A 56251-nucleotide genomic window follows, 5' to 3' on the forward strand; every position below is an offset into this window, starting at 1 on the left:
AGATCACACGGAAAGCCTACCGTTAGGGCGGCGGCCGGCGCAGCAGCCGTGGCGCCGCCACGCGCTCCCGTGTGAGCTGCGAGCGGGCGATTGCGGCTGTTTCATGGGAAATGTCGCGAACGTCGTCCCTGTTCTGCCCGGGAGTGTGCCCCGATGTCCACCGCCGAGCCGCCGTCCTCCGCCCCCAATCCGCCCGCCGCGGCCCCGCCGGCGGTGGTGCCGCCCGCCGTCCGGGAGATCGCCGCCGGGTACGCCTTCGCCGGACCGGCCCTCGACCTCGGCGCGGTGCTGCTGGACGGCACCGCCTACCCGGACGCCCAGGTGCGGATCCCGCTCGGCGTGCTCAACCGGCACGGGCTGGTCGCGGGCGCCACCGGCACCGGAAAGACCAAGACCCTCCAGCTGATCGCGGAACAGCTCAGCGAGCAGGGCGTCCCGGTCTTCCTCGCCGACGTCAAGGGCGATGTCTCCGGGGTCGCCGCACCCGGCACGCCGAGCGCGCGCACCGCCGCCCGCGCGGCCGAGGTCGGCCAGAACTGGTCGGCGCGGGGCTGCCCGACGGAGTTCTTCTCGCTCGGCGGCCGGGGCGCGGGCATCCCGATCCGGGCCACCGTCACCAGCTTCGGGCCGCTGCTGCTCGCCAAGGTGCTGGACCTGAACGAGACCCAGGAGTCCTCGCTCGGTCTGGTCTTCCACTACGCCGACCGCGGCGGGCTGGAGCTGGACGACCTCAAGGACCTCACCGCCGTCATCACCTTCCTGACCTCGCCCGAGGGCAAGGAGGAGCTGAAGGGCATCGGCGGCCTCTCGGCGGCGACGGCGGGGGTGATCCTGCGTTCGCTCACCATGCTGGAGAACGAGGGCGCCGGGGCCTTCTTCGGGGAGCCCGAGTTCGACACCGCCGAACTGCTGCGGACCGCGCCGGACGGGCGGGGTGTGGTCTCGGTGCTGGAGCTGCCCGCGGTGCAGGACCGGCCCCGGCTCTTCTCCACCTTCCTGATGTGGCTGCTCGCCGACCTCTACCAGGAACTGCCCGAGGTCGGGGACCTGGACAAGCCCAAACTGGTGTTCTTCTTCGACGAGGCGCACCTGCTCTTCAAGGGCGCGTCCAAGGCCTTCCTGGAGGCGATCACCCAGACCGTGCGGCTGATCCGCTCGAAGGGGGTGGGGATCTTCTTCGTCACCCAGACGCCGAAGGACGTTCCGGCCGATGTGCTCGCCCAGCTGGGCAACCGGGTGCAGCACGCGCTGCGCGCCTTCACACCGGACGACGCCAAGGCGCTCAGGGCGACCGTCTCCACCTTCCCCCGGTCGGCGTACGAGCTGAGCGAGGTGCTGACCTCGCTCGGTACCGGTGAGGCCGTGGTCACCGTGCTCTCCGAGAAGGGCGCGCCGACACCGGTGGCGGCCACCCGGCTGCGGGCGCCGCGGTCGCTGATGGGACCGGTCGAACCGGCCGCGCTGCAGGCGCTGGTGGACCGATCCGAACTGACGGGCCGTTACAAGGACGCGATCGACCGGGAGTCGGCGTACGAGAAGCTGGCCGCCCGGGCGGCCCGGCCGGAACCCGCGCCGGTGCCGGCCCCGGAGCCGGGGGCCGGGCGGACCGGGCGGCCGGCGTCCCGCAAGGGGGCGGAGCCGGAGGGCGGCGGGCTGCTCGGCTCGCTGCTGAGCAGCCCGGCGCTCAAGTCCTTTGCCCGCACGGCCGGGACGCAGCTCGGGCGGGAGATCTCGCGGAGCCTGTTCGGGACGTCCAAACGCCGGCGGTGACCGGCCGTCCGGCACGGGTGCGCGGCGGCTTCGACCCGGCCGGGGCGTGGGTGGCCGTGCGGGTCAGCCCAGGTAGACGCGGGCCGCCGAGATCGGTCGGTCGGCGATCCTGCGGGGCGTCGACGAGTTGACGCTCCAGCGGTAGCCGGCGAACAGCTTGGTGGCGGCGTCCGCGTAGAAGATCATGTGGCCGTAGCCGGCGCCGTTGTGCTCCGTCCAGACCGGCTGGCCGCTCGGGTCGGCGCTCTCCTCGATCCGGGTGTCCGGGAAGGCGCGGTAGAGCTCCGTGGCGCCGCTCGGCTTCGGGTTGCCGTGCGGGTCGCTGGTGCAGTCGATGATCTCGAAGATGTACGGGACCACGCCGGCGCCCACCTGTGCGTCCACCAGGTCGGGCCAGGTGCCCCTGCGTTCCCGGATCATGACGATGTGTCCGGTGTACGGGGTGGTGGTCGAGGCCGGGTCGTAGTCGAGGGCGACCAGGTCGCCCGGGCGCAGGTTGACCGGCTTGGTGACGGCGGTGAAGTGCGGGATGTCGGCCGCGTTCGCGAAGCCCTGCTGGAACAGCTCGGCGGTCGGGAAGGGCCGGTCCGTCCGGAAGTAGCGCTGGAAGTACTCCCGGGTCGCCCAGCCGTAGTTGGCGGCCGGCCAGGGGAGCGGGCGGTCGGGGGAGTCGACCGGTACGGTGCCGCCGTAGGCGCGCTGGAGCACCAGGGTGAGGAAGGACGAGCACTGGGAGAGGTTGGAGAACTCCTCCGGATGGCCGGCCGTGCCCCAGGTCACGCTGGTGTGGACGTCGTCGAACTCGCCCGCGGTCTTGTACTGGTTGGCGTTGTGGCTCCAGGGGCGCAGCCGCAGGTGGTCGATCAGCGTCTCGGCCTCGATCTGGTGCGGTGGCTTGAGCGGGTACGGGTTGGGCGCGGGGACGGCGGTTGCGGCGGCAGTGGCTTCGGAGGTGGTCGAGGCGGCGGCAGCCTCGCCGGTGGAGACCGAGGCGGCCAGGGCTGCTCCGGCGGTGCCCGCGGCTCCGGTCATGAGTGTGCGGCGGCTGATCCGGCCGTTCGACGGTGGCATGGGGGCTCCCCCTCGTTGGAAGATCACAACGAGGGGGAGCCTAGATTCTCAACCTTGACATGGCCAGGGCGGATTGCGCTGACCAGGGGCGTTATCCGGCCAGAGCGGCGCCGATCCGGTCCATCGAGGAGAGCCGCATCAGGCCGTAGTTGTAGAACTCGACCTCCGGCACCCCCAGTTCACGGAGGACGGCGATCTTGGCGGCGAGGTTGGCGGGGCCGTCGCAGTCCGAGGCCATCGGCCGGAGGATGACCGCCATGTCCTGCGGGCGGACGCCGTGCAGAGCGAAGGCGGCGATCTTCTCGCGGACGGCCTCCGGGGTCTTCGCGTAGCCGAGCGTCTCGATCTGGTGGGCGGCCTTGGCGAGCGTGGGCAGGTCGATGCCCGACAGCCAGCCCTTGCCGGGGCCGCCGCCGTCCATGAAGCTCAGCCGCATGCCGTACCGCTCCGCGGCCTCGGCCACCTCGGCGGCGAGCGAGGTCACGGTCGCGGCGGAGGCGTCGACGTAGGCGGCCAGGCCGCCGCCCGCCAGCTCGTCCAGCGCACCCGGCTCGGCGGCCGCGGCGTCGTCGGCCAGCCGGCGGCGCAACTCGCCCCGGACGGCCTCGGCCACCTCGTCGGCGGGCACGCCGGCGCGGGTGGCGGCGGCTCGGCAGTGGTCACAGAAGCAGATGCCGAGCAGCGCCTCGGCGACCGGGCCCAGCTCCTCGAAGTAGCGCTCGTGGTGGTAGCCGTGGCGCAGCCCGTGGAAGTGCAGCGACTCGGCCCGGATCGCGTCCACGCCGTAGCGGGCCAGTTCGGCGACCAGCGTCACCGCGTACTCGCGGACCTCCGGATTGGCCGGGCAGAGCTCGGTGAGGTGGCGGTCGCCGAAGGCGTTGGCGGGCGCGCAGTCCGGGTGTTCGAAGCCGAGCCGGTCGTTGTGGCAGAACACCGTCCAGGCGTGCAGCTTCAGCCCGCGGCGCCGCGCCTCGGCGGCGGCCTCGGCGAAGGGGTCGCGGTCGCCGATCGCGGTGGAGGGGACGGGCCGCAGCCGTCGGCCGGTCCACCGCGCCGGGTCGGGGCGGAAGTAGGCGGCGCCCGGCTCCAGGTAGCGGATCACCCGGTGCGGGTTGTGCGGGAAGACGTCCCTGGCCTCGTGGTAGACGGAGGCGAGGGTGACGCCGCCCACGCCGGCCCGGGCGGTGAGGTTGCCGAAGAAGGTGTCGGCGCCCTCGTCGAGCAGGTCGGTGGCGAAGGCGAGGACGGACGACTCCACGGTGCGGCTCCGGAGCAGGGGGACGGGTGCCCTCTCACGCTAGCCGCCGGGTGTGGATTGGTCTATACCTGGCGGAGACGGGCGCGGGCGGCGTCGCCCGAGGTCAGCGGCGTGAGGGTGGCAGCCCGAGGGGGGCGGCCCGAGGAGAGCGGCCCGAGGAGAGCGGTCGGCGTTCAGAGGCCGAGGTCGTCCAGTTCCTTGAGCAGGGCGGCGTTGGAACCGGGGGCGCCGCTGGTGGGAGCACCGCTGCTGGCGGCGCCGGACCGCGTCGGGAGAGCGGCCGCCTTGCCGTCGGCGGGCTTCGGGCCACGGTCCCGGAAGATCCAGGCGCCCGCGAAGCCGCCGACCAGACCGCCGAGGTGGGCCGCCCAGCTGATCCCCGGAGCGACGCCCGGCAGCGCGCCGGTGACCATGTAGGCGTAGGAGGCGCCCAGCACCAGGCCGATCAGCGTGTCGATCAGGTTGCGGTCGAAGAGCCCGCGCAGCACCACGTAGCCGAAGTACCCGAAGACCACGCCGCTCGCGCCGACGCCGATGGAGTTCGGCTTGTCGAAGATCCAGGCCGTCAGCTCACTGGTCAGCGCGACCAGCAGGGTCAGCCCGAGGAACTTCTTGACCCCCCGGTAGGCCGCCAGAAAGCCGAAGACGAACAGCGGCCCCGAATTGGCCTCCAGATGGGCCCAGTTCCAGTGCAGGAAGGGCGCCGTGACCACGTTCGGCAGCCGGTCGATCTGCTGCGGCATGACGCCGTAGTCCCTGCTCAGGCCGTAGTCGTCCAGCCAGTTCACCAGCTGCAACGCCCAGACGACGGCCATCACGCCGACCATCGTGAAGAGTGCCCGGCGCGCATCGGCGATCATGCGCGCGGGGTCGAGGGGGAGTGGGGAACCGGTGCGGTCGTCCGAGGCCATGGTGCCGACTCTAGGCCGAGCCCGATCCGGCCCGCACCCCCTAAAGTGAGGCGCGTCATCCGGCCCGATCTTCGGCCCGGCCCTCGGCCGGTCCCCCGGCCCGGTCTTCAGCAACAGCCAGCCTGTCGAGAGGTGATCATCCATGAGCGTTCGTCCGCCGCTGCCGTACGAGTTCCTGCCGCAGGTGCCGTCCTTCGAACTGACCAGTGAGGACATCACCGAAGGCGGCGAGCTGGCCGAGGAGTTCCGCTACTCCGGCGGCAACCTCTCGCCGCAGCTGGCCTGGTCGGGCCTGCCGGAGGGCACCCGGAGCATCGCCGTCACCTGCTTCGACCCGGACGCCCCGACCGGCTCCGGCTGGTGGCACTGGCTGGCGCTCAACCTGCCCGCCGACACCGCCGGCCTGGCGCGCGGCGCCGGTGCCTCGGACGCCGACCTGCCCGGCGAGGCCTCCTTCCACGCCCGCAACGACTTCCCGGCCAACAAGTACGACGGCGCCGCCCCGCCGCCCGGGCCGGCGCACCGGTACGCGTTCGCCGTGCACGCCCTGGACGTGGACGCGCTGGATGTCGCCGCCGACATCCCGCCGGCCCAGGTCGGCTTCAACATCACCTTCCACACGCTGGCCCGCGCGGTGATCACGGCCGAGTTCGGCGTCTGAGGCTGTCGGCCCGGTCGTCTGCTTGGTCGCCCGCCTGGTCGCCCGCCCGTCCGGCGCGGGCGGCGCGGGCGGCCAGCTCGCGCAGAAGGGCGGACATCTCCGGAGGCTCGTGGACCTCGAACTCGCAGCCGAGCATCAGCAGCCGCATCGCCAGCCACTCCAGTGAGTCCGCCCTGGAGCGGAGCCGACAGCTGTGCTCGTCGATCGGTTCGATCTCGCAGTCGCCGTGGCGGTTCAACCAGCGCCCTGCCTCGGCGGCGGGCAGGTGCAGGGTCGCCACCAGGGTGTGCGTCGGAGCGAGCCGGCGGAGCTTGCTCGCCACATAGGCCGCCGCGTCCTCGGCGGGCAGTTCGCGCGGGGTGATCCGGGCGCCGGTCGCGAACGGTTCGCTGATCCGGTCCACCCGGAAGAGCCGCCAGTCGTCCCGGTCCAGGTCGTACCCCACCAGGTACCAGCGCCGTCCGGCCGAGACCAGGCGGTTGGGCTCCACCTGGCGCCTGGTCTCGGCACCGTCGCCGGCCCGGTAGCCGAAGCGCAGCCGCTCCCGGTTGGTCACGGCGTTGGCGAGCACGGTGAGGTCCTCCGGCTCGACGGTCGGCCCGTCCCCGCTGAGCAGCGGCACGGTGGCCGTGTTCAGCGCGCCGACCCGCTGCCGCAGCCGGCCCGGCAGGACCTGGAGCAGCTTGCCCAGGGCACGGACCGACGCCTCCTCGATCCCGGCCACGGCGTGCCCGGCCGCCGCCCGCAGCCCGACCGCGATGGCCACCGCCTCCTCGTCGTCCAGCAGCAGCGGCGGCATCGCCGTCCCCGCGACCAGCCGGTAGCCGCCGACGGCGCCCATCGTGGCCCGCACCGGGTAGCCCAGCTCGCGCAGCCGGTCGATGTCCCGGCGGATCGTCCGCGGGCTGACCTGGAGGCGCTCGGCCAGCTCGCTGCCGGGCCACTCGCGCGGGGTCTGGAGGAGGGAGAGCAGGCTCAGCAGCCGCGCCGGGGTGTCGGTCATACCGTCCAGGATGCCGGACAAGTGGGTCAGGATCTGGCCTATATCCCCCCTATCGTCGCCGACGTGCCGAAGAGCGAGAACGAGGAGCAGCGAATGAGGACGAAGGACCCGGCGGCGGTCGACCGGCGGAGGTGGATCGCCCTGGCGATCGTGATGACCGCCTCCTTCATGGACCTGGTGGACGTCACCATCGTGAACGTCGCGATACCGAGCATCCAGGAGGACACCGGCGCCTCCTTCAGCGCCATCCAGTGGGTGACCGGCGGGTATGCCCTGGCCTTCGCGATCGGCCTGATCACCGGCGGCCGGCTGGGTGACATCTACGGTCGCAAGCGGCTGTTCCTGATCGGAATCGGCGGCTTCACGATCGCCTCGGCGCTCTGCGGTCTGGCGACCGGCGCCGAGATGCTGGTCGCGACGCGGGTCCTGCAGGGCGGGACGGCCGCGCTGATGGTGCCGCAGGTGCTGTCGATCATCCATGCGACCTTCCCGGCGGAGGAGCGCGGCAAGGTGTTCGGCCTGTTCGGCGCGATCGTCGGCCTGGGCGCCGTCTCCGGCCCGCTGATCGGCGCGCTGCTGACGGAGTGGGATCTGTTCGGCCTCGGCTGGCGGCCGATCTTCCTGATCAACCTGCCGGTCGGGGTGGCCGGGCTGCTGCTGGGCCGCCGCTTCATCGGGGAGTCGCGGGCGGAGCAGGCGCTGCGGCTGGACCTGCTCGGCACCGTACTGGCCAGCGTGGGCCTGCTGATGCTGCTCTACCCGCTGACGCACGGCCGGGAGGCCGGCTGGCCGCTCTGGGGCCACCTCTCGATGGCCGGGAGCCTGCCGGTGTTCGCGCTGTTCGTCGCCTACGAGCGGGTCAAGACGCGGCGGGACGGCTCGCCGCTGGTCGAGTTGTCGCTGTTCCGGGTGAAGAGCTTCGCGGCCGGCATCGGGGTGCAGCTGACCTTCGGCGTGGTCACCGGGATCTTCTTCCTGGTCTGGACCCTGTACATGCAGATCGGCCTCGGCTGGAGCCCGTTGAAGGCCGGGACCACGGGTATCCCGTTCTCGATCGCGGTCTCGACGGCGGCCGGGCTGTCCGTGCAGAAGCTGGTGCCGCGGTTCGGGCGGAAGGTACTCCAGAGCGGCGCGCTGGTGATGGCGGCCGGCGTGGTCACGTACATCTGGGAGGCCGAGCGGTACGGGACGGCCATCACCGCCTGGCAGATGGTGCTGCCGCTGGTGGTGATGGGCCTCGGGATGGGGCTGATCGTCGCGCCGATCACGGACGCGGTGCTGGCGGAGGTGCCGCGTGAGCACGCCGGGTCGGCGTCCGGGCTGATCAACACCGTCAACCAGCTGGGGCTGGCGCTGGGGCTCGGGCTGGTCTCGGTGGCGTTCTTCGGCGCGATGGACGAGGCGCCGGCTCCGGACGCGGTGGGGACGGCGTTCAGCGGGGCGTTCGTCCATGCGCTGTGGTGGGTCGTGGGGGTGCTGACGGTGGTGTTCCTGCTGATGTTCGCGCTGCCGAAGCGGACGGGTGGCGCGGCGGCCTCCGGGGCGGGCGCCGCGGCGGGTGCGGCGGCGGGGTCCGAGCCGGCCTCCGGGGCGGCCTCCGGCGAGCCGACGGCGGACGTGGAGCAGACGCCGGTTCTGATCTGAGGCGGGTGCTCGGGGGCCCCGGTCGCGATGCGCGGCCGGGGCCCCCGTGCACACACTGGGAAGGCCATGAACCGTACGCCGGTGGACTCGTCGCTCCTGCTCTCGGTCGGCTACGACCGGTCCGCGCGGGCGCTGGAGCTGGAGTTCACCGGCGGGCACGTGTACACGTACGCGGACGTGCCGGCCCGGGTGCACCGGGAGTTGATGGCGGCGGAGAGCCACGGGCGGTACTTCAACCGGGCGATCCGGGGGCGGTACGTGTACCGGCGGGTGTCATGAGGGGCTCAGGGGCGGCGGGCCTGGGATCCGGGGCACGGGCCCGGGTCCGCGATTAGGCGCGGGGTGAGGTCTCAGGCGGTGGCTTTGGCCTTGGCCTCCTTGGCGACGCGCTTCACCTCCTGCTTGTGGGCGCGCACCTTCTCCAGGGTCTCCGGGCCGGTGATGTCGGCCACCGAGCGGTACGAACCCTCCTCGCCGTACGCGCCCGCCGCCTCGCGCCAGCCGTCCGGCGTCACGCCGTACTGCTTGCCGAGCAGCGCGAGGAAGATCTGCGACTTCTGCTTCCCGAACCCGGGAAGGGCGTTGAGGCGGCTCAGCAGTTCCTTGCCGGTCGCCGCGCCCCGCCAGACGCCGGCCGCGTCGCCGTCGTACTGCGCCACCAGGAACTGGCAGAGCTGTTGCACCCGCTTGGCCATCGCGGCCGGATAACGGTGCACGGCGGGCTTGTCGGAGAGGAGGGCGACGAAGGCCTCGGGGTTGTAGACGGCGATCTCGTGCGCGTCGAGGTCTTCGTGGCCGAGTCGCTGAGCGATCGTCAGCGGGCCGGTGAACGCCCATTCCATCGGGACCTGCTGGTCGAGCAGCATCCCCACGAGCGCGGCGAGTGGGCTGCGCCCGAGCAGTTCGTCGGCCTCAGGCTGCTGCGCGAGCCGCACGGTGACGTTCATGGGCAGGCCCTTCTCGGAGTGTGGAGACGCGGGTGGTCGCCGTCCAGTCTGGTGGACGGCGGAGGAGAGGAGGGGGTCAACACGCCCGTGGGCGGGGTTCGGCTTACCTGGCAACACCTTGAAATAACTGGTTGGTTCGTTGCAGAACGATCCATCCTCTGTGCTAGACCCGCCCGGAGTGGTCCGTCGGGCGGTTCGGGGGCGGTTCGTCGGGCGGTTCGGCGGGAGATTTGGCGGGCGGTACTCGGACCGTGCTCGGGCCGTGCTCAGACCGTGCCGAAGTCGCCGGAGTGGAGGCCGGTGAGAAAGGCCCGCCAGGAATCGGAGGGGAAGGCGAGGGCGGGGCCGTGGGGGTCCTTGCTGTCACGCACGGGGACGAGGAGGGGGAAGTCGTGGGCCACTTCGACGCAGTTGCCGCCGTTTCCGTCCGAGTGGCTGCTCTTGCGCCAGGTCGCGTTCGTCAGGTCGGGCACCTGGGACATGGATGCGAAGTCCTCTCATGACGCGGTGGATCAGTCGGACCGACTCGGCTTCCGACAGCGCCGCTGCCCTGATCCGATCGTAGTCGGCGGCCCAATTCCGAACCTGTTCGGGCTCGTCGATGAAGTGGCCCCGGGTCAGGCTCTCGGAATAGACGCGGCTGCGGCCGGACGGCATCTCCAGCAGCACCATCCCGGACATTCGCGCGCTTGCGGCCGCGTCGAACGGAAGGACCTGGACGACCACATTGCGGCGTCGCATTCTGGCCAGGAGATGATTCAGTTGTGCGAGCATGACGTCCGGGCCGCCGATCACGCGTTCCAGAGTCGCCTGTTCCTGGATCGAAACGAGTATCGGGGCGTCGCGGGGCAGGAGAAGGCGTTCCTGTCGGTCCAATCGCCCCTGCACCAGCGCATCGATCTCCGCGGTGCCCAGGTTTTCGTTGTGGGCGGCGAAGAGGGCCCTCATGTAGCTCTCGGTTTGCAGCAGTCCGGAGACGCGGCCGGTATGCAACTCGCGAATCACGCTCGCCTGGGCCTCGGACTTCGCGAACTCCTGGAACCAGTCCGGGTGATAATCGTGCAAGTAGGGGGCGACCAGTTCATAGCTTCTGATCAGTTGGCCGCCCGCGTGCAAAGCGTTGTCGAACCTTGTGGCATCTTCGAGCGTCGGTGGCGACTTGCCCAGTTCGAACTGGGACACGCGTGTCTGGTGAATGTTCATCAGCTTCGCCAGTTCGTCCTGGCGGAGACCGGATGCGCTTCGCCAGTAGGCGAGTTCATCTCCCCAGGTCCTCGGCCGATCGCCGGTGTCGGCCTTCCGGCGTACCACCTGCGCCCACCTCCCTGCCATAAGAGTGTCTGAAAGGTCTTGCGGAAACCCTTGGTTATTACACGGTCACAGGACGACACTCAATTCGCAAGGGATTGGCGAAACTTTGCCGCTTCCGCGTGACGGGCACCGCCTTCGGGGTGACATGGCATGTCCGCAGACAAGGCCGGCTGTCGAGGATCCGGGGTGGATCGTCAACGAACGGGGGTGGCGTAGATATGACGAACAATCAGTCTTGGTCTTGGTCTTGGTCTTGGTCTTGGTCTTGGGCCGGGGTGTGGGGTGGTCCGGGCGGTGTGAGTGGTCCGGGCGGTCCGGGTGGTTCGGGTGTCACGGGGGCGCCGCGCCGTGGGCGTGGATGGTGAGTGGTGGGGCTGCCCGCCGGTCGCCCGGCGTCGTCGTCGTGCGGCGCTTCGGTCCACTCCGGCCCGCCGGCCGGCAGCCGGCCGCCGCCAAGTCCTGACCTTCCCGGAAAGATCCGAGAAACCCGAGGAGTCTCCTCCATGAGCATGCTGGGCAGGATGACGGCCGACGAGCGCCGTGACAGTCGTGGACCTCTTCCGTCGTCGCCAGGCCACTCTCGAACGCGCCTTCTCTCTGATCGGACCGAGGGTTCGGGCGCGGAGCCGTCGGCCCGGGCGGAGGTGGCGGCGGTGCTGCTGGTCGTCGGAGCCTCCGTCGGGATCTCCACCGTCGCGGCCCTCCTGGTCGGCCCCGGCCAGCCGGGCCTGCGCCGCCTGGTCTGGTGGATGGTGAACGCGGCCGCGCTGATGGTGGGCATCCCCTGGGGCCAGGACTGGATGGCGGCCTGGAGCCGCCGTCGCGGCGGGGAGGACGACGCGCGGTAGGTGTCCCGTCGCGCCGGACCGGTCCGCCTTTCCGCTCCGGCTTTTCTGTTTCGGCCCTTCTGTTTCGCTCCGCCGGGTGCGCCCGGGCCGCCCGGGTCCGATCTCGTTCACCCGGGTCGGTGCTCGTTCATCCGCGTTCGCGAGGTGGCCGTCCGCAGGTGCCTGAACTCCGGTTCGGCGGGCGGCTCCCGGGCGGCTCCCCGGGCGTGAATTGGTGGCAGGCGCGTGCGCGGGCGCAAGCCTCGGCGCAGGTGGCGGCGCGCGCGCCGGGTGATCCCTCCGCCGGGCGCTTTGGGCTCTCCTCTCAATGGACTTGTCGCTAACTCCCTTTGTCCTCAGGCCGAGACGCCCCTAAATCGGCACCTGGAAAAGAGGAAACGGGAAACGCCGCCATTCCCGGTCCACCCCCCTCAGTCGCATGCCAAGATTCATGCGGAAGCGAGGGGAGACCGCTTCCGGCCCAGGACGCAGAACCACGGGCGGACGGTTCCAGAGAGGGGGTTGGCATGCACGCATCCAATGAGTTCGGTCCGGAACTGCGCAGACGGCGGCTCGCCGCCGGACTGACGCTCACCCGGCTCGCGGAGTTGCTCAGTTACAGCAAGGGCCATCTCAGCAAGATCGAACGCGGTCACAAGACGCCGCCGTTCGACCTGGCCCGCCGTTGTGACGCCCAGCTCGCCGCCGGCGGCGAGCTGGAGAGACTGGTGCCGTTCGAATCCCCCGAGCGCGGGACGGGGGTGGACGGCGCCGCGACCGACGACGAAGCCTGGCTGCTTCGGGTCGGCCGCGACGGCGTCCGCTGGCCCGGGGGGCTCGGACGGCGCCAACTGCTGACGGTGGGGGCAACGTCGCTGCTGGGAGCTGGGGTTGCCACTGCGGCCGGGGCGGCGGGGCCTGCGGCGGCTGCGGTGCTCGGTGGTACTGGTGCCGGAGTCGGGGCCGGTGCGGGGGCGGAGCCGTCGGGGGACAGCTCCCCGGTGGGAATCTTCCGCGCGCAGTTCGACCAGATGCGCAGGCTCGGCCAGACCACCGACCCCGGCATGCTGCTGCCGCTCCTCACCGTGCAGACGCACACCCTGCGCGAACTCGCCGTCCAGGCCGACGCGTCGAGCCGGCCGAGGCTGCTGGGACTGGCCGCCCGGTACGCCGAGTACGCGGGCTGGATGGCCCAGGAGAGCGGTGACAACCCGTCCGCGCTCTGGTGGACCGCCCGCGCGGTGGAACTCGCCGAAGCCGGTGGCGACCGGGACCTCGCCTCGTACGCGCTGGTCCGCCGGGCGCTGGTTACCTTCTACGCGGGCGACGCCGACCAGACCGTCCAACTCGTCGCCCAGGCCCAGGGCGGACACCTGCCGCCCAGAATCAGGGGCCTCGCCGCCCAACGGGAGGCCCAGGGCCACGCCCTGGCCGGCGACCACACGGCCAGCCTGCGCAGCCTCGACCGGGCGCGCGAACTGCTGGCCAGGGCGGCGGCGGAGGACGGACCCGTCGCGCCCGTCCTCGGCACGACCAACCTCGTCGACCCGGCAGCCATGGTCACCGGCTGGTGTCTCTACGACCTCGGCCGCCCCGCGCAGGCCGCCGAGGTGCTCGACCACGAGTACACGCGGATCCCCCCACACGCCGTTCGCAGCCGCTCCCGGTACGGCCTCCGGCGCGCCCTCGCGCACGCGGCCACCGGGGAGGCCGAGCACGCCTGCACGCTGGCGGCGGAGCTGCTGCCGCTCGTTCCCGCGCTCCGGTCGGCCACCATCAGGACCGACGTGGAGCGGCTGGCCCGTGAGCTGGCGCGGTTCCGGGCCAACCGGGCCGTGCTCGACCTCCAGCCCGCGCTCGCGAAGGCATTGCACCCGTAGGCGCCTTGCCCGAGCCGCGCCGTCCGCAGCCGTCCTGCCGGTAGCGCTCCATCCGCAGGTGTTTCACCCACAGGCCGGTCGAAGCCTCGACACACCCCGGGCCCGATCCTGCCGTCACTCACTGGAGAGGTGATCCCTCATGCCCGACATCTTCGTGAACTACCGCACCACCGACGAGGACACCGGCGCCACCCTCATCGAGCGCGAGCTGTCGCGCCGCTTCGGCAGCGAGCGGGTGTTCCGCGCCAGCAAGTCCATCAAGGTCGGCCGCCGCTTCCCGCAGGAACTGCTGACCGCCGTCCGCCGCAGCAGCGTGCTGATCGCCGTCATCGGCGCGCACTGGGCGGACGCCCGTACGGCGGACGGGCGACGGGCGCTGGACGACCCGGAGGACTGGACCAGGCGGGAGATCGTGGAGGCGTTCGAGAGCGGTGCGCTGGTCGTGCCGGTCCTGATCGGCCGGGCGACGCGCCTCAACCGGCGCGACCTCCCGGCCGAGCTGGGCGAGTTGGCCGACTGCCAGTACCGCCGGCTGGACACCCGCAACGCGGAGGCCGACCTCGCCAGGATCGGCGACGACCTGGCCGAGGCGCTTCCCCAACTCGCCGAGGCGGAGCGGCAGATCGCCCAGACGATGGTGGAGCCGGAAAGCCGCGTCCGGACCGGCCGGGTGGACGGCAGCGTGGTGCAGGCGAGGGACTACGACGGGGGCGTCGGCAACGCCGGCCGCGACCTGGGGACCTTCGTCAACAACGCGAGCGGTCCGCTGCACACGGGAACGGGGGACCAGCACAACAAGGTGCAGCACGGGGGCGTGCAGTTCAACGGGGACGGCGGAAGCTACGTCGAGCAGGGCGGCGACATCAGGCATCAGTTCGGCGGACGCCGCCACGGCGAGGACGGCCAGCGGTGACCGATGGTGGTGACGGGACCTGGATCGGCGAGGCCCAGGGGCCGACGCACACCGGGCCCGGCGATCAGCACAACCACTTCCACTACCTGATCGCCGGTGCGGATCGGCTGGTCCGCACCGGCAGCGATCCACGGCGCATGGCCCGGGAGCAACGACGCTGGCTGAGTCAGAGATTCGTCCCTCCACCAGGCTACGGAGTCGCGGCCGAGCGGCTGGAGAAGGCCGGTACGACCGTCCTGCTGTCCGGGCCTCCCGGTAGCGGGCGGAGGACCGCCGCCGTCATGCTGCTGCACCGGCTGGGTGGGGATGACGACCGGTTCCGCGAGGTCTCCCTGACCGACAAGCGGGACGACATGACGGAGTTGGCGTCCGGAGACCGGCTACTGTTCGATCTCTCCGGGGCCTCCGAGCAGGAGTATCTGGACGCTCAGCCGCTGCTGTCCGCGTACTGGGACACGGTGGAGCGGCGCGGAGCCCGACTGGTGGTCGTACTGCCCTACGGGCATGAGCAGTTGCTCCGACCGGACTTCCGGCAGCTGATGGCGACGATCGAGCGCCCGCGCGGGGATGTGGTGCTGGCCCGTCACCTGGTGCACGCGGGCATCGGCATCCCGCCGGCGGATCTGCGGGCCTCGGTGCTCGCGGAGTTGCTGGAGCGCTCCGCGATGCGGGAACTGCAGCGGCTGGCCGCCCTGGTGGCGCAGGCCCGCTCGGGGGGAGGGGCGGGTGGCGACTTCGAGTCCTGGGCCAAGCAGGCGGCCGAAGCGCTCAGCGACCGCAGCAAGGAGGTGGCCGAGCAGGTGGCCGCACTCGGCGAGGGCCGCCAGCGGGCGTTGCTGCTGACCGCGGCGATGCTGAACGGGGCGCCCGCCGACGTGGTGTTCCGGCAAGCCGACGACCTGCTGGTCACGTTGAGGCATCCACCCGACGAGCGGCCCCGGCTCGACCGTACCGATCTGACCGAACGGCTGAACGCCCTGCGAGTCGAGGTCGACCGCGACGGACGGGTCCGGTTCGACTCGCTGGCCTACGACGCGGCGGTCCGCTCCCACTTCTGGACGTACTACCCCGATCTGCGGGAATCCTTCCGGAACTGGGTGGGGGAGACGGTCCGGGGACAGGGGCTGCTGGGCCCGGACGACCGGCGGAATCTGGTCGCCCGGTTCACCGAACAGTCGTTGCGGGTCGCCACGTTGGGACCTCTCTACACACTGGCTGACCAGTGGGCGGCGGAGACCAGGCTGATGCCCGAAGCGATGGAGGTGCTCGCCCGGGGGCTGGCACATGAGCGGTTCGGCTCGGCCTTCCGGGCGAGGATCTACGACTGGTCGGTCACCTCGGGCCTGCATCCGAACCTGGTCCGGGTCCTCGCGCGGATCTGCCTGGACGTGATGGCGCCGACCCACCCTGACCAGGCACTCGTCCGGTTGCACCATCTCGCACGCGGGACTGCCGAGAGCGGCCCCCCCGACGCCCGGGAGGCCCTGTTCGAGCTGGTCCGGCGTGATCCGCGGCTGTACGCGAAGCTGCTGGCCCGGTTGTGGGACGGGCTGGAGGCGGGGCGGCCGGACTCACCGGATGCGGGGCTCTTCCTGGAACTGGCCGATCCGTCGCTGTCGTGGGTGCCCGCGGCCGCGATGGTGCGGGGGTGGCGGGGCGTGCTGGCGGTGGCCCCCGCGCAGCGGTGGGGGCCGACGGTCGAGCGGTGGCTGTCGGCGATGCGGTCGGTGGCGCCGCAGGAACGGGAGCGGCTGATGGGTGTGCTGGTCGACGCGGCCGACGGGTGGGCCGACCGGCTCAGTCGGCTCTACCTGGTCGCACACGACTGGGCGAACGCCCCGGACCGGACGGAGGGGCAGCCGAGCCGGGCCGAAGTGGCGGCCCGGTTCTGGCAGAAGATCGATCTCGCGCAGGGCATTGAGCCGATCGGCGCGTCCGGGGCGCGCCGCACCGAGGAGAGGACACCGTGAACTCCACGCACTCCAGGAACAAGGCCCGCACCGCCGCCCTGGCCGCCGCGGCCGGGTTGGTGCCCGTCGGTGTCGGGCGGGGGCTGGGCTGGCCCGTGTGGGTGTGGGTCGTTGCGGCGGCCGTGATCGCCCTGCTGGTCACGCAGTTGACCGTGCGCGGTCCGGAGGGGGAGGGGGTGGTCCCCTCGCCTCCGCCGTATCCCTCGGCGGTGGTTCCGCCGGAAGCTCCGGCCGAACTTCCGTACCAGGAAGCCCGGGTGGAGGGGGTCGCGTTGCCCAGCGGGGTGCCGGACTACGACTTCGTCTTCTCGGCGACGGTCTGGTGGCGGCCGCTGCACAACCGGAGCGGACTGGTCCACGCCAACCCGGGCAGCCTCGCCGTCGAGACCGTCCTGGCCCGCGCCCGTGCCGTCACCGAGTACGAGCACCCGGCGCGGCTGGACCTCGTCCGGCACCGGCTGGACGGGGTGCTCGGCACGCAGAGCCCGGACGCCTCCGGGCTGGTGGTGGCGATGGCCGGGCGGGTCGGGCTCGGCCTGCCGGAGGCGGACCGGGACCGGCTCGGCAAGCTCTCCGAGGTGCGCAAGGCCGAGGAGGTCTGGGAGCACGAGCGGCGGTACGAGCGGAACAAGCGGGCCTACCTCGGTGACGACGTGCTCAAGTCGCCCGGCAGCGCGGTGGTGTGGTGGCTGGCCCGGAACGACGAGGAGGTGACGCGGGCGGTGGACCTGATCGGCCCGTTGGCGCAGTTGTCGGCGGTCGCCAACAACCAGGCGGTGGACGAGTTGTACGAGCACCTGGTGGCCCGGCCGGTCCGGCAGCCGGTGCCGTTCCTCGACGGGGCGGCGCCGGGAGCCGGGGCGGCGCTGCACCATCCGGACGTGGACGGCGGGGGGCGGCGGGGGCCGTCGGTGGTGGGGCCGCTGAACGACCTGATGGACGATGTGAAGCTCAAGGAGGAGGACGGCGAACGGACCGTCTACGCCCACCGGGTGGCGCTGTTCACCGAGGCGATCGGGCGGCCGGAGGAGGCCGCGCTGATCCGGGCGAGCCTGGGGGATCCGGGGGACGGGCCGGCGGGGGGTGCGGCGGGGGGTGCGGCGGAGCCGGAGCAGCCGGGGCCGGAGCCGGGGACGGGTTCGGGCTCCGGGGCGGGCTCCTGGACGGGGTCGTGGTTTGTGCCCGGGCCGGTGCGGCCGGCTGCCGAGGACGTGGGCGGGGAGGAGGAACAGCGGCCCGCGGCCTGGGAGGTGTTCACGAGGGACTCGGCCGACGGCACCTCGCCGGGGGCGGGTCGGGCGGATCCGGCCGGCCGGGCGGAGCGCGGCGGGGAGGGCTGAGCCGGGGGAGGCACCACGGGCGGGGCGGGCGGTGGCGCCCGCCCCTCCCGTGGTGCCCCGGCCGGTGGCGCCTGCGCGGTGCCGGGCCGGATATCCGTACAGGTGAACCAGAGAAGGCCAGTAATTGGAGCAGGAGTTCGATCAAAAGGGTTGATCTCATATGACTGTTCCCGTTGTCCGGTGAAGATCGTTGCTCAGGGGTAATGCTGAGCCGACCGGGTGGCGGACTTATGGGCGGAAGCGTGGCTGGACGTACCGGCTTCGTCGCGCCGGTCGGCCTCCTCGACACGTCCAGAAAGGCTCGCCCGGTGACTCAGCCGTTCGAACTGCCCTCCTTCTACGTGCCGCATCCGGCGCGCCTGAACTCCCATCTGGAGGAGGCGCGCACCCATTCCAGCGAGTGGGCACGGGAGATGGGGATGCTGGAAGGGTCGGGTATCTGGACACGGGCGGACCTCGACGCCCACGACTACGGCCTGCTCTGCGCCTACACCCACCCGGACGCCTCGGCCGAGGCACTGTCGCTGGTCACCGACTGGTACGTGTGGGTGTTCTTCTTCGACGACCACTTCCTGGAGATCTTCAAGCGCACCAACGACCGCGAGGGCGGAAAGGCATACCTGGACCGCCTGCCGCTGTTCATGCCGGCCGACCCGGCCACCCCCGTGCCCGAGCCCACCAACCCGGTCGAGGCCGGCCTGGCCGACCTGTGGCGGCGGACCGTGCCCGCGATGGGTGAGGACTGGCGGGTCCGGTTCGCGGAGAGCACCCGGAACCTGCTCAACGAGTCGCTCTGGGAGCTCGCCAACATCAACGCGGGCCGGATCGCCAACCCCGTCGAGTACATCGAGATGCGTCGCAAGGTCGGCGGCGCGCCCTGGTCCGCGGGGCTGATCGAGTACGCGGCGAACGCGGAGGTGCCGAAGACGGTCTCCGGCTCGCGGCCGCTGCGAGTGCTGATGGACGCCTTCTCGGACGGTGTCCACCTGCGCAACGACCTCTTCTCCTACCAGCGGGAGGTCGAGGAGGAGGGCGAGCTGAGCAACGGCGTCCTCGTGCTGGAGACCTTCCTGGGCTGCTCGACGCAGGAGGCCGCGGACGCCGTCAACGACCTGCTCACCTCGCGGCTGCAGCAGTTCGAGAACACCGTGTTCACCGAACTCCCCTCGCTGTTCGCCGAGACCGGGCTCGACCCGGAGGGCTGCGCCAAGGTCCTGGCGTACGTCAAGGGCCTCCAGGACTGGCAGTCGGGCGGCCACGAGTGGCACATGCGGTCCAGCCGGTACATGAACGGCGGTGGGGCGGCGGCGGGTTCGTCGAACTGGTGGGACCCGTTCGCGATCGGTGGGGTCGGCACGTCGGCGCTGGACATCCTGCGGTCGGGGGCGGCGGGCGGTCGGGCCGGCGGCGCGTCCGGTGTGCCTGGTGGGCTGGGCGGCGGGTCCGGTGCCGGGTCGGCCGGGGGCGTCGATCCGGCTGTGCGGCGGGCGCGTTCGCACAGCCATGTGCCGTTCCAGAAGGTTGGACCGTCCCAACTGCCCGATTTCAAGCTCCCGTTCACCGTCTCGTTGAGCCCCCACCTGGACGCCTCGCGGCGCAGCACGGTGGAATGGTCCGGCCGGGTGGGCATGCTGGAGCCGCAGCCGGGCGTGGCCGGATCGGACATCTGGACGGCCGAGAAGGTCGCCGACTATGACTTCCCGCTCTGCTCGGCCGGCATCCACCCGGACGCGACCGCCGAGCAACTCGACCTCACCTCAGGCTGGTTGACCTGGGGAACATACGCCGACGACTACTTCCCGGTGGTGTTCGGGCGGACGCGCGACCTGGCCGGCGCCAAGGCCGCCAACGACCGTCTCTCGGCCTTCATGCCGGTGGACGGCAGCGTGCCGCCGGAGCCGACCAACGCCCTGGAGCGCGGCCTGGCCGACCTCTGGGCCCGCACCGCCGGGCCGATGACCGTCGAGGCCAGGCGGAAGTTCCGCAAGGCGGTCGAGGACATGACGCTCAGCTGGCTCTGGGAGCTCAACAACCAGGCACAGCACCGGATCCCCGACCCGGTCGACTACATCGAGATGCGCCGGAAGACCTTCGGTTCGGACCTCACCATGAGCCTCTGCCGGCTGGCCCACGGGCAGGCCGTCCCGCCGGAGATCTACGAGAGCGGGCCGATGCGCTCGCTGGAGAACGCGGCCGCCGACTACGCCTGCATGATGAACGACCTGTACTCGTACCAGAAGGAGGTCGAGTACGAGGGCGAGGTGCACAACGCGGTGCTGGTGGTGCAGAACTTCTTCAACTGCGACTACCCGGCGGCCGTCCGCATTGTCGACGACCTGATGCACTCGCGGCTGGCCCAGTTCCAGCACGTCGGGGCGAACGAGTTCCCCGTGCTGTACGACGACTTCGACCTGGGGCCGGAGGCGCGCGCGATGCTGGACGGGTACGTGACCGAACTGGAGAACTGGCTCGCCGGGATCATGATCTGGCACCGGGACTGCCGCCGGTACGGCGAGGCGGACCTGCGGCGGCACTTCGCGGGTGAGCTGCCGGAGGGTGCGTCGTCGGCGGGCGCGGCGTGGGGCGGCTCGGTTCCGCTCGGGCCGACAGGGCTGGGGACGTCCGCGGCAAGGCTTGCGTCGGTGTCGGCGTCGGCGTTGGCGGCTCCGGCCCGGGCGGGTTCGGGTGCGGGTGATGTGGAGACGGTGCCGCGTCCGGGGCTCGTGCCGACCGGCCCGAGCGGGTTCGGGACGGCGGGTGCGCGGCCGCTGGTGCCGTCGCCGGCCGCAGGGGTGTCGACTCCGCTGCCGACGCCGGTGTCATCGCCGATCGGGTAGCGGCAGATCGGTCCAGCGACGGCCCGCCGGGTGCGAACCGGCGGGCCGTCGTCGTGCTTCGGTGGCCCGGCTGCGGTAGGGCGTGGCTGTGGTGGGGCGTGGCAACTGCTGTGGCGCCGCTGAGCTGGGGTAACGCTGAGCGCGCGGTGGGGCGGCGGACTGGCTACTGTGGCGAATCGGGGCAAATCGCCAGGGGCGAGTCGCCGCGATGTGCCTCCGGACAGGTGCCACCACCGCAGGAGAGGGCAGAGAGATGGCCGCGCGACTTGAGGGCACACCCTGTTGGGCCGACGCGATGTTCACCGACCTGGAGGGCGCCAAGGCGTTCTACGGTGACGTGCTGGGATGGACGTTCAGCGAGAGCTCGTCGGAGTTCGGCAACTACACGCAGGCGTATTCGGACGGCAAGGCGGTCGCCGCCGTGGTGCCGCCGATGCCGGGCCAGGAGACCCAGTCGGCCTGGTGCCTGTACTTCGCCTCGCCGGACGCCGCCGCCACCGCGGACCGGATCCGCGCCAATGGCGGTGAGGTGCTGATGGGGCCGCTCCAGGTCGGCGACTTCGGCACGATGGTGATCGGCAAGGACCCGGGCGGCGTCGCCTTCGGGGTCTGGCAGGCCGGCCGCCACGAGGGCTTCGAGAAGCAGGGCGCGCCGGGTTCGTACACCTGGGCCGAGGTGCTCACCCGTGACCCGGGCAAGGCGGACTCCTTCTTTCCCGCCGTCTTCCCGTTCAGCGTGAAGCGGATGGACACCGACCAGGTGGACTTCAAGATCTTCCATGTCCATGGGGCGCCCGTTCTCGGCCGGATGAAGATGGGCCCGGACGATCTTCCGCCGGACGTGCCGTCGTACGTGAGCGTCTACTTCGCGGTGGACGACTGCGACGCCACGGTGGCCAGGGCGACCGAGCGCGGTGGCACGCTCCACTTCGGCCCGATGGACAGCCCGTTCGGTCGGTTCGCGGCGATCGGCGACCCGCAGGGCGCCGCGTTCGGCGTCATCGACCTGGGGAAGACGTCCGGCGACCTGCCCGTGATGGCGGACGCCTGATGGGCGTGGGGCGCCCGGCGCACCACGGCGAGTGAGCTGCGGCCGGACAGCTGGCGGGTAACAGGAAACAGATAACAGCTTTCAACATCTGTTATCTGTTTTCTGTTGGTTGTTCTCTGTCGGTTGTTCTCCGGTCGGCGGTGGGCCGCCGGCGGTCAGCCGTCGCCCCGCCCCGATTCCATCTCCACCCCGAGCAGTTCGCGCAGGGCCCGGTGGCCGTCCGCCGTCACCCGCAGTGCCCGGCCCGAGCCGATCCGCTCCACCCAGGCCCGGTCCAGCGCGGTACGGCACAGCGCGGCGCCCAGCGCGCCGCCCAGGTGACTGCGGCGTTCCGTCCAGTCCAGGCAGCTGCGGACGACCGGACGGCCCCCCTTGCGGCCCGTCCGGTCCGGCAGCTCGATGTCGACATCGGCCAGCCACGCCCGGCCGCGCCGGGTGATGGTGAGCCCGTCCCGGTCCGCGACCAGCCCCCGTTCCAGCAGTGCGTCGGTGACGGCCACGCCGAGGCGCCCGGCCAGGTGGTCGTAGCAGGTCCGGGCACGGGCCTCGGCGCTCATCCGGGTGGAGTCACGCAGATTGCGCGGTGGCGGCTGAGTGGGCGCGGTGGTGTCGGCGTACGTCGACAGGTCCTCGATCAGGGTTGCCGCCGCCGGGCCGGCCAGCCGGACATACCGGTGCCGGCCCTGTCGCTCCTCCGCCAGCAGCCCTCCGGCGATCAGCCGGGACAGGTGCTCGCTCGCCGTGGAGGGGGCGACGCCGGCGTGCCGGGCGAGTTCACCGGCGGTCCAGGCCCGGCCGTCGAGCAGCGCCGTGCAGAACTCGGCGCGGGTCGGATCGGCGAGCAGTCCGGCGAGCTGGGCGAGTGACATGCCTCCATGGTGCCCCCGGCACGGTTCGGCGCTCGCCGAACCGTGCCGCCCCTAGCGTGACGCCCATGACCACCTCGGCCAGTCCAGCCTCCGTCACCCCCGCCGTCACTCCCGTCGCCACCGACGCCACCGACGCCGTGTTCGAGGGGTACGAGGACGTCACGTCCGCCCTCGCCAGCCCCGACCTGGTGCCGCCGCGCGCCGTCCCCGGGCCTCCCGGCGGCGTGGCCTGGCTGCGCGCCACCGTGGCCCGGTTCAGCACGGGCGAGGTGCACGCCGCCCGCCGCGCCCTGGTGGAGGCGGACCTGGCCGGCCTCGACCCCGCCGCACTGCGCCTGGCGGCTGCGGCCGGATTCGAGCAGGACGCCCGGCTGCGAGCGGTCCGGGTCCTCGCACAGTCCCTCGGGCTGGCGGAGCCGGAGGCCGTCGCCAGGGCGGTCGTCGTGGTGGCGCGGGCGTACTTCGTCGAACTGCCCGACGACGCCGAGGCCGATGCGGCGGTGGCCTGGCTGCTGCCGCGGATGGATCCGGCCGGCGCCACGGAGTCCGCCGCCTGCGCGCCTGACGACCTCGCGCCCAACCCCCTCGCGTCCGGCCCCCTCGCCTCCGAACGGGCGGCCAACCGGATCGGCCTCCTCGTTCAGGCCTGTGATGCCACCGCTCTCCTGGTCGAGCACGCCCGCCGCACCGCCGCCCGGGGCGTTCTCCCGGCCGCGTTGCTCACGGAGACCCTGCGCCACGACCCGCCCGTACGGGAGATGCGCCGGGTCGCCACCCGCGACACCACGGTCGCCGGGGTCGAACTCCCCGCCGGTACCCGGGTCGTCCTCGACATCGCGGCCGCCCAGAGCACCGCCCGGCGCACCACCGGGAACGCCGACCTGCCCCCACTGTCCTTCGGCGCCCCGCCCCGCGTCTGCCCGGGCCGCGCGCACGCCCTCGCCCTCGCGGCGGGCATCCTGCACGGCGCCTCCGACCCGGCGGGCCCGTTCGCGGACGACACGCCGACGACCAGCGGCCACGTGCCCGCCGAGGTCGTCCCGGCCATGGTGGACCATGTCCTGGCCCTCGCCGCCACCTGGACGGACTGGGACGGCCAGCCGGTCGCCGTCGACGGCCGGACCTGCACCCCGCACAAGGCGATCCGTCGGGTCGCGGATCATCTCATCGACCATCTGGCCGAGTTGGAAGCCCGCCTCGCGGGCGAACCCACCCAGCCGGACCACTGGCACGCCTCCGCCGCCACCACCCCGTCGGATCTCGCCCCCTTCACCCCGGCCGACCTCGACGAGGCCCGCAGCCGTCTCACCCGGCTCGCCCGGATCTGGTCCAACCGTCTGGCCACCCTCACCCCGGAGCAGCTCGACCATTCCCCGGGCACCGGCTGGACCTTCCGCCAACTCGCTTTCCACGTCGCCGAGTCCGCTTACTACGCGGACGTCATCGGAGCCCTCGCCCCGCGTGCCGCCACCACTGCCGGCCCCGCCGCCCTCGCCACCACTACCGCCACCGTGAACGCCAACACCGTTGGGAGTGAGGCCTCATGAACCCCTTCGCCGCCCTGCACCATCACCCCGGCCGACCGCTGCTGCTCCCGAACGCCTGGGACCACGCCTCCGCCGTCGCCCTCGCCGAGCAGGGGTTCACCGCGATCGGCACCACCAGCCTCGGTGTGGCGGCAGCGGCCGGCCTGCCCGACGGCGCCGCGGCCACCCGCCGGGAGACCCTCCGGCTCGCCCGCCGCCTCGGCCGGGGCCGGTTCCTGCTCTCCGTCGACGCCGAGTCCGGCTTCAGCGACGATCCGGACGAGGTCGCCGCTCTGGCAGCCGAGTTGTCGGCCCTCGGAGCCGTCGGCATCAACCTGGAGGACGGTCGCCCGGACGGTACGCTCGCTCCGGCCCCGTTGCACGCCGCGAAGATCGCAGCCGTCAAGGCCGCCGCTCCCGACCTCTTCGTCAACGCCCGCACCGACACCTACTGGACCGGCTTCGACCGCCCCGCCCCGGAGACCGTCCGCCGCCTCGACAGCTACCAACAGGCCGGAGCCGACGGCGTGTTCGTCCCGGGACTGGCCGATCCCGCCGCCATCGAGGTCCTGCTCGGCCGGCTCTCCGTCCCGCTCAACATCCTCTACACCCCCGCCGGCCCGCCCCTCGCCCGACTCGCGGCCCTGGGCGTCGCCCGGGTCAGCCTCGGCTCACTGCTCTACCGCGTCGCACTGACCGCCGCCGTGGAAACCGCCACGGCGATCCGGGCGGGAGCCACCGGTCCGGTGGCCGCCTCGACACCCGGCTATTCGGCGGTTCAGGGCCTTTACCGGGGTTAGCCTCACCGGGGTTGGCCTCGCGGGGCCGATGGTGAACCGGCCGTCGGCACCGGTCCCGACGCGACGACCGACTCGCCGCGCGGCGCTCAGCGGTTCTCGGTCCGGGCCCGGTGGGCGAGTTCGATCCCGTCCAGCACCAGCCGGATGCCGTTGGCGAAGCCCTTCTCGCGGGTGGCGGAGGCATCCAGACTCTGCTGCATGAGGTACAGCCGGTGCAGGCGCGGGTGCCCCCGGGCGGCCTCCTCGGCGGCGGGCAGCAGCTGCTCCACCCAGGCCTGTTCGTCCGTGCCGTGCCGGGCGATCGTGGTCAGCCAGGAGGCCTCGCTGGTCGCCATGCCGACGACGAACGCCATGACGACGCCCATCGCGTCGTTGGCCTCCAGCAGTTCGAAACCGGCCTCCTCCAGCACGGTGAGCATGGCTTCGGAGAAGCGCATCATGTTCGGTCCGAGGTAGGCCAGGCCCACGTCCCCGAGAACGGAGACGAGCCACGGGTGGCGCAGGACGGTCGCGCGCACACCGTCCGCGCACTCGGTGATGGCCGCCCGCCAGGCATCCGGGTCGGCGCTTCCGGATCCGACGCTGCCGGATCCGGCGGCACCCGAACTGCCGCTGCCCCGAAGGGCGGTGGTGTCCGGCAGTCGCAGCTCGCCGAGGACCTCGTCCACGACCAGCTCGATCAGCTCCTCCTTGTTGGCCACATGGGTGTACATCGAGGTGGCGCCGGCGTTGAGGCGGGTGCCGAGCCGTCGCATGCTCAGGGCCTCGATCCCGTCGGCGTCCAGGATCGCGATGGCCTCGGCGACGATCTGCTCCCGGCTGAGCGCGGGCTGGTCCCGCCGTCGGGCCCGCTGCGGGCGGGTCCACACCGACGGAATCTGCTCTTTCCTGGCCGCCACGGCGGCCTCCTCTCGATTCAGCGGGGCTCAGGCCTGGCGCGACGCGCGCCGGGCCGCCTCCCGGCCAAGGATAGCGCGAGAAGCGCACACCGTTCGGACTTTACGAACGGTGTGCGGAATCCGTACAGTGTGCGGAGCGGCGCACACTGTACCCGTGGGGACGGAGGGCGGTGTGCCCGCGCCCTCTTTCCCGCACCTCCCGCTCTCCCGCGCTCCTTCCGCTATCCGTCATCGCGTGTGCCCGGCGGCGCACGGACGCTCGAAAGGGTTCACGATGGACCGTCATCCGCGACGCTGGCTCATCCTGATCGTGCTCTGCCTCAGCAGCCTGGTGCTGGTGATCGACAACATGGTGCTCACGGTGTCGATCCCGCCCATCGCGGAGGACCTGAAGGCCGGCGCCCAGGACATCCAGTGGATCATCGACTCGTACATCCTGGTCTTCGCCGGCCTGCTGCTGACCTCCGGCAGTCTCTCCGACCGGTTCGGCCGACGGCGGGTGATGATCGTCGGGCTGACGCTCTTCGGAGCCGCCTCACTGCTGGCGGCCTTCGCCGCCGACCCGGGCCAACTCATCGCCGGCCGCGTGCTGATGGGCATCGGCGGCGCCCTGGTGATGCCCAGCACCCTGTCCATCCTCATCACCGTCTTCGACGACGAGGAACGCCCCAGGGCGATCGCCGCCTGGAGCGCGGTGGCCATGATCGGCCTGGTCGGCGGACCGGTCCTGGGCGGTGCCCTGATCGCCCACTTCTGGTGGGGCGCGGTCTTCCTGCTGAACGTCCCGATCGCCGCGCTCGCCATCCTCGCCGCCGTCGTCCTGATGCCGGAGTCCAAGGGACCGTGGCGCAAGCCCGACTTCCCCGGAATGGTGCTCTCCATGGTCGGCATGACCGCACTGGTCTGGACGATCATCGTGCTCCCGAAGGACGGCATCTCCCACCCCGGCACCCTCGCCGCGCTCGCCGTCACCGTGCTGGCCCTGGCCGGCTTCGCGGTCCGGGAGGTGCGCACCTCGTCGCCGATGGTCCCGCTCGGCCTGTTCCGCAACCGGGTCTTCAGCGGCGCCAGCTTCTCGCTCGTCCTGCTGACCTTCGCCAACGGCGGGCTGATGCTGGTGCTGACCCAGTACCTCCAGTTCGTCCTCGGCTACTCGCCGACCGACACCGGTCTCTCCTTCATCCCGCTGGCCGTGGCCACCCTGGTCTTCAACGCACTGGGCGCCTCGCTCGGCAAGCGGATCGGCCCGCGGGTGATGACCGCCTTCGGCCTGCTGGTCATCGCCGGCGGGTTCGGTGTGCTGGCGACCCTCTCCGCCGACGAGGGGTTCACCAGGCTCGCCGTGGCCATGCTGCTGCTGGGGGCCGGCTGCGGCCTGGCGATGCCCGCAGCCGCCACCGCGATGATGGGGGCCATCCCGGCCGAGCACGCCGGGGTCGGCTCGGCGCTCAACGACACCGTCCAGCAGGCCGGCGCGGCGCTCGGCGTGGCCATCCTCGGCACGGTCCTGTCCAGCACCTACACCGGCGCGATGCCCACCGACGCCCCGGCCGCCGGCCGCCACGCGATCACCGACGCGCTCGCCCTGGCCTCGTCCACCGGCGACGACGGCCTGGCCACCGCGGCCCGGGACGCCTTCACCACCGCGACGTCCACCACCTTCACCGCGGGTGCCTTCGCCGTCCTGGCCGCCGCCGGGCTCACCCTGGTCCTGATGCGCGAGCGGTCCAAGCCGGCCGGCACCCCGACGGACACCCCGGCCGGCCTCGCCGAGCCCGTCCCGGCCGGGCGCTGACCTGGTCCGTCGGCCCCGCGTGGCGCGGAAAGCCGCTACGCGGGGCCGCCCCGTTCCGGCCCGCAGGCCGCCCTCCTCGGGCCGTCGCCCGCAGCCCGAGCGCGGTGCGAACGCCTCACGCGGGCGGCAGCCGTCCTGGCCCGTTTCGGCCGGGCCGACCGTACTCCGCCAGCAGCCGCTCGTAGAAGGGAACGACGAGCGGCACGGTGGGCGGGGCCGCGCACCACCCCGTGAACGGCCGGACGGCGGCCAGGGCCCGGTCGCAGAAACCGGCGACCCGCGCCTCGGCCTCCTCCATGGAGTCGGCGAGCAGATAGACCCCCAGGACCGGGTGCGGCACCGCGTGCGGGTGGAGGACGACGTGCTCGATCCGGTCCTCGACCCGCGCGGCGGCCAGGAGAAGCTCGCGGGCATCCGGGGGGAGCGGGCCGCCGGCTGCCCCGGGCCGGAGGGCGGTATGAACGAGGTACATGGGACCGATCCTGCCCAAAGCCACAAATCATTTGGTAGACGCCGGACTTGGACGGTTCGGGCCATGGCCGGAACCGTCCGCGGCGGCGGTACAACCAGAACCGGGCTGCCGCGGCCGGTCAGGCACAGGGCTACCCGGGCGGCTGTCGAGAACGCCGGAGGTCCCGACCACTGTGTGGTCGGGACCTCGGAGTCGCCCTGGCGGACGGGGTGTGGAGGGCACGGGGTTCGAACTCGTGAGGGACGCGCCCGTAGCGATGTGGGTGGCGGCCCGCGCCGGCTCCCTAGCTCAGCGTCTTCAGCGCCTCGGCGTCGTACGGCTCCAGCTCCTCGAACCGGCCCCCCAGGACCTTCGCCGCCCACTCCGGGTCCTGGAGCAGAGCGCGGCCGACGGCGACCAGGTCGAACTCGTCGCGCTCCAGGCGGTCGAGGAGGTTGTCGATGCCCCGGACCGGCGCGCCCTCGCCCATGAAGGCACGGACGAAGTCCCCGTCGAGGCCGACCGAGCCGACGGTGATGGTGGGCCTGCCGGTGAGCTTCCTGGTCCAGCCCGCCAGGTTCAGATCCGAGCCCTCGAACTCCGGCAGCCAGTAGCGGCGGGTGGAGGCGTGGAAAGCGTCGACGCCGGCCGCCGCGAGCGGGGCCAGGATCGCCTCCAGCTCCTCCGGGGTCTCGGCGAGCCTCGCGTCGTAGGCCTCCTGCTTCCACTGCGAGTAGCGGAAGAGCACCGGGAACTCGGGGGAGACGCTCTCGCGGACCGCGGCCACGATCTCGGCCGCGAACTTCGTACGGGCCACGGGGCCGCCGCCGTAGGCGTCGGTACGGCGGTTCGTCCCCGCCCACAGGAACTGGTCGAGGAGGTAGCCGTGGGCGCCGTGCAGTTCGACACCGTCGAAGCCGATACGCTCCGCGGCCGCGGCGGCCTCGGCGAAGGCGCCTGTCACCTCGTCCAGGTCGCGCCGGGTCATCGCCCTGCCGGTGCCCTCGGTGCCGTCGACACGGATGCCGGAGGGGCCGACGGCGGGGGCGTCGGCGTAGGGCGGATCGCCCTGCTTGCGCACCATGCCGATGTGCCACAACTGCGGCACGATCGCCCCACCCGCCGCGTGAACGGCCTCGGCGACCTTCGCCCACCCCGCCAGCTGCTCCGCACCGTGGAACCGCGGCACCCGGTCACTCTGCCCGGCCGACTCGTGGCCGACGTAGGTCCCCTCGGTGACGATCAGGCCCACACCGGCGGCCGCCCGACGGGCGTAGTACGACCGCACGTCCTCACCGGGGACGCCGCCCGGGGAGAACATGCGCGTCATCGGAGCCATCACGATGCGGTTCGGGACGGTCAGCCCGTTCAGCGCGACCGGCCGGGACAGGATCTCGGCCGCGCGGGAGGCGGAGGACGCAGTGACGGTCACGGAGGTGCTCCTCATGGGTGCCGGACGATACGCACGCGTTCAGGAATGCGTACAGGTGCCAACCATTCCGGCGGCCAAGGCATTTCGCCCACCCAACGAGCCACCCTGTGATCCCGGACACTCGCCTGCTCCTCCAGCCGGACGTGGAGCCCCGAGGAGCGTCCCGGCTGTCCGACGGTGACCATGGGCCGGACCTCGTCGAACGGGGTGAATACAACCCGAACCGCAACCACCGCAAGCCCCGTGCGGCACGACCCGGGGTGTCGCGCCTCGCGCCGGATCCGGCGGCCTCCTCGTCCTGCGGGCAGGACGGTAGCCGAGGTCATCTGCGCCGGTCAGAGGTGGTGCCAGCCGCGCTGTCGGTGGCCTCGCCTAGTGTCGTGTGTCGTCAAGGCGAGCTGGGTTCTGCGGAGAGGTAGCCGGTGTTGCAGGAGAACGAGCAGGTTGCTCGTCTGGCCAGGATCCGACAGCTTGCGAACGCCGGCGATGTGACCGGCCTGGACAGGAACCTCTACCAGCTGTGTGCTGACATCGACGGTGACTGGACGTTCGACGGTGGCCAACTGATCAGCCTGCTGCGGGAGATGCCCGCCTCCACCCGGGTCCTGCTACTGCGACGGATGACCGATGGGCTGGAGGAGACGGCCGTTCACCACCCGGGTCGCTGCCGGGACCTCGCCTCGCTGGTCACCCTGGTGGCGCACGGGCTGCCTGTCGAGCAACTGGCCGCCTGGCAAGAGCCGCTGATGGCCCAGGCGGCGGCGAAGATGACGCTGTGGGAGGGCTGGCGGCTGACCTGCCTGGTCGAGGTGGAGCAGGCGGCGGGGCGGGCACTGCCCGATCCGGTGGTCGCCACCGTCCGCAGAACCGCGCTGACGTCCGAGACACCCGGTGAACTCCGTACCCTCGCCGCGAGGATCGTGGAGCCCGTGCTCAACCCCGGCGAGCCGTGGGCCGAGCGCGTGATCGCCGATCTGACCGGGGCCGAACCCGCGTGGCATGCGCTGGTCGCCCACGCGCTGACCGCCAAGGGCTCCCGCCCCACCGGCACGTGGCAGCGCCTTGGACGCGGACTGTTGGCGGACGTGGGACCTGACCGCGCCCGCAGGGCGATCACCTCCTGGCTTGCCCCGGTGGGTGAGCCCCGTACCGCGCCTGTGAAATCCCACCACGGCGCCGGTACCGCCGAGTTCGAACTCGACCCCTTCAACACTCGCGCGCTACAGGGCCTTGCGGCGCTACTGGCTCTCACACAGGCCCATCCGCAGTCCGCGGCGGCCTTGGGCCAACTGGTGGAAGCGGCCCTGATACGGCTCCCCGGCATCGGCCCGCGATCACCCAAGACGGCCGGCGCCGCCGTGCACGCCCTGACCCAGCTCGGCGACGAGGATGCCTACGCCGAGCTCAGCCGTCTGGCCGCCACCGTGAAGTACCGCCCCGCCCTCAGGATCATCACCGCCGCACTCGCCTCCCGGACGGGTCTGTAAGAAGAACGGCTCTGTCGCGGATCGACTTTCTGACACGCTCGCGTCCTCAGGACGGCAACCGCAGTCGCACCATCCAGGGGCACGAGCTCTGCCTATCCGCCCCAGGGCGTCGGGCGGATCTCGAAGCCCACGAGCCCCTCGGGTTCCTCCTCGTGGACGCGGACTCGGTCCACCACGGCCGCGTACGGGCCATGCCGTGCCCACGTGACCAGCCGTTCGACGGCCGTGGCCTCGCCCTCGAACACGGCCTCGACCGTTCCGTCGGGGAGGTTGCGTACCCAGCCGGCCACGCCGTGCTCCCGTGCCACCCTCCGGCAGGTGTCACGGAAATACACGCCCTGGACTTCACCGGAGACGATCAGTCGACTGCGGATCATGCCTGCCTCACCGCCAGGTGCTGTGGCGTGCGGCTCACCGTCCGGCCGGCCCTGGCGGCCGCTCGGGCGAAGGCGACGGCGTCCAGGGGAGCCGCACCGCCGAGGTCGTTGTTGAAGTACGCGTACACGTCGGCCTCATCCGACCAGGCCTCGGCGACCCTGGCCACCCAGGTGGCCAGCGACTGCCGACCGTACCGGGGCGGCGGCTGCGCCAGGCCGGCGTGGAAGCGCAGGTAGCCCCAGTAGGCGGTCCGCCACAGCGGTGTGACCGGGCGTGCCTGCCGGTCCGCCCAGCAGAGGGCGGCGCCGCGCCGTTCGAGCACCGCCCGGATCTCCGGCACCCACCATGAATCGTGCCGGGGTTCGACGGCCACCCTCACCCCGGCCGGGAAGCAGCCCAGGCAACTGTCGAGGAGGCCGACGTCCGCCCGCAGGGTAGGCGGGAGCTGGAGGAGGACCGGTCCGAGCCGCGAGCCCAGCCCTTCGGCGGCCGACAGCAGCCGCTGCACCGGCTCCTGCGGGTCGTGCAGGCGCTTGATGTGCGTGAGAAAGCGGCTTGCCTTGACCGCCATCACGAACCCCTCCGGGGTTCGCTCCCGCCAGGTGGCGAAGGTCTCCGCCGCGGGCAGGCGGTAGAAGGCGTTGTTGTTCTCCACCGTGGCGAACCGCTGGGCGTACTCCTCCAGCCAGAACCGCCGCGGCATCCCCGGCGCGTACAGGACGCCACGCCAGTCGTCGTACTGCCAGCCCGAGGTGCCGACATACAAGACCACACATCCATGGAAGCACGGAGTGCCCGCCTGCCGGCGGGGGCCCTGAGGCAGGTCGTCGCCGTGGGCGCCGGTGTCGTGGAAGAGTCAACTGCGTGCGCGAAGCCGGCAGACAACAGCCAGCCGGGAACGACGAAGGCCCGGACTGGTGCAGTCCGGGCCTTCGATCAAGGCGGAGGATACGAGATTCGAACTCGTGAGGGGTTGCCCCCAACACGCTTTCCAATTCTCCCGAACCCTGTCCGCCGGGGTCCGTACCCGTTCTGACCTGGGGTGAAGCGGGGCGCTGCCCAGGCTCTGAACCTCGCTGGACTGCGGTGAATGAGACCAGAGCTGAGACCACGGGCGGCAACTTCACCACCGTGACGAGGTCGGCCCGGGCACGAGAAGCGTCCGGGCCGGCGCCGCGCGTGTGGATTCACGCGTCCCGCAGCCGCAGGATCGTGCCCCCGAGGAACAGCGCGGTCGCCGCCCAGAGGGCCAGAACGCCGAGGCCCGCCCAGGGGCCGATGGGGAGATGGCTCAGGTTCGTCGTCGCCTGGATCGCGAGGCCCGCCGGCATCGGGCCGAGCCGTGCCAGCAGCCGCTGCAGGTGCGGCTCGGTGACGACATGGCTGAGCAGCGGGAAGAGGTAGAGCAGCGCCAACACGACGCCCGCCGCGACCGCCGCGTCCCGAACCGCGACGGCGACGCCGAGGGTGAGCAGGCCCACTAGGACCAGGTAGAGCACCGAGCCGGCTGCCGCGCGCAGGGTCGGCCCGTCGGCGAGGGAGAGCTGGGTGTAGCCGTGGGCGGGCGTGTATCCGGCGCCCGGCAGGAGCAGGTGTCCCGCGAGGATGGAGGCGAGCACGGCGACGCTTCCGACTGCGAGGACCGTTCCGCTGAGCACGGTGGCTTTCGCTGCCAGCACCGTGCCGCGCCTGGGCAGTGCCACAAGCGTGGTGCGGATCAGGCCGGTGCCGTACTCGCCGCCCACGAGCAGGACGGCCGTGACAGCGGCGAGCACCTGGCTCACCGACACCCCGGCCAGGCTGAGTCGCACCTGGTCCTGACCGCAGCCCGACGCCGGGCACGGGACGCCCGCGGACACAGCCGCGCCGACGCCGACCGTGACGAGAACCAGGCCGAGCAGCAGCCAGCCGTGTCCGGCCTCGGTGCGGAGCTTCGTCCACTCGGCGCGGCAGGCCCGGCGGAACCCGATGGTGTCGACGCCACTCATGCGTCCCTCCGGCGCAGCAGCACGGCTGCCGCCGCGAGAGCGAGCACGCTCCAGGCACCGAGCACGGCGAGGCCTCCCCAGGGGGAGAGCGGGAAGTAACCCGACGAGGGAGCGTAGACGCTGAGCACCTGGTCGTGGCGCGGCAGGGTCTGCTGGACGGCGAAGCCCGCCGCCGGGGTGAGCCGGAGCACCCACTCGGCCGGGCCGCTCGGAAGCATGCCACCAGAGGCGAGTAGGTACGGGAACACCGTCGCGGCCACCACCGCGGTGATCGCTGTGGCGCTGCGCCGCAGCACCACACCGAGGGCCAGCGACAGGACCGCCGTCGCGGCCAGCAGCAGCCCCGTGCCGAGTACCGCGCGCGCCTGGACCGCTGTGGGTACGGTGAGCACGGCGAAGTGGGTGGCGTGCGCCCGCAGTTCACCGAGCGGGATGCTCATGGTGGCGGCTGCCGCACCGACGGCGAAGGCGACCGTCGCGACCACCGTGGCCTTTGCGGCGAGTGTCCTGCTGCGGTGCGGTGTCGCCGCGAGGGTCTGTCCGAGCAGCCCGCGGCGGTACTCGGTGGTGACGAACTGCACGGCCACCACTGTCAGTACGATCAAGCCCACGAACGTGCCGACGAGGAAGGTCTCCACGGTGAATGCCGGTCCGAGCGCCGGCCCGCCGACCACGGGGGCGATGTCGCCCGCGCCGGTGACGGTGAAGCCCTCGCCGGTCGTCGCCGTCCAGCCGCCGACGGTGCCGGGCGCGTAGCTGCCCGAGGTCCCGGCGTCGCCGCCCACCTGCCCGCCCTGCCAGCCTCCGGCCGCCTGCCCCCAGGCGCCGCTGAGCGTTACGCGACGGAAGTCTCCCGTGGCCGTGGCCGGACTGCTGCTGCCGCCACCACTCGCCTGTACCGCCGCCGGGGCGGCGACGAACAGCCCCACCTGCACCGTTGTCGCCGGCTCGGGGAGCCGCGCGGTGCCGACCTCGGCCCAACGCACGCCGTCGGATGAGTCGAGGCCGATGACTGTCCTGCCCGTCCGGACGAGCCGCAGCCAGCGCGGCTCGGTGGTCGAGGGGCTTCCGGCCAGGCCCGCGCGGTCGTGCGTGAAGTCGTTCTGCATCCGCACCCCATGCGCGCCGGTGACCATCATCGCCGCGTAGGGTGAACCCTGGTCGAGACTCTCCTTGACCAGGATCCCGGCCTTGGACCACGGGGTGACGCCGGACGTGCTTCCGCCCGGCCCACCCGCCGGATCAGCCAGTACGCCAGTCAGCGCTGTCACCAGGACTGTGATGCTGCCGTCGCCGGTCAGCGCCCGGTGCACGAAGTAGAAGCTGTCGTTGACCGCCTCGCCGCCGGGGCCGACCGGGAGCGCTGTCACGCCCTGTGGGTGCTGGTTCGACGAGGCCGTGCCGACCAGCAGGAACAGCACGGACGCCAGCATCGCGCCGACGGAGCCCAGCACCCAGCCGCGCACGGTGCGGAACTTGGTCCACTCGGCGTGCAGCGCCCTCATCGCTCCACCCCCGCCGCAGAGTCGGCACTCCGGTACTGGACGGCATCCCCGGTGAGCGTGAGATAGGCCTCCTCCAGCGTCGCGCGGTGGGTGGCCACTTCGGCGAACGGCACCGCCGCCGCGGTGAGGCGTGCAACGATCGCCTCGCCTGGCAGCCCGGTGATGCCGAGGGTCCCGGGTCCGGTCACCTGCACGGTGGCGCCGGTGTGCGACAACACCTCGGCGGCAGCGAGCGGTTCGGAGGTGCGCAGCATCACCCGGCCGGCCGCGACCCCAGCCAGCAGCTCGCGCACACCGGTGTCGGCCACGACCCGGCCGCGCCCGACCACCACCAAGTGGTCCGCGACGTCCTCCAGCTCGCCCATCAGGTGGCTGGAGACCAGTACCGCGCGGCCCTCGGCTGCCAGCGAGGTGAGCAGGCCGCGGATCCACCGGATACCCTCCGGGTCCAGGCCGTTGAACGGTTCGTCCAACATCAGCGCGGGCGGGTCGCCGAGCAGCGCCGCCGCGATGCCGAGCCGCTGACGCATGCCCAACGAGAAGCCGCCCGCCCGGCGCCGTGCCGCGTCGGCCAGCCCCACCTGCTCCAGCACCTGATCCACCCGGCGCGCCGGCAGGCCCTGTGAATGCGCCAGCCACAGCAGGTGGTTACGGGCGGTCCGGCTGGGCTGCAGCGCTCCGGCGTCCAGCAACGAGCCCAGCCGCGTCAACGGACTGCGCAGGCTCCGGTACGGCCGGCCGCCGACCAGTGCGCGGCCCGCGTCGGGTGCGTCCAGACCCAGCACCACCCGCATTGTGGTGGACTTGCCCGCGCCGTTCGGACCCACGAACCCGGTCACCCGACCGGGCCGGACCGCGAACGTCATCCCGTCCAGTGCCTGCGTCGCCCCGAAGCGTTTCCGCAGGCCCGCCATCTCGATCCCGACGTCGTCCCTCATCGCGGCCGCCTGTCCTCTCCCTCGGTCTTCGACTCCGGGCACCACGTTGCGTGCGCCTGCGTGACACGGGCGGAACGGGCGCTGTCATGCCGCTGTTAGGGCACCTCCCCTAGCCTGATCAGGCAGCCAGGTGGCGGGGGAGAGAGGACCGATGACGGTGGATCAGGGTTTGCTCACGCCATCGGTGCTGCGCCGCAGCAGCGTCCGTTGGCAGTTCACCACCCTGTACTCCACCCTCTTCGTGGCCTCGGGTGCCACGACGCTGGCGGTGGTCGGGCTGATCGCGGGCGGCTCGGTGGACGTCGCGCCTGCCCCGGACAACGGGACCGGGCCCGTCCCGCCTGGCGCCCAGGAGCGGATCGCCAGCCTTGAGCACCAACTCACCGAGGCCCACACCCAGCAGATGCACCAACTGCTCCTCGGCTTGGCTGTCGGCCTGACAGTGATGGGCCTGGTCTCGGTCGTGCTCGGCTGGTATGCCGCCGGGCGGGTGCTGCACCCGCTGCGCGCGATGACCGCCGCCACCCGCCGGATCTCCGCCGACAGCCTGCACGAGCGGCTCGCCGTCCAGGGCCCGCGCGACGAACTGAGGAACCTCGGCGACACCATCGACGGGCTGCTGGCGCGCCTGGAGGGCGCGTTCACGGCCCAGCGGCGATTCGTCGCCGACGCCTCCCACGAACTGCGTACCCCGCTGGCCACCATGCGGGCGGCAGTGGACGTGACGCTCGCCAAGCCGGGCCCCCTCCCCGAGCAGACGCGGATGCTGGCGGGCCGGGTCCGCGCTGAGCTCGACCAGGTCGACCGGCTGCTGGACGGCCTGCTGACCCTGGCCCGCGCCCAGCACGGCGTGCTGCCGGGTTCCGAGACCGTCCGATTGGACGAGCTCGCCGCCGAAGCCCTCGACGAGCGGGCCGACGCCATCGCTCGCCGCGGTCTGACGGCAACCCACGAGAGCGGCTCCGCCGTTCGCGTGTACGGCAGCCGGACCCTGCTGCGCCGACTGGTGCAGAACCTGGTCGACAACGCGGCGCAGCACAACGAGCCCGACGGCTGGCTACGCGTCGCCGTCCACGCCGATAGCGACGCGCTCGTGCACCTGGTCGTGGACAACGGCGGACTGGCGCTGACGCAGGACGAGGCGGCACAGCTCGTCCGCCCGTTCCGCCGGATCGGCGCGGAGCGAACCCGCGGCAGCGACGGATCGGGTCTCGGGCTCGCCATCGTCGCGGCGGTCGCCGAGGCGCACGGTGGCACGCTGGAGCTGCATGCCCGCTCCGGGGGCGGTCTGCGGGCCACCGTCACCCTGCCGCAGGCCGGCGGCAACCAGGAGGCCACGGCATGAGGGTGTTGGTGGTCGAGGACGCGCGGGTGCTCGCTGACCTCGTGGCCGAGGGCCTGCGCGACCAGGGCATGGCGGTGGACGTCGCCTATGACGGTCTGGAGGCCGCCGCCAAACTGGACACCGCCGCGTATGAGGCGATCGTGCTGGACCGCGACCTGCCAGGCATCCACGGCGACGCGCTCTGCCAGATGGTCACCGACCGGGACGAGAGGCCGATGGTGCTGATGCTTACCGCCGCCGACTCGCCCGGTGACCGCGTCGGCGGCCTGAGCCTGGGGGCCGACGACTACCTGGTCAAACCCTTCCACTTCCCCGAACTCGTTCTCCGGCTGCGTGCCCTGGCCCGCCGGCGGCCCTACGCCCGCGCCCGAGTGCTCCGCGCGGCCGGCATCGAACTCGACCCCGTCCGCCGCGCCGCCACGCGGGACGGGCGACGGCTCGACCTCTCGGTCAAGGAGTTCGAGGTCCTCGCCGCCCTGCTGCAGGCCAGCCCCGCATTCCTCAGTGCGGAGGTCCTGCTGGAGCAGGTGTGGGACGAGCACGCCGACCCGTTCACCAACACCGTCGCGGTGACCATCGGCAGACTCCGACGCAAGCTCGGCGAACCACCTGTGATCGCCACCACGCCCACGGTCGGCTACCGGATCGCCGACTCGGGAGAGTGACCGCCGGTTGCGAGCCGCCGACGCACTACTCGCGGCAGCGGCGACCCGCTGACGACGAAGGCCCGGACCGCGTGATGCGGTCCGGGCCTTCTGCTGGCGGAGGATATGAGATTCGAACTCGTGAGGGGTTGCCCCCAACACGCTTTCCAATTCTCCCGAACGCCGTCCGCCGGGGTTCATACCTTTCCTGACCTGTGACGGAGCGATGGCTTGACAGACTGCTGAACCCGGTTGGACGAGGGCGAATGAGACCAGAACTGAGACCACTCCCCAAACTCGCTCGCGTACGTCGGCACTGAGCTGACGATCCCGCTGGTCTCACGAGGAGGCTTCGGTCGCCGGGGCGATCGGCCGTACCTTCGAGGTATGGACGCAGGAGACTGGATCGCGGTTGGAGCTGGGGCCATTGCTCTTGCGGCTGCCGCCACGAGTGTGATGCAGGCCAGAAGCGCCACCTCGGCGGCTGAGTCGGCCAAACAGCAGGCCCGTGCCGCCGACGAGCAGGTCTTGATCGCCCGGCAGCAGCTGGACCATGCAAGGAAGGCTCAGCAGGAGCAGAACGAGCCGTACGTCATCGTTGACATCCAGCCACGTGACCCGTCCTCGGGAGTTCTTGTCATCGTCATCGAGAACATCGGCCCGAGCGTGGCCCGCAATGTGCAGATCAACGCCGATCCGCCACTGGTGTCCGGCTGGGGAAATGACCTGACCGAGATGTTGCGGCGAGCCCTGGGCCGCACGATCCCGATGCTGCCCCCCGGGCGTCGGTTGGAGTACCTACTCGACAATCAGGACCGATTCCAGAGTGACCTACCCTCGGCCTACCGGTTCACCGTTCAGTCCGAGGGCCCTTACGGGCCGGTGGAGACGCTGGAGTACGTCGTTGACTTCAGCACATGGGCTGAAGCGCTTGTGGGGGAGCGGCCCACGAAGAAGATCGAAGATAAGCTCGGCGGGATCGAACGCAGGTTGAATGATTTGGCCGACAACTATGGTTTGGCCAATGCAGCAGGCATCCGTGACGAGAGAGATCGCAGGCGCGAGGCTATGCGGGCACGGCGCGAGGCGCGAAGCCAACTGATCGACCCCGGAGCCGATTGAGGCCAGAGGCTGATGCTGCTGTCCCTGTAGTGACAACTGTGAATCTCGAGCCGAATCGGCTCCTTCTGGGGGGCAGAAGCCGGGTTTGGGTCCGCAGCGGTCACCGCAGCCGTGCCGATAATTGGGCCGCATGGGACAGCCCTTAGCTGTTCTTGATAGATCCTGCGATTGCCTTGCTCTTCACGATCTTCTGCATTCCTGGCTTTCGCGTGACCCGCTGCATCCGTCCCCAGGCCTGGAGGTCCTGGAAATGGTCGGGCACTTCGACGCCCCGGCTGCGGGCGTACTCGATGAGGGTACTGACGATCGCGACCATTCGGCCGCGCCCGGGAAGATCACTCCCTTCCAGGTAGGCGGCGATCTTGTCCTCCTCGTACCCGGTTCTGGCTGAGAGGAACTTCACGCTCGGCGAACCGGCAAGGCGACGTAGGGAGCGGAGCCGGTTCGCGAATGCCGCCCGGAAGTCGTGCGGCATCACCCCGGCGACGCCTTCCCCGGTGCTTGCCGAGAGTAGACCGATGGAGCCCGCGAGTTCGTAGTCCGCGAGCCGGATGGACTTCCTTTGAGCCTCCTCCGGCCGATCCGGATTCGTCGGAGAGCCGCTCGCTTCGGTGTGGCGTTGTGTGGGTTCGCTGAGTGCCTCGGCGCAGGACACGTTCAACTGCTGGGTCTCAGGGACGAAGATCTTGTAGTTCTGGCCGGCGAGTTCGAGTGTCTCGCCATTGACGTACTGCCAAAAAATCTGCTCAGTGGCAGGATTGAACAACATGATGACGACTGGGAGCGAGTGTTTGTGCCAGTACACGACGTGGCGCGTGTCGCAGTAGTACCATCAGCCGCCCTCCTCAGGAGAAGTGAACTAGCTGGCCCCCGACTTGAGCTGAACGGCAAGGAGTCGACCGGTCCCAAGGCCGACGTTGCCAGGGTTCAAGGTCGTCTTGTCCACCACCTCAAGGTGCGCGTCTACCCCGATATCACTCGTCTCCTGTTCCCGGAAGAGCCAGACCAGTTGCGTGGACACCAGGTAGGCGGCTCGGGATACACCGGCCCGGTCGACCAGATGGGTGGAATGGACACTGGGCACAGAGCATCCCCATCCGACGTGCTCCGAAGCGCGGCGATGTACAGGGCACCAAGCGTAGGCGGTCGGACCGACAGACCGGAAAGCTCGCGTCCTCCGAGGCTCCGGCAGTGGTCCGCTATTGGGGCTGGTTTGGTTGGGGCCGGCTCGCTGACCATGGTCGGCTGGTCAGTGTGAAGCCCCGGCCCTTCTCGGTCCAGTGTCCTGAGGCCGCTGAGTGGCGGCAGCGCCCCAGGCTCCAACTGAGAGCAGAGGCGACGAGGGCCCGGACCGCTGGACGGTCCGGGCCCTCGTGAAGGCGGAGGATACGACATTCGAACTCGTGAGTGATTGCTCCCAACGCGCTTTCCATTTCTCCCGAACCCCGTCCACCGGGGTCCGTACCCGTCCTGACCTGCGGCGGATTGAACCGCCGGGCGGCGGCTGAACCGGGCTGGACGGGGGTGAACGAGACCAGAATTGAGACCAGATCCGTTGCTCAGCCCGCGTTGATTGCCCGCCTACCGGTGCAGCGCCAGCACACCGCTCAGGGCGCCGGCGGCGGATCCCACCAGGATGAGCAGCCGACGAGGACAGCGCTGCATGGTTAGCCGCGTCCCGCCGATGCGGATGTCGAGGAACGGGCGGGGCGGACGGGATAGAGCCATGTGAACCTCCGAGATGCGACTGGTTCGGTAGGGTCCAATCACAATCGGCTGGGGCATGGGTGCGTCAGGTCGCAACCGCACCTTGCGTCACACGGCCGCACCTTGCTTGGCTCGCAACCTAAAAGGAGGCACTGGAGAATGACGCACCAGCTTCCGACACGGCGTGGTCTCGCAGAACTCGACGAGCGGCTGTCCGAGCCAGAGCGGTGCTGCGCCCAGCGATTGAGGGATCTGCGCGACCGGACCGGCCTCAGCTCCGAGGAACTGGCCCACAGGCTGCGTGTGGACAAGACTCGGCTCTCGAAGTATCTGAACGGCCGTGACGTCCCGCGTCGAGAGCTTGCGGCGCGGATCCACCAGGTGGTCGCCGATCAAGAGGGCGGTGAGGTCTCGCATGAGGAAGTCGTTCAGACCCGGAAACTGATGTATGACGTGGTCCGGACCCGGAACCCGCTGCAGGCGCGCGAGTTCGAACTTGCTGGCGCGCGGGAGGAGATCGAGCATCAGCGCCTCCGCACCAATCAGCAGCTCGGTGCACTCCGCGAGGAGCTTGTGGCAGAACGTCGCAAACGCCAGGCAGCGGAGGACGCCCTCGCCGCTCTCAGCGTCCACGCCCGGGACGAAGTACGGGCGCTCACTGAGCAACGCGATGCTGCTAAGCGCCGTGTTGTGGAGATCGAGGAAGAGGTTCGGAAAGCCGAGGCGCTCTTGCGGTTGCAGGAGCGCGATGCCCGCGCCATGGCGGATCTGTCAAACGCTACCGACGCCGAACTCCTCCTGTGGGATCAGGCAGAGGAAGTTGGCGTGGACGAGCTCTATCAGGTGCTCGTCGACTGGCGTGACTATGACCAGGATGAGCAGGCGGATCAGTTGATGGAGCGGCTCGCGACGAGTAGTGACATCACGTTGTTATTTGGGCTCTATGAGATGTTCCTCAACAAGGGGCGCAAGCTCGACGGGCAGCGGCTCCTGGCCTCGACGGCCCGATCGCACGACCCAGTCGCCGTTTTCTACTTCACCAGGAACCTGGAACCATCCAAGGGCGAGGAACAGCCGCTCACCGACTTCGCTGGCGCCAGAGTCCATGAGCCCCTGAGGCTGGTGCATCTGTTGAATCCATCCCCTGCCATGCAATGGGTTCGCGATGTGGTTCCCGTGCTCGTTTTGCATGCTCCAAAGGAGTCGCTCCTGCGATTCCACCGTGCCTGCGGCGAGAATGGCGCTGCAGACTTGGGGGCGAGGCTGCGTGAGAATGTCCTGAAATCCATCCCTGATGGGTGGAATTCAGGCGATCGCCGTGAGACCGAGCTCTACCAGCTTGCTCAGACAGAGGCGGAGGGGCGTGAGCGCGAGCGTAGGTACCGTCGCAGCTGGCTCGCGCGATTGTTGGAGCGATGACGGCGGCCGAAGTGCTCTGGACGTTCGTCGAGATATGGGATCAAGTGAGGCTTCCATGTGGTGATCGCCCAGGGCTGGCTGGGTCGGGATCACTGCTCGTAGCCCCACGCCTGTCCGGTCTGTCGGTACTGCTCGACGGGGATGGGGGCTACATCGGTGCGCATCCGTGCGGTGTAGAGCAGGCCGTTGAGGTGGTCGATCTCGTGGTGGATCAGGCGGGCGAGTCCCCGTTCGTAGGTGGTGACCGCCAGCTGGCCATCGAGGGTGGTGGTCTCGACGGTGATCCGCAGAGGTCGGGGGACCATGCCGCGGACGTCGAAGAAGGAGAGGCAGTTTTCGTACTGTTCGTCCGTCTCGTGGGAGCGGTCGGTGATGGTCGGGTTGAGCAGGACGATCGCTGGTGCTCCGGGCTCGGCCGGCTGGACGATGGCTGCGGCCCGGCCGACGCCGATCTGGGGTGCTGCGATACCCATGCCCTTGGCGAAGGGATGTACCTGGCCGATGCGCTCCATCGCGGTGAACAGCTTCTCGATGACCTGCTCGGCGGCCTCGCGCTTGGCGGGCAGGTCGAAGGGACGGGCGGGTTCGGCGAGGATGGGCGCGCCCTCCTGGACGACGCCGAGGTCACGCATCTGCTCGCTGGGCCGTACCTGGATCACCTGAACTCCCCTTGGATCGTGTCGCGTTCGGGTCTGGCCCGGAAACGCCATTCGAGACGGTACCGGGCGTGGAGGTCCGGCGTGGACGTGCTCCAGGAGAAGACGCGCATGCCGCCCTCCTCGCGCCGGATCGGTGCGGTCCGAAGCGGTGCCGCTTCTGCGGTCATGGATGTCTCCATGCCCCACATGGCGGGGTCGAGGTCAGCGGGGAAGGCGAGTTTGAAGTTCCACCCTCGGCTCGGACACTCTCCGTCTACGCCGCGAGGGTGTGGCCTTGCTGGTGCCGCTGGCGGATTTCGGGTGGCGTGGGGTAGACCCACTCGGGGTGCCTGCGGAGACGCCTGCGGTTATGGAAGGTCTCGATGAACGCGAAGACCTCCGCGCGGGCGGTGGCGCGGTCCGGCCAGACCCGGGTGCCGATCTCCTCCTTCAGTACGGCGAAGAAGCTCTCGGCAGCGGCGTTATCGTAACAGGAGCCGACTCGCCCCATCGACTGCCTCATGTCCAACTTGCTTATCCCGGTTCGGGATTCACTCGACGTATATTCGCTGCCGCGGTCCGTGTGGAAGACGCAGCCGCGCTCCAGGCCGCCTCGGCCGGCGGCCATCCGCAGCGCGGCCACCGGCAGCTCGGCGCGGTGGTGGTCGGCCATCGCGTAGCCGACGACCTCGCGGGTGGCAGGGTCGATCGCGGTGGCCGGGTAGAGCCAGCCCTCCTCGGCCGGCAGGAAGGTCATGTCGCCGACCAGTCGCACTCCGGGACGGGGCGCGGTGAAGTCGCGCCCTATCGGGTCCGGGGCGAAGACGGGCTTGCGGGCCTGGCGGGTCAGGCAGCGGCGCCGGCGACGGGTGATACCCGTGATCCCGCGCTCGCGCATGATCCGCTCCACCTTCTCCCGGTTGACCGCTCGGCCCTGGCGCCGTAGTTTCGCGTGGACGCGCGGGACGCCGTAGGCGCCCTTGGACGACAGGTGGATCACCGCGATCTCGGCGGCGAGCAGGTCCTCGGCCCGCTGGCGGGCGCGACGGGCCTGCTCGCCGGCCCGCCAGTCGTAGAACGAGGACCGGGCGATGCCCAGGACACGGCAGATAACTACTGCCTGATTTGATGTTGCTCTCGTGATCAGTGATCGCGTTCTGGAGGGCCTCGATCGTGCGGGGTGGGTGGGTCCGCCGGGGATGGGCGAGGGCTGCGGCGATGTCCGGGGTGGCGAAGGCGAGCAGTGGCCTGGTGCGGTGTGCGTGGTAGTTCAGGCTCGTGGGTACTCGGCCGAGCAGTTGGGCGGCAAGGGTCAAGGTGACTGTGTTGCGGTGGTGCAGGACAGCGACCAGCACGCGGTGGCGGTGGTTGAGGAAGCCGACCCCGGGGTTGTATCCGCGCCGGTTGATGCCCTTCCTCTTCTCGCGCTCGGCCTCGGCCAGGACCCGGCGGAAGGGCTCGAGTTCCTCCACGAGCCGGTCGAACTGCTCGCGGGACATGCCGGTCAGGGCCGGATGCGTGAGCAGGAAGGTGGCCTCGGCCGGGATCGAGGGTGCCTTCGCCTGCTCCGGCTCGACTGGCGGTGCCTGTTGGGGATCGTGTGGGGCAAGGGTGTAGTTCCACTCCCCGTGGAAGTCGTCGTGTTCGACACGCTGCAGGATCGCCGTGCGCTCGGCTTTGGTGAGCGTCTGACCGGTGGGGTAGGCGTTCTCATCGAGGACGGCCTGGACGGTCAGCCCGGTGCTGGTGTGGGTGGCCGAGATGGTCTGCAGCAGCACTTCGTAGCTGGTCAGCGGCTGACCGCGCAGGCTGTGGGTGATCCGGGAGAACAGCCGGTGTTCGACCTTGTTCCATTTCGAAGTCGCCGGCGGAAAGTGCATGACCGTGACGCTCAGCCCGCACTCGTCGGCGAAGGCTGCCAGATCTGTCTTGAACAGGTGGGAGTCCGCCGAGTTCGTTCCTCCGGAGTCGGCGGTGACCAGCAGGCGGGTGGCGCCGGGGTAGTCGAGGCGCCCCTGGCGATTCCACCAGCGGCGCAGGGACTCCACCGCGAAGGCCGCGGTGTTGCGGTCGGTGCCCACGTTGACCCAGCCGGTGTCACGTCCCAGGTCGTAGACGCCGTAGGGAATGGCGATCGGGGTGTCCGGGTCCAGGAAGTCGTGGTCCGGGGCGGTGATCGGCCGGCCCTTGGGGCGGTAGGTGCGGCCCGCCCGGGCGAAGTCGCCGATCGGCTCCTTCTTCTTCGCGTCCACGCTCACCACCGGCAAGCCCTGAGTCAGGAACTCCTCGACCCTGGTGTTGATGTGCCGGAACTGGGCGTCACGGTCAGGGACTTGGCTCCCAGCACGAGTCTTGACCATGCCCTGGAGGCTGAAGCCCATCGAGCGCAGCAGCTTGCCCACGGCCGTGGCGCTGATCGGATGGCCTGCAGTGGTCAACTCCCGTGCCAGGTCACGCAACGAGGCTGTGGTCCAGCGCAGTGGGGAGACCGGGTCGCCGATCTCCTGCGGCTCGATCAGGGCCTCGAGTGCCGGCACCAGGCCAGGGTCACGTTCGGCGGCTGGCCTGCGTCCGCCGCCGGGGCGGCGAACCCGTCCCAGCACCGGCGCACCGTCGGCGAGCTCGTCGCGTCCCCGCGCAATGGCCGACTCGGACACTTCTGCCAGCCTGGCCACCGCCGCGACTCCGCCATGGCCCAGCGCCTCGGCCTCGGAAGCCAGATACAAGCGGCGCTGCCGCTCGTCCAGGTGCGGCAGCATCGCCGCCAACTTCGCGTCCAGTGCTGCCAGAGTTACTTCCGTCATCCCCACGGAATCCATCTACCACGTCACAGGCCGGAGCAGGGCCGAATCAGGCAGTAGTTAGTTGACGGCTCCTCACCGTGTCGTCTCGGCCGCGAAATAGGCGGCTGCCTTGCGCAGGATCTCGATCGTCCTCTGCTGCTCGACCGTCTGCCGCCGCAGCCGGGTGAGCTCCTCGCGCTCGGCACTGGTCAGCTCGCCCGGCCGGCCCTCGCCACGGTCGGTGCGGTCCTGCTTGACCCAGCCCCGCGGTCCCTCCGGGCTGACCCCCAGCTCACGGGCGATCTCGGTGACGTTCCGGTGCGGAGAGGACCGGACGAGCGCGACCGCGTCCCGCTTGAACTCCGCCGTGTACCGCTTACTCATGTTGCTGTTGGTTCCCACCTGAAACTGCTTCCTCCGGGCTCACATGTCCCAGTGTCCAGGTGTCCGAGCCGAGGGTGGAACTTCACAGATGATCTTCCGGGTCTTTTCGGACACGGCCGTGGACAGCACCCTGCCAGAGGAGTGGTGCCCAGCGGGTGCGAATGCGTTGGTTCGGCCAGAAGGCCTGTCGGTCGGATGCGGTCGTGCAGCCAGCCGTTCCCACTGGATCTCGGCAACTGCAACCAAAACTGCAACCACGGAACGACGAAGGGCCCGACCGCAGTGCGGTCGGGCCCTTCGTTTGCCCTGGCGGGCGAAGGCGGAGGATACGAGATTCGAACTCGTGAGGGGTTGCCCCCAACACGCTTTCCAATTCTCCCGAACCCCGTCCGCTGGGGTTCACTCCCGTCCTGAACGGCGGCGGAGTGAGCCGTTGGGTGGTGGCCGTACCGGGTTGGACGGCGCTGAATGAGACCAAAACTGAGACCACGTTGCCTGGCACCTACGGCCGGATCACCCGTCTTGCTCAGGGTCAGCTATCCGTGTCCTTGGGGTGCCGAGGCGAGGCGTAGACGAGATGGACGATCCGCCCCGGCTCGTCGACGAGGTAGCGCACGCGCCCGCCGGCAGTCACCTCGTACTCCCACTGGGGTAGCTCGTCCCCGCCGAGAACGCGCGTCGCCAGGCGGCCTCGGAGCCGGTGCTGTCGATCGGGGTCACGCGTGGACAGGGGGGCAGTGCGGAGGGCTTCGAAACAACGACGAGTGTTCCCCGGCGCCTCCGTGCAGAGGTCGCCCCACCCCTTGGCAGCTTCGTTGGTGGCGAATCGCAGCCGCCACTCGTCACCGATCGGTGGTGGCGGGACGTCGTCTCCGCGCTTGGGGCTCACGGGACGGGTACCTCGCCGTGGTCATCGCCGGGGAGCGGCCCGGTGAGCTGGGCGCCCAGCGTGGGGTCAGCCAGGATCCTGGCGGTGGCCCGCCACTCGACGATCACGCGGTGAAGATTGGCGTGGACGTCCAGTTCCACCACGTCGCGGGTGGCGTTCATGAGGTCGACGACGAACTCGCGCACCTCCTCGGCCGACAAGTGCCGGGTCCACGGGAAGACCTCGGGGAGGGCGAGGAGGACCGCGCGAGCACCCTCGTCGCTGGTGATCAGGGCCGCGAAAAGCCGCGCGGTGACGTCAGCGGTCTCCTCGCGCTCGCGGTCGTGACGTTCGGTGGTCAGGTACAGGTCCTCGCCGTCACGACGAGTGACGTGGACGCGCTGCGCTTGCTCGACGGTGTCCGCGACACGCTTCGAGTTCTTCGAGAGATCGGAGAACGACACGGTGAGAGTGGACATGTGGCCATGCTACTTCGGAACACGTTCCGAAGTCAATTGAAAGGACTGCGCCCCGGAGGCCGGAGCCCGGGGCGGCCGATCGGGCTGGAGGTCCTGCGTGGGGTCGCATTGACGTGGGGTCGCATTGAACGGGGGTGGACGCCGGGGCGATGCCTCCGCTCTCCAGTCGGAATTACGGAGAGTGTCGACGCTTCTCGCAACCTTCGGGGATGCCGACTTCCGGAGGACTCCCGAAGGCTTCTCGCGGCGCGTCCTCCCTGTAAGTGTGAAGTTCACGGCTTGCTTCTTGTGTCGGTCGACTGCGGGGGTGCGTTCGCGGCCAGTCCATAAAGATGCAGCTCAACCTCACTCTTCTTATCGGCGGCCTGCACTTCCCTTGCAGGCTGCTGCAGTGGGGAGTCTTGCGCACTTCAGTGCGCATTTGGTGGCCTGATGGTCGGTCATCTAGCTTTACTCCACAGGGCAGCCGACCGATGACGGGGAGAGTGACTGCGTTGAGTGACAAGAGTAGTGACGGGAGACTCGTCTCCCGAGCCAAGATCGCAGAGCTGGCCGGTGTCGGGGCCTCTGCGGTCACGAACTGGCAGAACCGCTATCCGGACTTTCCGCAGGAGCTGAGGGTCGGCCACAAGCGACTGTTCCGGCTCGCTGACATCGTGCGATGGCTTGACGCCCGGTCTGTGCCCAAGTCGGCACGGAGGGAGGAGGAGCCCTCAGGGGTTACCTACGGTGACAGGGTCCGAGCCTTGTCCGGGCAGTCCGAGGGAGTTCCCGTGGCTGGACAGGCCGCTGGGTTCGCCGTGCCTTCACCGGGTGCCGAGCAGCAGCGGTCGCGGTCCCGGCGGGTTCTGGCGGAGTTGCTGAAGCCTCAGATGGTGGAAATGTGGGGCGCGCCGTCGCTGACGGCTTATCTGCCCTTGCCGATGTGCCTGATCTTTCTGAGGTGGGGAGCGCACAAGGACTGGGCGGCCCTGGAGGACCGGGTCGACGCACACCTGGCGCTGACACCCAAGGGCTTCCTCAGCGAGGTGGGGGAGCGAACCGATCGCTTGCTGAAGGGCTGTGGGGTGGCGCCGGCCATGCGGTTTGCGCTGCAGGGTCTTGAGCCCCTACCCGCAGCTGAAGTACCGCAGTTGATGGCCTCGGTGGCTGGACTCGACCGGGATGCCTTCCGGGATCTGCTCGATGCGCATGCCGACATCATGCGTATGGACAGTCGTAGCGCCTTCACACCTAGAACGGTGGTGGCCCTGCTGAGCGAGCTGGTTGCCCCGGAGGGTGTGTCGGGCCGGATCCACGATCCCTATCCGCGTGGCGGTGAACTGCTGTCGGCCATGGTGGCGGCCAGCGGCGATGGTTCGGTGCCGGCGGTGACGGCCGGAAAGCCGGACGAGGCGACGCTGCGCCTGACCGCGATGAATTTGATGCTCCACGGTGTGACTCCACGGGTGGGCACCCATGACATCGCACCATGGCCCGAGCCGGCGGAGCGACGGCAGGAACCGGTGGACCTGGTTCTGGCCAATCCGCCGTTCAACGCCGAATCGGGCCGGGTCGCGGCCGGAGGCTGGCGATATGGGCCCCCGCCGCCGTCCAACGCCAACTTCGCCTGGATCCAGCACATCCTCTCCACCCTCGGGCCCGGCGGACGAGCTGCGGTGATCATGGCGGACAACGCTGCCGTATCCGACCAGCCGAGGGAGCGGGCGATCCGGCAGGCCTTGGTCGAGGACGGGGTCGTCGACGGCATCCTCGCCCTTCCCCCGCATCTCTTCACCGGTACCGCGGTGTCGGCCTGCATCTGGTTCCTGTCGGCACCGTCGCAGCGTACCGAGGTGCACTTCATCAATGCCCGCGAGTTGGGTGAGTTGGTCACTCGGACCCGCCGAGAGCTGAGCACCGATGATGTACGGCTCCTGGGGCAGATCCACCGATCGCTGCGTGACGGGAACCCGATGCCCGACGAAGCGCGTGCGCTCGGTCGATCGGTCTCCGTGGAGGAGATCGAGGAGCGTGGTTACTCGCTGAGCCCTGTCGACTACGTCAGCCTCGGTGCGTACGTAGCGGCGACACCCGCGCAGGTGGAATCCGCCCGTCGGAAACTCGACGATGCCTTGGATCTGGCGGGATCCCTGGACGAGGAAGCGCGGTGGTCCTGGGAGCGGGCAGCGCCCGGCCGCAGTCCGGAACCCAGTGCGGGTGGCCGACGGAACGTGCTCCTGCAGGATCTGTGCAAGGTGCAGCCCGGACCGTCACCCTCCTTGCTGAACCCCGGGATGTACTCCGAGGACGGCCCTGTTCGTGTGGTGCTGCCCAAGCACCTGCGAAACCGGCGGATCCAAGGCAGCGAGGACACCAGGATCTCGGCACGCGACGCGCAGCAGCTCGAACGGTTCCTGTTGAGCGAGGGCGACATCCTTTGCACGCGTACCGGGACGGTCGGACCCGTGGCATTGGTGGGAGCGGAGGGCGCCGGCAGCCTCTACAACGGAAATCTCCTTCGGCTGCACGGCTTCGAGCCCGGCGTGGACCCGCGTTTCGTTCTGGCATACCTCTCCCTTCCGGGAACCCAGGCGTGGATCAAGGACCGGGCGGCGATGTCGACCGTTGACTCGATCAAGACCAGCGCGATGAGGCAGCTCCCGGTATCGCTGCCGCCGTACGAGGAGCAGCACCGCATCGGAGAGCTTCTGCGCGTGCTCGACGACCAGGTCGCAGCCCACGAGCAGGTGGCTGCCGCAGCCGATGCCGCCAGGGGCGAGCTCTCAACGCTCTTGATGGACATCGCGGCGATGCCGACCGCCCACCAGCCCGATGCCGGACTCGTCCCTTACACCGACCACACCACAGAAGAGGAAGCCGAAGATGAGTAGCCTGCCCGTCGTCACGCGAGTTCCGTGGCTGCTTGTCTCCGCGCTTGCCTCCGTGATCATCGCCTTGCTGGCCTTCATGCTGAAGCGGAGCGCCGGCACGGATCGGCACAGTGCTGTCATCACCGCTGGCGCGGCCTTCGCCAGCTGCATGCTGCTCTGCCTCGCGGTCCTCTCCGCCGCCGTGAGCGGTTGAACCGGACACCGGAAACGACGAAGGCCCGGACCGTCGAAACGGTCCGGGCCTTCTGCCGGCGGAGGATACGAGATTCGAACTCGTGAGGGATTGCTCCCAACACGCTTTCCAAGTCTCCTCAGCACTGTCCGTCAGTGTTCATACCCGTCCTGACCTGCGGCGGAGCCAACCGCTGGGCGGGGGTTGAACCCGGCTGGACGGGGGTGAATGAGACCAAAACTGAGACCACGGCTGAGTGCGCTGGTTCAGTAGCGGCGGATCGGTAGCTCCTCAATGGGGTCTTGGATGCGGGCGGCACACCAGCGCTCTCCCGCAAGCAGGGTCGACGGTGCGGAGCCGTGGTCAGGCCGCATTCGAACGAGACGGATGGACAGCCACTGTGAGGGGCCCAGGGCCGGGAGTTGGAGATCGCTGATCAGCTGATGATCATGGCGAGTTAGAACCAGAATGCCCTCGGAGACGAGTCGTTCGCGGCTCTCACGGGCGCGGCGCTCTCCATGAATAGCAGAGCGGGCAAGGGCGACAACGGTTTGTCGGTCGATCGGGCGCCCCTGGACGGAGCGGAACAGGTTATCCACCCGGACCATGGCGCTCTTATGGGAAGTGATGTTCTCCAGGGTGGCAGCTGGTAGGTCAGCCAATACGCTGATCGGCAGCTCGACCTTGCGGTGCAGCCAGCGCACAGCCGACACTCCTGCGGCACTTAGGTGACGCTTGCCGTCGCGGTTGCCATAAGAGCCCAGGTGCTCAGGAGCCGCCCGCACGATCCCCATGTTCCAGTGGTGATCTTCTTCGTCCATTTCGACCAAGAGACAGATCTGGTTTATCGCGCTTGCCGGGATACCCCACCCCTTGAGTGTGCTGAAGCGGTAGCGGACTTGGACGCCTGCGATGAGGAAGTCGGTGGGGTGGCCGTCTGGGAAGCCGAATTCGTTCTGAATCAGGTTGGCGGTGATGGCGTGCAGAGAGGATCGCTCCAAAGCGGAGATCTGGCCGAGATGGAAGCGGCCGGTGCGGGGCCCGTCGATCACTCTGTCCATGGCTTCTACCAAGATGGCGGCCATCCGTAGGCCAGCAGGGTCCTGGCGCTCCAACTCGAGGATCACTGCATGGAAATCGGTGTCCTCGTTGGCCGTAGTAGAGCCAGTGAAGGTGGCGAAGTTCGAGGAAGGTTTCGGGCCCTGCGTCCTACGCTCCAGCTCTTCCCACTCTTCATCCTCTGCTTCCTCGGCAGCCTCCAGCTGGCGCTCCAATGCGGCGCATCGTTCCTCGGCGGTCGCCGCACGGCGCTCGGCCTCAACGAGTTCGTGCCTCAGCTTGTCGAGCAAGCTCTGGAGGCGGTCGCGCTCGGAGCGCAAGCCCTCATAGTTGGTTGACCAGACCGCGAGTTCAGCCCGCTGGGTAAGGCGGTCGGCTGCCGCTGACCGCTCGATAGCCTGGATTTGGGCCTCTTGGTCGTCGAGCTGTGAGTGTGCGGCCTTGAGCATGTCGCGAAGGAGGCGTGTCTCCTGCTGGAGTAGTCCGCTGTGCCGCTCTGCCTCAGCGAGCTCGTCTCGGAGCTCCTGGATATCGGCGCTTGTGGGACTTGCAGCGCGTAGGGCCTCGCGTTGCAGTCGGTGGACCAAAGCGCGAGCGTCAACTGTCAGCTCAACGCCGAGATGACGATCACCGTCGAGGATCAGCCTCTCGACAAACTCGGCTGGTGGGACCAGGACACCGCTGAGGTATCGAGAGACCGTGGAGCGGTCCCAGTTGACGCGTCTCGCGTAGGCACTGAGGGAGGTGCCGACTCTCTGCGCGAGAGCGCGGAGCTCGATCGCGAGCGCGTAGCTCTCTGGGCTGACACTGGTGGGGTCAACGTCCTTCTGAAAGATCATTGTGCGCGCGCCGCGCGGCTGCGGCAGCCACTCGCCCTCGGAGAGATCGATCTCCGCCCCGTCTTGGTTCGCCATCTGCTCCCTCACCCCTCGTTGAGTCGCACCGTTGCAGGAAGCCCGCAACGGTGTGCGTGTGCCGCAACACGCTTCCATTCGCAAGGATCGAAACGGCAGACCGCCTGCGAATCACCGGAGGGAAAACTCTATGCCGCGACACCAGCCGCCCAAGCAGCCCCTGGTCCGCACCGCAATTGGAGTGGGGGCTATTGGGACGGCAAGCGTAGCCGCGCTGGCTGGGGCGCCGTGGTGGGCGATACTCGCAGGTGAGGCCGTGGCCGCCTCGTTGGGGGCTCTTCATGCGGTGTTTCCGCAGGAATCGGCAGACCGGTTGGAGTGGTGGCGGCTGCGGTGGTCGCACACGTCCGAGGCGCACGAATCCCGATGCGATGCCGTCCCTGGAGAAGCCGTCCCACGCTTCGGGCGTCCTGGCCTCCGGAGGTACGAGCCGGTGGCCAGGCGCGGCGGAGGCAAGGTCGAATGAGGTGGCTCCTTACACCCAGGCGCCGACCAATGTCGGCTCGGGCCGGAGCTTGATCCCGGTTGCGATCTCGACCTGAGCCGAGAGTTCGGTGAGGGCCTGGGTGAAGCCCGCTGCGGTCGCTCCGTCGTGGGCGGTGAGGGTGAGGGTGCGGCGTTCCGAGCATCGGACGCCGTCGGTGATCTTCTGGCCAGGTCGGTAGCCGACGTGTTCGAGGAGCCATCCGGCGCTGGCCCGCAGCTGGCCGTCGCTGTCGGTGCGGACGGGGCAGCCCGCCGCCGACCAGCGGGCGGCCTGGGTGGCGGTGACGAGCGGGTTGAGGAACACGGAGCCGGCCTGGCGGGCGTCGGGGCCGTGGAGGTCGAGGAGGAGGCCGCGGCGGTGCCGGTTGGCGAGGACGGCGGCGGTGACCTCGCTGACCGGCAGCCTGGCCCCGGGCTGGACGCCGAGTTCCTCGGCGAGCGGCTGGTAGGAGATGGGCGCGGCCGGGGAGCGGGTCAGGCGGAAGGTGACGGTGAGGATGGTCCAGCGGCCTGGGTCGTGTTTGAAGCGGCTGTCGCGGTGGTGGAGTTGGCACGCCTGGGCGGGCAGGGTCCGCAGCCGGCCCATGTCCCAGTCCCAGGCGGTCAGGTGGTCCAGAGTGTCGCCGACCTGCTGGCCGTAGGCACCGGCGTTCTGGACCGGGGCGGCACCAACGGTGCCGGGTATGCCTGCCATGCACTCGATCCCGGACAGGTGTTCGGCGGCGGCCCAGGCGGTGAGGTCGATGAGCGGGTGGCCGGCCAGCACGGTCACCAGGACCGTGTTGTCGTCCTGCCGCTTCGCGGTGATGCCCCGGGTGTTCATAACGGCGACGGTGCCCGTGTGCCCGGTGTCGGACGCGATGACGTTGCTCCCGTGGCCCAGGGTGAGGGGGCTGCCCTCCTCCCGGCGGCCGACGGTGTGCACCAGCTCTCCTGCCAGTCGTCGGGGTCGGAGACGTACAGCGGCGCGTCGAACGGGCCGCCGAGCCGCAGGGTGGTGAGGGAAGCGAGCGTGAGGTGGGGCACGGGGCCTCCTACGGTTCGTCGGTGATCGCCTTCAGGGCGAGGGCTCGCAGCGGGGCCAGGCGGGTGCGGTTGTCCTGGTGGTGGTAGACGGCGTTGGTGCAGATGGCCAGGTACCGGCCGGTGACCGGGGACAGGTAGAGGCTCGTGCCGGTGAAGCCGTGGTGGTAGGCCACCCGGCCTTCGTCGGCGAGGATCCAGGCCAGGCCCCGGTCGAGGCCGGGTTTGATCCCGGCGAGCGGCTGGAGGCTGTCGGCCAGCCAGCGGCCCAGGTCGCCACCGTTCGCGTACGAGGACAGCAGCGCGGTGGCGAAGGTGGCGAGGTCGGCCGGGGTGGTGAACACTCCGGCGTGGCCGGCGACTCCGCCGAGCGGGGCGGCGTTGTCGTCGTGCGGCAGGCCCCAGAGGCGGGGACCGCCCGGCAGCCGTTGCTCGGTCGGCGCGACCCGCGCGGAGCGGGTGAGGGGACCGTAGGCGGTGGCGGTCATTCCGAGGCTCTGCCACAGGTCGGCCGCCAGCTCGTCCAGACGGCGGTCCCGGGTGTGGGCGAGGACCAGGCCGAGGAGGATGAAACCGCGGTTGATGTACCGGTGACCGGCTCCGGGCTCGACGATCAGGTCCTCGCCGCAGATCAGTTCGGCCAGTGGCTCGCTGCGGCCCCGGTACCGGTCGAGGCGGGTGTCGGCGCGCAGGCCGGAGGTGTGGGAGAGGATCTGGCGAACCGTGACCCGGCCGCCGGGTGCCTCGGCCGGGACGTCGGGCAGCAGCTCGCGGACCGGGGTGTCCAGGGTGAAGGACTCGTTGAGGGAGGTGCCGACCAGCGGCCAGGTGGCCAGCACCTTCGTCAGCGACGCTACGTCGTACACCGTGTCCGGCCCCGGCCGGGCATCGCCGCACTCGGGGGCGACGATGCCGGAGGCCAGGAAACCAGGCTCGGCGTCGAAGGCGCCGTGGGTGATGACGCCGCCGGGGACGGTGCCGTCGGCGGTCATCAGGTCCAGGCACGCGCGCAGGTCTGCGAGTGCGTTCGGGCTCCACGGCGCGGTGAGGGTCACGGCTACTCCTGGTTGATCGTCAGGTCGGCACCGAGCGCCGCCAACTTCGGCAGCAGGCTGCCGTATCCGCGCCGCAGGTGGTACATCCCTCGGATCGTAGAGGTGCCCTCGGCCGCCAGGGCGGCGACCACGAGGGCGGTCGCCGCTCGGATGTCCTCGCCGGCCACGTCGGCGGCGGCGAGCGCGGACCGGCCCCGGACGGTGATCATCGAGCCGCTTGCGTTGACGGTGGCGCCGAACGCGGTGAGGGCGGACACGTGGGTGTCGCGCCGGGTGTAGATCCGCTCCTCGATCCGGGAGGCACCCTCGGCCTGGGGGAGGAAGGCGGTCAGCTGGGGCTGCACGTCGGTCGGGAAGCCGGGGTGCGGGCCGGTGGCCATCTGCACCGGCCTCGGGCCGGCCGGGGTGCTGACGGTGGTCCCGCCGTCCACCGGGTCGAGTCGGATGCCGGCGTCGGCGAACACCGACACCAGGCCGTCCGGGAAGGCGGCGGAGGGGAAGCCATCCAGGTGTACGGTGCCGCCGGTGATGGCGGCGGCCAGGGCCAGTGTCGCGGCCTCCAGCCGGTCCGGAGGGACGGTGAACACCCCGCCCCGGATGCGGTCGGTGCCGGTGATGTTGAGGGTGTTCCTGCCCCGCCACTCGATGCCGACGCCGGCCTGGGAGAGCAGGGCGGCGGTGTGGGTGACCTCGGGTTCGACGCTGGGGTTGAGGATCGCCGAGGTCCCGGGGGTGCGGGCGGCCAGAAGCATCGCCGTGACCGTCGCCCCGAGGCTCGGGCCCCAGGCACGGGTCTCGGTGTCGGTGACGAACGGCAGCCGCTTGCCGGTGAAGCGGGCCCGTACCCGGCCCCGGTCCACCTCCACCTCGGCCCCGGCAGCCGCCATCGCGGCCAGGTGCCGGTCGATGTACCGCGCGCAGAAGGCGTCTCCACCGGGCAGCGGGAAGGTGGCCTTCCCCGCGCGGGCCAGCAGGGCGCCGGCCATCACGGCGGTGGTGCGGATGCGCCTGCCGAGGTCGTCCGGGACGACGGGGAAGTAGGAGTCGGCCGGGCGCGTGGTGAACTCGGAGCCGACCACGGCGGTGCGGGTGCCGGTGCGGTGCAGGATGTCGGCGACCACGCCGGTGTCGAGGATCTCGGGGGCGCCGACGAGGGTCAGCGGGTCGTCGGCCAGGATCGCGGCGGCGTACAGGTGCAGGGCGATGTTCTTGCTGCCCTGCACGGTGGCCGTGCCGGTCAGGGGCCGGCCGCCGGTGATGTACACGGCGCGCTCGTCGGTCGTCGCGGGGGTGTCGGTGGTGGGCATGGCTACCTTCCCTGGCTTCCGGCGGGGAAGAAGCCCCCGACCTGGGTCTTGGGGTAGAGCAGGGTGTGCGCGCCGATCAGCGTGGCGGGTTGCAGGACCGTGCCCGCAGGGACGATCACGCCGTCACCGACCACGGCGCCGAACTTGGTCTGGCCGGTGGCGATCCGGTGGCCGTCGAGGTGGGCGCACACCTCCTCGGTGGCCGGCTCGGTGACCGGGCCGGTGGTCACCCGAAGGCCGGTGGTGGACACGAACGCGCCGATGTTGACGTCCAGGCCGAGCACGGAGTCGCCGACGAAGCTGGTGTGCTTCATGAAGACCCCGCCGGTCAGCAGCGAGCGGGTGACCTCGGCGCCGAAACCGATCCGGCAGCCGGGGCCGATGACCGTGTTGTCGCGCACGCGGGCGCCAGCTTCGATGACTGCGCCGGGGCAGACCAGGGCGGGGCCGGTGACGAACGCGCCCTCGGCGATGACGGCCCCGGCCGCCACGACCACGTTGCCCCGGACCG

Annotated in this window: 49 protein-coding genes, 1 tRNA gene and 2 pseudogenes (2 of these 52 only partly in view); 21 read left to right on the plus strand and 31 right to left on the minus strand. The window is 70.6% G+C overall.

Translation table 11 applies throughout. The features are described from left to right. A protein-coding gene (locus ACIQIB_RS25680) for a type II toxin-antitoxin system VapB family antitoxin (RefSeq protein ID WP_030061387.1) crosses the window boundary here: on the minus strand, positions 1-7 show its start. It extends 290 nt beyond the left edge of the window; 7 of the gene's 297 nt are visible here — the first part of the coding sequence; its start codon is at positions 5-7; its stop codon lies beyond the left edge, outside the window. 146 nt (positions 8-153) lie between these two features. On the opposite strand from ACIQIB_RS25680, the gene ACIQIB_RS25685 reads away from it, so the two are divergent. Then, positions 154-1770, plus strand: a complete 1617-nt coding sequence (locus tag ACIQIB_RS25685; protein WP_400760900.1) for a helicase HerA-like domain-containing protein — start codon at positions 154-156, stop codon at positions 1768-1770. A 63-nt stretch (positions 1771-1833) separates the two neighbouring features. Here the strand turns inward: ACIQIB_RS25685 and ACIQIB_RS25690 are convergent, their stop codons facing one another. The 3 genes from ACIQIB_RS25690 to ACIQIB_RS25700 form a co-directional block, all read right to left on the minus strand. Beyond that, positions 1834-2841, minus strand: coding sequence for a hypothetical protein (locus ACIQIB_RS25690; RefSeq protein WP_400760903.1), 1008 nt, complete (start codon positions 2839-2841; stop codon positions 1834-1836). Positions 2842-2932: 91 nt separating this feature from the next. Beyond that, on the minus strand, positions 2933-4099 hold the full coding sequence (locus ACIQIB_RS25695; RefSeq protein ID WP_400760905.1) for a hypothetical protein: 1167 nt from the start codon (positions 4097-4099) through the stop codon (positions 2933-2935). 173 nt (positions 4100-4272) lie between these two features. After that, on the minus strand, positions 4273-5010 hold the full coding sequence (locus ACIQIB_RS25700; RefSeq protein WP_400760907.1) for a rhomboid family intramembrane serine protease: 738 nt from the start codon (positions 5008-5010) through the stop codon (positions 4273-4275). A gap of 142 nt (positions 5011-5152) precedes the next feature. Here ACIQIB_RS25700 and ACIQIB_RS25705 point away from each other — a divergent pair, with 142 nt between their 5' ends. Beyond that, entirely contained in the window at positions 5153-5671 is a 519-nt protein-coding gene (locus ACIQIB_RS25705; RefSeq protein ID WP_363603948.1) for a YbhB/YbcL family Raf kinase inhibitor-like protein, read from the plus strand. Here ACIQIB_RS25705 and ACIQIB_RS25710 read toward each other — a convergent pair. Continuing rightward, complete coding sequence (locus ACIQIB_RS25710) at positions 5649-6674, minus strand: YafY family protein (RefSeq protein ID WP_363603949.1); 1026 nt, start codon at positions 6672-6674, stop codon at positions 5649-5651. The genes ACIQIB_RS25705 and ACIQIB_RS25710 overlap by 23 nt on opposite strands. Positions 6675-6767: 93 nt before the next feature. Here ACIQIB_RS25710 and ACIQIB_RS25715 point away from each other — a divergent pair, with 93 nt between their 5' ends. Then, complete coding sequence (locus tag ACIQIB_RS25715) at positions 6768-8318, plus strand: MFS transporter (protein WP_363603950.1); 1551 nt, start codon at positions 6768-6770, stop codon at positions 8316-8318. Positions 8319-8384: 66 nt separating this feature from the next. Then, positions 8385-8597, plus strand: a complete 213-nt coding sequence (locus ACIQIB_RS25720; RefSeq protein WP_363603951.1) for a KTSC domain-containing protein — start codon at positions 8385-8387, stop codon at positions 8595-8597. A 71-nt stretch (positions 8598-8668) separates the two neighbouring features. Here the strand turns inward: ACIQIB_RS25720 and ACIQIB_RS25725 are convergent, their stop codons facing one another. The 3 genes from ACIQIB_RS25725 to ACIQIB_RS25735 form a co-directional block, all read right to left on the minus strand. Then, on the minus strand, positions 8669-9265 hold the full coding sequence (locus ACIQIB_RS25725; RefSeq protein WP_363603952.1) for an HhH-GPD-type base excision DNA repair protein: 597 nt from the start codon (positions 9263-9265) through the stop codon (positions 8669-8671). Between the two features lie 266 nt (positions 9266-9531). Next, complete coding sequence (locus ACIQIB_RS25730; protein WP_363603953.1) at positions 9532-9666, minus strand: DUF397 domain-containing protein; 135 nt, start codon at positions 9664-9666, stop codon at positions 9532-9534. Then, a complete protein-coding gene (locus ACIQIB_RS25735) occupies positions 9629-10576 on the minus strand; it encodes a helix-turn-helix transcriptional regulator (RefSeq protein WP_363603955.1) in 948 nt (315 codons plus the stop codon). Before ACIQIB_RS25735 ends, ACIQIB_RS25730 begins: the two co-directional genes overlap by 38 nt. A gap of 653 nt (positions 10577-11229) precedes the next feature. Here ACIQIB_RS25735 and ACIQIB_RS25740 point away from each other — a divergent pair. The 7 genes from ACIQIB_RS25740 to ACIQIB_RS25770 all read left to right on the plus strand — a co-directional run bounded on the left by ACIQIB_RS25740 (position 11230) and on the right by ACIQIB_RS25770 (position 21394). Next, positions 11230-11424 (plus strand): hypothetical protein, encoded by a 195-nt coding sequence (locus ACIQIB_RS25740; RefSeq protein ID WP_363603956.1) that lies wholly within the window; start codon positions 11230-11232, stop codon positions 11422-11424. 506 nt (positions 11425-11930) lie between these two features. After that, positions 11931-13283, plus strand: coding sequence for a helix-turn-helix domain-containing protein (locus ACIQIB_RS25745; protein ID WP_400760911.1), 1353 nt, complete (start codon positions 11931-11933; stop codon positions 13281-13283). 139 nt (positions 13284-13422) lie between these two features. Further along, positions 13423-14196 carry a TIR domain-containing protein gene (locus ACIQIB_RS25750; RefSeq protein ID WP_400653372.1) on the plus strand — a complete coding sequence of 258 codons (774 nt, stop codon included), beginning with the start codon at positions 13423-13425 and terminating at the stop codon, positions 14194-14196. Then, positions 14193-16166 carry a hypothetical protein gene (locus ACIQIB_RS25755; RefSeq protein ID WP_400760914.1) on the plus strand — a complete coding sequence of 658 codons (1974 nt, stop codon included), beginning with the start codon at positions 14193-14195 and terminating at the stop codon, positions 16164-16166. Before ACIQIB_RS25750 ends, ACIQIB_RS25755 begins: the two co-directional genes overlap by 4 nt. After that, entirely contained in the window at positions 16163-17506 is a 1344-nt protein-coding gene (locus ACIQIB_RS25760; RefSeq protein ID WP_400760916.1) for a hypothetical protein, read from the plus strand. The genes ACIQIB_RS25755 and ACIQIB_RS25760 overlap by 4 nt, the downstream gene beginning before the upstream one ends. 308 nt (positions 17507-17814) lie before the next feature. Further along, positions 17815-20343 (plus strand): germacradienol/geosmin synthase, encoded by a 2529-nt coding sequence (locus ACIQIB_RS25765; RefSeq protein WP_400760919.1) that lies wholly within the window; start codon positions 17815-17817, stop codon positions 20341-20343. Positions 20344-20596: 253 nt separating this feature from the next. Next, the gene (locus tag ACIQIB_RS25770; protein ID WP_400760920.1) at positions 20597-21394 is read left to right on the plus strand and encodes a VOC family protein; all 798 of its coding nucleotides are present in this window, start codon (positions 20597-20599) and stop codon (positions 21392-21394) included. Positions 21395-21549: 155 nt separating this feature from the next. On the opposite strand, the gene ACIQIB_RS25775 is transcribed toward ACIQIB_RS25770, so the two are convergent. Next, entirely contained in the window at positions 21550-22263 is a 714-nt protein-coding gene (locus ACIQIB_RS25775) for a winged helix-turn-helix domain-containing protein (RefSeq protein ID WP_363603971.1), read from the minus strand. Between the two features lie 65 nt (positions 22264-22328). On the opposite strand from ACIQIB_RS25775, the gene ACIQIB_RS25780 reads away from it, so the two are divergent. Next, the gene (locus ACIQIB_RS25780) at positions 22329-23810 is read left to right on the plus strand and encodes a hypothetical protein (protein ID WP_400760922.1); all 1482 of its coding nucleotides are present in this window, start codon (positions 22329-22331) and stop codon (positions 23808-23810) included. Further along, complete coding sequence (locus ACIQIB_RS25785) at positions 23807-24589, plus strand: isocitrate lyase/phosphoenolpyruvate mutase family protein (protein ID WP_363603974.1); 783 nt, start codon at positions 23807-23809, stop codon at positions 24587-24589. The genes ACIQIB_RS25780 and ACIQIB_RS25785 overlap by 4 nt, the downstream gene beginning before the upstream one ends. A gap of 86 nt (positions 24590-24675) precedes the next feature. Here the strand turns inward: ACIQIB_RS25785 and ACIQIB_RS25790 are convergent, their stop codons facing one another. Continuing rightward, on the minus strand, positions 24676-25488 hold the full coding sequence (locus ACIQIB_RS25790) for a TetR/AcrR family transcriptional regulator (protein ID WP_400760924.1): 813 nt from the start codon (positions 25486-25488) through the stop codon (positions 24676-24678). A 274-nt stretch (positions 25489-25762) separates the two neighbouring features. On the opposite strand from ACIQIB_RS25790, the gene ACIQIB_RS25795 reads away from it, so the two are divergent. Further along, positions 25763-27283, plus strand: coding sequence for an MFS transporter (locus tag ACIQIB_RS25795; protein ID WP_400760927.1), 1521 nt, complete (start codon positions 25763-25765; stop codon positions 27281-27283). Positions 27284-27398: 115 nt separating this feature from the next. Here ACIQIB_RS25795 and ACIQIB_RS25800 read toward each other — a convergent pair whose 3' ends face one another. Further along, positions 27399-27755, minus strand: a complete 357-nt coding sequence (locus ACIQIB_RS25800) for a hypothetical protein (RefSeq protein WP_400653389.1) — start codon at positions 27753-27755, stop codon at positions 27399-27401. 283 nt (positions 27756-28038) lie between these two features. After that, positions 28039-29166, minus strand: a complete 1128-nt coding sequence (locus ACIQIB_RS25805) for an NADH:flavin oxidoreductase (protein WP_363603979.1) — start codon at positions 29164-29166, stop codon at positions 28039-28041. A 422-nt stretch (positions 29167-29588) separates the two neighbouring features. Here ACIQIB_RS25805 and ACIQIB_RS25810 point away from each other — a divergent pair, with 422 nt between their 5' ends. Further along, positions 29589-30653, plus strand: a complete 1065-nt coding sequence (locus ACIQIB_RS25810; RefSeq protein WP_363603981.1) for a hypothetical protein — start codon at positions 29589-29591, stop codon at positions 30651-30653. 92 nt (positions 30654-30745) lie between these two features. Here ACIQIB_RS25810 and ACIQIB_RS25815 read toward each other — a convergent pair whose 3' ends face one another. From ACIQIB_RS25815 to ACIQIB_RS25835, 5 genes are all read right to left on the minus strand, one after another. Continuing rightward, positions 30746-31030 carry an acylphosphatase gene (locus ACIQIB_RS25815; RefSeq protein WP_363603983.1) on the minus strand — a complete coding sequence of 95 codons (285 nt, stop codon included), beginning with the start codon at positions 31028-31030 and terminating at the stop codon, positions 30746-30748. Next, on the minus strand, positions 31027-31803 hold the full coding sequence (locus tag ACIQIB_RS25820) for a DUF72 domain-containing protein (protein WP_400760930.1): 777 nt from the start codon (positions 31801-31803) through the stop codon (positions 31027-31029). The genes ACIQIB_RS25815 and ACIQIB_RS25820 overlap by 4 nt, the downstream gene beginning before the upstream one ends. 415 nt (positions 31804-32218) lie before the next feature. Next, positions 32219-33019: an ABC transporter permease gene (locus tag ACIQIB_RS25825; protein WP_363603985.1), complete on the minus strand. Its 801-nt coding sequence runs from the start codon at positions 33017-33019 to the stop codon at positions 32219-32221. Then, on the minus strand, positions 33016-34524 hold the full coding sequence (locus ACIQIB_RS25830) for a hypothetical protein (protein WP_363603986.1): 1509 nt from the start codon (positions 34522-34524) through the stop codon (positions 33016-33018). The genes ACIQIB_RS25825 and ACIQIB_RS25830 overlap by 4 nt, the downstream gene beginning before the upstream one ends. Next, complete coding sequence (locus tag ACIQIB_RS25835) at positions 34521-35462, minus strand: ATP-binding cassette domain-containing protein (RefSeq protein WP_400760932.1); 942 nt, start codon at positions 35460-35462, stop codon at positions 34521-34523. Before ACIQIB_RS25835 ends, ACIQIB_RS25830 begins: the two co-directional genes overlap by 4 nt. 169 nt (positions 35463-35631) lie before the next feature. Between ACIQIB_RS25835 and ACIQIB_RS25840 the strand changes: the two genes are divergently transcribed. The 3 genes from ACIQIB_RS25840 (at position 35632) to ACIQIB_RS25850 (ending at position 38573) form a co-directional block, all read left to right on the plus strand. Further along, on the plus strand, positions 35632-36807 hold the full coding sequence (locus ACIQIB_RS25840) for a sensor histidine kinase (RefSeq protein WP_400760934.1): 1176 nt from the start codon (positions 35632-35634) through the stop codon (positions 36805-36807). After that, positions 36804-37472 carry a response regulator transcription factor gene (locus ACIQIB_RS25845; protein WP_363603991.1) on the plus strand — a complete coding sequence of 223 codons (669 nt, stop codon included), beginning with the start codon at positions 36804-36806 and terminating at the stop codon, positions 37470-37472. The genes ACIQIB_RS25840 and ACIQIB_RS25845 overlap by 4 nt, the downstream gene beginning before the upstream one ends. A 366-nt stretch (positions 37473-37838) precedes the next feature. Then, positions 37839-38573 (plus strand): hypothetical protein, encoded by a 735-nt coding sequence (locus ACIQIB_RS25850; RefSeq protein ID WP_400760937.1) that lies wholly within the window; start codon positions 37839-37841, stop codon positions 38571-38573. A 142-nt stretch (positions 38574-38715) separates the two neighbouring features. On the opposite strand, the pseudogene ACIQIB_RS25855 reads toward ACIQIB_RS25850, so the two are convergent. Then, positions 38716-39657: pseudogene (locus ACIQIB_RS25855) on the minus strand (DUF4365 domain-containing protein). A 497-nt stretch (positions 39658-40154) separates the two neighbouring features. Continuing rightward, positions 40155-40301, minus strand: a complete 147-nt coding sequence (locus ACIQIB_RS25860) for a hypothetical protein (protein ID WP_380356672.1) — start codon at positions 40299-40301, stop codon at positions 40155-40157. 138 nt (positions 40302-40439) lie between these two features. On the opposite strand from ACIQIB_RS25860, the gene ACIQIB_RS25865 reads away from it, so the two are divergent. Continuing rightward, positions 40440-41699 carry a helix-turn-helix domain-containing protein gene (locus tag ACIQIB_RS25865; RefSeq protein WP_400760939.1) on the plus strand — a complete coding sequence of 420 codons (1260 nt, stop codon included), beginning with the start codon at positions 40440-40442 and terminating at the stop codon, positions 41697-41699. Between the two features lie 89 nt (positions 41700-41788). On the opposite strand, the gene ACIQIB_RS25870 is transcribed toward ACIQIB_RS25865, so the two are convergent. From ACIQIB_RS25870 to ACIQIB_RS25900, 7 genes and pseudogenes are all read right to left on the minus strand, one after another. Next, positions 41789-42358 (minus strand): peptide deformylase, encoded by a 570-nt coding sequence (locus tag ACIQIB_RS25870; RefSeq protein ID WP_400760941.1) that lies wholly within the window; start codon positions 42356-42358, stop codon positions 41789-41791. Further along, complete coding sequence (locus ACIQIB_RS25875; RefSeq protein ID WP_400760944.1) at positions 42355-42525, minus strand: hypothetical protein; 171 nt, start codon at positions 42523-42525, stop codon at positions 42355-42357. The genes ACIQIB_RS25870 and ACIQIB_RS25875 overlap by 4 nt, the downstream gene beginning before the upstream one ends. Before the next feature lie 86 nt (positions 42526-42611). Next, the gene (locus ACIQIB_RS25880) at positions 42612-43538 is read right to left on the minus strand and encodes an IS3 family transposase (protein ID WP_400760987.1); all 927 of its coding nucleotides are present in this window, start codon (positions 43536-43538) and stop codon (positions 42612-42614) included. Then, positions 43537-45141: pseudogene (locus ACIQIB_RS25885) on the minus strand (ISAzo13 family transposase); the annotation flags it as partial. The pseudogene ACIQIB_RS25885 and the gene ACIQIB_RS25880, both read right to left, overlap by 2 nt. 72 nt (positions 45142-45213) lie before the next feature. Further along, positions 45214-45504, minus strand: a complete 291-nt coding sequence (locus ACIQIB_RS25890) for a transposase (protein ID WP_400760946.1) — start codon at positions 45502-45504, stop codon at positions 45214-45216. 320 nt (positions 45505-45824) lie between these two features. Then, positions 45825-45910 (minus strand) — tRNA-OTHER (locus tag ACIQIB_RS25895). Positions 45911-46389: 479 nt separating this feature from the next. Beyond that, entirely contained in the window at positions 46390-46851 is a 462-nt protein-coding gene (locus tag ACIQIB_RS25900) for a prevent-host-death family protein (protein WP_400760947.1), read from the minus strand. A gap of 773 nt (positions 46852-47624) precedes the next feature. On the opposite strand from ACIQIB_RS25900, the gene ACIQIB_RS25905 reads away from it, so the two are divergent. Both ACIQIB_RS25905 and ACIQIB_RS25910 read left to right on the plus strand, forming a co-directional pair. Further along, on the plus strand, positions 47625-49724 hold the full coding sequence (locus ACIQIB_RS25905) for an N-6 DNA methylase (protein WP_400760949.1): 2100 nt from the start codon (positions 47625-47627) through the stop codon (positions 49722-49724). After that, complete coding sequence (locus ACIQIB_RS25910) at positions 49717-49917, plus strand: hypothetical protein (RefSeq protein WP_053645724.1); 201 nt, start codon at positions 49717-49719, stop codon at positions 49915-49917. Before ACIQIB_RS25905 ends, ACIQIB_RS25910 begins: the two co-directional genes overlap by 8 nt. 245 nt (positions 49918-50162) lie before the next feature. Here the strand turns inward: ACIQIB_RS25910 and ACIQIB_RS25915 are convergent, their stop codons facing one another. From ACIQIB_RS25915 to ACIQIB_RS25935, 5 genes are all read right to left on the minus strand, one after another. Beyond that, positions 50163-51869, minus strand: coding sequence for a NaeI family type II restriction endonuclease (locus tag ACIQIB_RS25915; RefSeq protein ID WP_400760952.1), 1707 nt, complete (start codon positions 51867-51869; stop codon positions 50163-50165). Between the two features lie 475 nt (positions 51870-52344). Continuing rightward, positions 52345-53280: a UDP-N-acetylmuramate dehydrogenase gene (locus ACIQIB_RS25920; protein WP_400760955.1), complete on the minus strand. Its 936-nt coding sequence runs from the start codon at positions 53278-53280 to the stop codon at positions 52345-52347. Between the two features lie 109 nt (positions 53281-53389). Beyond that, positions 53390-54433: a serine hydrolase domain-containing protein gene (locus ACIQIB_RS25925; protein WP_400760957.1), complete on the minus strand. Its 1044-nt coding sequence runs from the start codon at positions 54431-54433 to the stop codon at positions 53390-53392. A 2-nt stretch (positions 54434-54435) separates the two neighbouring features. Further along, a complete protein-coding gene (locus ACIQIB_RS25930) occupies positions 54436-55740 on the minus strand; it encodes a UDP-N-acetylglucosamine 1-carboxyvinyltransferase (protein ID WP_400760959.1) in 1305 nt (434 codons plus the stop codon). 2 nt (positions 55741-55742) lie between these two features. Then, positions 55743-56251, minus strand: partial view of a hypothetical protein gene (locus ACIQIB_RS25935; RefSeq protein WP_400760961.1) — the 3' portion only. The gene runs 232 nt beyond the window's last position; the window shows 509 of its 741 coding nt (coding positions 233-741); its start codon lies off the right edge, out of view; it ends in the stop codon at positions 55743-55745.

Source organism: Kitasatospora sp. NPDC092286 (assembly GCF_044755565.1).
GTDB lineage: Bacteria > Actinomycetota > Actinomycetes > Streptomycetales > Streptomycetaceae > Kitasatospora.

Coding starts and splice junctions, on each gene's coding strand:
- ACIQIB_RS25685 (WP_400760900.1), top strand. CDS start 154: ATGTCCACCGCCGAGCCGCCGTCCTCCGCCCCCAATCCGCCCGCCGCG.
- ACIQIB_RS25690 (WP_400760903.1), bottom strand. CDS start 2,841: ATGCCACCGTCGAACGGCCGGATCAGCCGCCGCACACTCATGACCGGA.
- ACIQIB_RS25700 (WP_400760907.1), bottom strand. CDS start 5,010: ATGGCCTCGGACGACCGCACCGGTTCCCCACTCCCCCTCGACCCCGCG.
- ACIQIB_RS25705 (WP_363603948.1), top strand. CDS start 5,153: ATGAGCGTTCGTCCGCCGCTGCCGTACGAGTTCCTGCCGCAGGTGCCG.
- ACIQIB_RS25710 (WP_363603949.1), bottom strand. CDS start 6,674: ATGACCGACACCCCGGCGCGGCTGCTGAGCCTGCTCTCCCTCCTCCAG.
- ACIQIB_RS25715 (WP_363603950.1), top strand. CDS start 6,768: ATGAGGACGAAGGACCCGGCGGCGGTCGACCGGCGGAGGTGGATCGCC.
- ACIQIB_RS25720 (WP_363603951.1), top strand. CDS start 8,385: ATGAACCGTACGCCGGTGGACTCGTCGCTCCTGCTCTCGGTCGGCTAC.
- ACIQIB_RS25725 (WP_363603952.1), bottom strand. CDS start 9,265: ATGAACGTCACCGTGCGGCTCGCGCAGCAGCCTGAGGCCGACGAACTG.
- ACIQIB_RS25745 (WP_400760911.1), top strand. CDS start 11,931: ATGCACGCATCCAATGAGTTCGGTCCGGAACTGCGCAGACGGCGGCTC.
- ACIQIB_RS25750 (WP_400653372.1), top strand. CDS start 13,423: ATGCCCGACATCTTCGTGAACTACCGCACCACCGACGAGGACACCGGC.
- ACIQIB_RS25770 (WP_400760920.1), top strand. CDS start 20,597: ATGGCCGCGCGACTTGAGGGCACACCCTGTTGGGCCGACGCGATGTTC.
- ACIQIB_RS25775 (WP_363603971.1), bottom strand. CDS start 22,263: ATGTCACTCGCCCAGCTCGCCGGACTGCTCGCCGATCCGACCCGCGCC.
- ACIQIB_RS25780 (WP_400760922.1), top strand. CDS start 22,329: ATGACCACCTCGGCCAGTCCAGCCTCCGTCACCCCCGCCGTCACTCCC.
- ACIQIB_RS25785 (WP_363603974.1), top strand. CDS start 23,807: ATGAACCCCTTCGCCGCCCTGCACCATCACCCCGGCCGACCGCTGCTG.
- ACIQIB_RS25795 (WP_400760927.1), top strand. CDS start 25,763: ATGGACCGTCATCCGCGACGCTGGCTCATCCTGATCGTGCTCTGCCTC.
- ACIQIB_RS25800 (WP_400653389.1), bottom strand. CDS start 27,755: ATGTACCTCGTTCATACCGCCCTCCGGCCCGGGGCAGCCGGCGGCCCG.
- ACIQIB_RS25815 (WP_363603983.1), bottom strand. CDS start 31,030: ATGATCCGCAGTCGACTGATCGTCTCCGGTGAAGTCCAGGGCGTGTAT.
- ACIQIB_RS25825 (WP_363603985.1), bottom strand. CDS start 33,019: ATGAGTGGCGTCGACACCATCGGGTTCCGCCGGGCCTGCCGCGCCGAG.
- ACIQIB_RS25830 (WP_363603986.1), bottom strand. CDS start 34,524: ATGAGGGCGCTGCACGCCGAGTGGACCAAGTTCCGCACCGTGCGCGGC.
- ACIQIB_RS25835 (WP_400760932.1), bottom strand. CDS start 35,462: ATGAGGGACGACGTCGGGATCGAGATGGCGGGCCTGCGGAAACGCTTC.
- ACIQIB_RS25845 (WP_363603991.1), top strand. CDS start 36,804: ATGAGGGTGTTGGTGGTCGAGGACGCGCGGGTGCTCGCTGACCTCGTG.
- ACIQIB_RS25850 (WP_400760937.1), top strand. CDS start 37,839: ATGGACGCAGGAGACTGGATCGCGGTTGGAGCTGGGGCCATTGCTCTT.
- ACIQIB_RS25860 (WP_380356672.1), bottom strand. CDS start 40,301: ATGGCTCTATCCCGTCCGCCCCGCCCGTTCCTCGACATCCGCATCGGC.
- ACIQIB_RS25865 (WP_400760939.1), top strand. CDS start 40,440: ATGACGCACCAGCTTCCGACACGGCGTGGTCTCGCAGAACTCGACGAG.
- ACIQIB_RS25875 (WP_400760944.1), bottom strand. CDS start 42,525: ATGACCGCAGAAGCGGCACCGCTTCGGACCGCACCGATCCGGCGCGAG.
- ACIQIB_RS25890 (WP_400760946.1), bottom strand. CDS start 45,504: ATGAGTAAGCGGTACACGGCGGAGTTCAAGCGGGACGCGGTCGCGCTC.
- ACIQIB_RS25900 (WP_400760947.1), bottom strand. CDS start 46,851: ATGTCCACTCTCACCGTGTCGTTCTCCGATCTCTCGAAGAACTCGAAG.
- ACIQIB_RS25910 (WP_053645724.1), top strand. CDS start 49,717: ATGAGTAGCCTGCCCGTCGTCACGCGAGTTCCGTGGCTGCTTGTCTCC.
- ACIQIB_RS25915 (WP_400760952.1), bottom strand. CDS start 51,869: ATGGCGAACCAAGACGGGGCGGAGATCGATCTCTCCGAGGGCGAGTGG.
- ACIQIB_RS25930 (WP_400760959.1), bottom strand. CDS start 55,740: ATGCCCACCACCGACACCCCCGCGACGACCGACGAGCGCGCCGTGTAC.